The sequence below is a fragment of the Novosphingobium sp. genome, assembly GCF_965228995.1.
Lineage (GTDB): Bacteria > Pseudomonadota > Alphaproteobacteria > Sphingomonadales > Sphingomonadaceae > Novosphingobium.
In genome coordinates this window covers 3,028,837-3,086,386 of sequence record NZ_OZ245852.1, presented here as the reverse complement: position 1 = coordinate 3,086,386, position 57,550 = coordinate 3,028,837, and the positions used below count along the sequence as shown (strand labels likewise).

Sequence of the window (57,550 nt, the reverse complement as noted above, 5' to 3'; positions counted from 1 at the left end):
CGCGCGCGCGAGGGCTTTCCGCAGGACATGCTCGACGAGGAAATGCGCAAGATCGCGTTTTCAGTGGCGCGGCTGGACGAGCACTTGCGGACACATGAGTGGCTAGTGCCGGGGCAGTATACGCTGGCGGATATCTGCAACTTCGCCATCGCCAACGGGATGCAGTTCGGGTTTGCCGAGCTGGTCAACAAGGAGGCGACACCGGGGCTATTGCGCTGGATCGAGCAGATCAACGCGCGGCCGGCGGCGCGCGCCATGTTTGCGGAAGTGGAGCTGGAGAAGCTGGGGCCGCGGGATTGAATAAAGGAAGTGGGTGTTTCGCGCAGAGGCGCAGAGGCGCGGAGAAGGGACTGAGACGAGGCGGTTCGCGCAGAGATCGCAGGGTTTGCAGAGATTGCGTGTGTGCCGCAGGCAAGTTCTTTGAAGTCGAGCGTTTAGGTTGAGAGCGGCTTTGCCACGGAGACCTGCGCCTCTGCGCCTCTGCGCGAAAATTTCTTTTCCGCTAAAGGGTGCGGGCGTCCCAAACCGCGGCAGACTAATCAGCCGAGGTGGTTCAGGCTGCTGGCTTCCCTGAGCAGACCATCCGGTTTTCACGCTGACCGATGTTCGTGCCGAGCCCAGTTACATTGCCCGGCACGAACGTAATTGGCCTCAGTTCGAAGGCCGCCGCGCCATGAACGCCAGCCGTTCGAACAGCATGACGTCCTGCTCGTTCTTGAGGAGCGCGCCGTGCAGGGGCGGGATCGCCTTGGTCGGATCGCGGTTCTGGAGGACGTCGAGCGGCATGTCCTCGTTGAGCAGCAGCTTGAGCCAGTCGAGCAGTTCTGATGTGCTCGGCTTCTTCTTGAGGCCGGGAACTTCGCGGACTTCGTAGAAAATATCCATCGCCTTGCTGACGAGGGTCTTCTGGATGCCGGGGAAGTGCACGTCGATGATCGACTGCATCGTCTGCCGATCGGGGAACTTGATGTAGTGGAAGAAGCAGCGGCGCAGGAACGCGTCGGGCAGTTCCTTCTCGTTGTTCGAGGTGATGACGACGATCGGGCGCTCCTTGGCGGCGATCGTCTCGTGCGTCTCGTAGACATCGAAGCTCATCCGGTCGAGCTCCTGCAGCAGGTCGTTCGGGAACTCGATGTCGGCCTTGTCGATCTCGTCGATCAGCAGGACCGGGAGCTGCGGCGCGGTAAAGGCCTCCCACAGCTTGCCCTTGCGGATGTAGTTCGAAATCTCGTGCACACGCGGATCGCCGAGCTGGCCATCGCGCAGGCGGGCGACCGCGTCGTACTCGTAGAGGCCCTGCTGCGCCTTGGTGGTGGACTTGACGTTCCACTCGATCAGCGGGGCGCCGACGGCTTGCGCGATCTCGTGCGCGAGGACGGTCTTGCCGGTGCCGGGCTCACCCTTCACCAGCAAGGGGCGGCGCAGCAGCACCGCGGCGTTGACTGCCACCTTGAGATCATCAGTGGCGACGTAATTGCTGGTGCCTTCGAAGCGCATGTTCTGTCCTGCATCCTTCTTAATCGGTTGCTTAAGGGATAGGGCGAGAGATCAGGGCTGGCAAGTGGGCTGAACCGCAGCTTCGGCGCGGGGAAGCGACACTTGGTTACAAGCCGCCCCGTTGCCGCTCCCCGTTCGCACGTGTAGGCGATGCGCGATGCGATCCGCTCCCGCCGACAGCCCCGCGCGCTACGCTCCATCGCGCCGCGACCGGGCCGTATCTTTCGTGCTGGCGGTGCTGGTCGGGGTGTTCCTCGTCTTCGTGCTGATCATCATGAGCGGCGTGACCGGCGGCGGCGGCGAGCCGGGAGGCCAGCTGGTCGCGATCAACATTTCGCCGCCCTCCGCCGAGAAGGAAAAGCAGAAGGCCGCGCCCAAGCAGGACGAGAAGCAGGTGCAGGTGCAGACGGTGACGACGCCGCCGCCCAAGCTGCCTCCGCGCGTGGTGATCCCCAGCAAGAACCAGGTCGAATGGCCGCCCGGCTTCATCAAGCTGAGCCGCGAGGATATTGCCAAGGCGGATATCAGCCGGATCAAGCCGGCCGGTGGCGGCGGTTCGACCGGCGTCTCGCAGGGCGGGGGCGGCAATGCCGAGGGTACTGGCGACGGTCCGGGCGGCGCGCGCGTCTACAATGCCGAATGGTACCGCGAGCCGACGCATGCCGAACTTTCCCCCTACATGAGCGGGGCGCGCGGCGGATCGGCCGGAGACTGGGCGATGATCATCTGCCGCACGGTCGAGCGGTACCATGTCGAGGATTGCCGTGAAGTGGACGAATCGCCGCGCGGATCGGGCCTGGCGCGCGCCTTGCGGCAGGCGGCGTGGCAGTTCCTGGTGCGGCCGCCGCGCGTGGACGGCAAGGCGCAACTCGGCACCTGGGTGCGCATTCGCTTTGACTTCAAGGCAGCGAAAGCGGCGGAGGGGGCGGCCGACCAGGACTAGTCCTGGCCGGCCTGACCCCGCGCCTTCGCACAAGGCGCGGGGCCAATGGATTGGCTCAGAATTCCGACCAGTTATTCTCGTCGAGATCGAGCGCGAGGTTGCCGTGGACCGGTGCGTTTACCGCTGCCGGGATCGCACGCGGGGCGAGCGGAGCCGGTGTGGCTGCGGGCCGCGCGGCAGCGGGGGCGCTGTAGCTGCTGGCGGAAGACGTCATCCCCGCCGCTCGGAAGCGCGCGACGAGATTGGCGAGATTGGCGGCCTGACCCGAAAGGTTGCGCGAGGCGGCGGCGCTTTCCTCGACCATCGCGGCGTTCTGCTGGGTCATCCGGTCAAGCTCGCCCATGGTCACGTTGACCTTGGAAATGCTGGTGGCCTGATCGACCGCAGCGGTGGCGATGCCTTCGACCAACGCGCCGATTTCGGCGACCTGTGTGATGATCGCATCGAGCGCCTCACCGGTTTCACCGACGAGATGGACGCCCAGTTCGACATGCTGAGCGCTGCCGCTGATGAGGCCCTTGATATCGCGCGCGGCTTCGGCCGATCGCTGGGCGAGCGCGCGCACTTCGTTGGCGACGACCGCGAAGCCGCGTCCCGCCTCGCCGGCGCGCGCTGCTTCGACGCCCGCGTTCAAGGCGAGCAGGTTGGTCTGGAAGGCGATGCCATCGATCAGGTCGATGATCTGGGTGATCTGCTTGGAGCTGTCGACGATCGAGTCCATCGCGCCGACCGCACGCTTGACCACTTCGCCGCCTTCGTTGGCCCGGTCGGTGGCGCGCACGATGGTTTCGCGCACGGCGCCGGCGTTCTGGGCGCTCTGCTCAACCTTGGCGGTCACTTCGCGCATGGCATTGGCGGCCGATTCAAGGCTCGCCGCCTGCTGTTCGGTGCGCGAGGCGAGATCGTCGGAGGCGGCGCGGATTTCGGTCGAGCCGGTCTGGACGCCGCTCGCCGTCCCGGCGACCGAGCCGATCACTTGTTCAAGCTCGCTCGCCATCGCGTTGAAATCGGTCTTGAGGCGGGCGAACGGGCCTTCGAGCGCGGCGGTGACGCGGGCCGAGAGATCGCCTTCCTTGAACCGGGCGAGGGCTGCGCCGAGCGTGCTAACGATGAGTTCGACCTGTTCGGTCTTGCTCGCCTCGGCACGGGCAAGCTGGCCCTGCAGGCCGCGCATGGCACGGCCCAGCGCGCCGATTTCGTCCTGCGTATCGCTGACCACGAGCGCGCCATCGAGGCGGCCATCGGCAAGATCCTCCACCGCGTGGGTGATCTGGCCAACCGGCCGGGCGACGAGGCGCACCATCATCACGTAGATACCGCCGAGCGTGCCCAGCAGGAGCAAGGTCGCAATCGCGCCGGTCCACAGGGCGACCTCGAAGGCCAGGGCAGCTTGATGGCCGGCGACATCAATGTGATGCTTCTGATAGGTCGCAAGATCGACGAGCGCCTTTGTGGTTACCTGGACGGGCTCACTTGACGTGGCGAGGCGGGCAAGTGCCTCTGCTGTGCGCCCCTGGGAGGAAAGCTGCGTGATCTGGCTGGTATCCTGGCTCATCTGCTCCCAGCCGCTTTTGAAGGCCTTGAGATAGGCCTTTTCCTTGTCGTCGAGATCGGTTGCCTCGAACGCGGCGGTCTCCGTGCTGATGATCTTCTGGTTTGCGGCAATCGCGGCCTCAGCATCGGTGCGCTCATAGTCGTCGGCCGCCAGCAGGTGGGACCTCAGTGCATTCTGGAACTCGGCCATGGCGATGTTGATCTTGTCCGCCGAGAGCGCCTGGGGGACATGGTCCTCCGCCACTTCCATCTCTGCGCCGCGCATTGCGGTCATGCGCCAGACCATGGTGCCGATGGCGACGACGATGACCAGCGAAAGCACCGCGAACATCACCGCGAGCTTGCGTCCGATCGGAGCGTTCCTGAGATAATCCATGCCGATTGAGCCCATATCTGCCGCCACGCGGGACTGCGCTGCGGATATCGGACCCGTTCTAGACGCGAGGAGACTGCAAGGGGGTTTGGCGCGGGCTAGGGTGAAACCCGGAGAGCGCAGTTAAAATCGGCTGAACGCCTCAGGCGGCGGGGAGCCTCAAGCGTCGATCAGTTCCGGATCGAGCTCACCCGCCCTGTTCTGGATGAACATGAAGCGCTGGGCGGGGTCGCGGCCCATGAGGCGGTCGACGAGGTCCTTTACCGCGGCGCGGCCCTCGTATTCGGGGGGCAGGGTGATGCGGATGAGGCTGCGGGTGGCGGGGCTCATGGTGGTTTCACGCAGTTGCTGCGGGTTCATCTCGCCAAGGCCCTTGAAGCGGCCGACTTCGACTTTCTTGCCCTTGAACTTCGTCGCCTCAAGTTCGGCGCGGTGGGCGTCGTCCTTGGCATAGACCGAGGTGGCCCCGTTGGTGAGGCGGTAGAGCGGGGGCTGGGCGAGGTAGAGGTGCCCGCGCCGGACGATCTCGGGCATTTCCTGGAAGAAGAACGTCATCAGCAAGGTCGCGATATGCGCGCCGTCGACGTCGGCGTCGGTCATGATGATGATGCGGTCGTAGCGCAGCGCATCGGCGTTGCAGTCCTTGCGCATGCCGCAGCCGAGCGCGAGGGCGAGATCGGCGATTTCGGCATTGGCGCGGATCTTGTCGGCGCTGGCGCTGGCGACGTTGAGGATCTTGCCGCGGATCGGCAGGATCGCCTGCGTTTTCCGGTCGCGCGCGTGCTTGGCGCTGCCGCCGGCCGAATCGCCTTCGACGATGAACAGCTCGGTTTCGCCGCTGCCCTCGCCGCTGCAATCGGTGAGCTTGCCGGGGAGGCGCAGCTTGCGCGCGTTGGTGGCGGTCTTGCGCTTGACCTCGCGCTCCGCCTTGCGGCGCAGGCGCTCGTCCATGCGTTCCATCACCGAGCCCAGCAGGGCGCGCCCGCGCTCCATATTGTCGGTGAGGAAGTGGTCGAAGTGATCGCGCATCGCGTTTTCGACCATGCGCGCAGCTTCGGGACTGGTCAGGCGGTCCTTGGTCTGGCTCTGGAACTGGGGATCGCGGATGAACACCGAGAGCATGATCTCGCTGCCTGTCAGCATGTCTTCGGGCGCGATGTCCTTGGCCTTCTTCTGGCCGACCAGTTCGCCAAACGCGCGGATGCCTTTGGTGAGCGCGGCGCGCAGGCCCGCTTCGTGCGTGCCGCCATCGGGAGTGGGGATGGTGTTGCAGTACCAGCTGTACGAACCGTCGGACCACAGGGGCCAGGCGATCGCCCATTCGGCACGGCCCATTTCCTCGCCGTTTGGCCCTGACGGAAAGTCCTGACTGCCGGTGAAAGGCACGGTGGTCACGCATTCGCGGCCTGCGACCTGCTCGGCCAAGTGATCTGCAAGGCCGCCGGGGAACTGGAACACGGCCTCGGCCGGGATGTCCGTTCCTGCAATCAGCGAGGGCGCGCACTTCCAGCGGATTTCGACGCCCGCGAAGAGATAGGCCTTCGAGCGGACGAGGCGGAACAGGCGCGCGGGCTTGAAGCGCGCTTCGCCGCCGAAGATCTCGCCATCGGGGATGAAGGTGACGGTGGTTCCGCGCCGATTGGGTGCGGCGCCGATGCGCTGGAGCTGCGTGGTGGGGAGGCCGCGCGAGAACTCCTGCGCGTAAAGCTCCTTGTTCCGTGCCACTTCGACGCGGGTGAGCACGGAAAGCGCGTTGACCACCGAGATGCCGACGCCGTGGAGGCCGCCGGAGGTGGCATAGGCCTTGCCGGAGAATTTGCCGCCCGAGTGGAGCATGGTGAGGATCACTTCGAGCGCCGACTTGCCCGGGTACTTCGGGTGCTCATCGACCGGCATGCCGCGGCCGTTATCGGTGATGGTGATCTTGCCCGCAGTGCCCTCGGGGCCTTCCTCGAGCGTGACTTCGATGCGGTTGGCGTGGCCGGCGACAGCTTCGTCCATCGCATTGTCGAGCACTTCGGCGGCGAGGTGATGCAGCGCGCGCTCGTCGATCCCGCCGATGTACATGCCGGGGCGGCGGCGGACAGGCTCAAGCCCTTCGAGCACCTCGATGGCGCTGCCGTCGTAACTTTCCTCGGCGCTGCGCTGGGGCAGCTTTTCAAACAGGTCGTCGGCCATGGGAACGGCTATAGAACGTGGCCGATTCCGGGGGCAATGGGGGGATGCTGCTTATCCCGGGGTTTTGTGGGCGGGTGGCGGGGGTGTTTGCGGCAAGAAGAAGGGGATTTCGCGCGGAGGCGCGGAGAGGCAGCTTGCGCCGCAGGCCTGCCTCGTCACAGCAAATCTTGAGGCTCGAAAGGCGGCTTCGCCGCGACGATAACCTCTCCGCGCCTCCGCGTCTCCGCGCGAACCATTCTTACCCCTTAGGGCGCGAACTTCGCCGGCGCCGGGCTCGCGGTCACGAATGTGCCTGCGCCCACTTCGCGGACTTCCATGGCGCGTTCGGCGACGCCGTTCGGCTCGAAGCGGAACACGCCGTCGAGCCCGATGAAACCATCGCGCGCATAGAGCTTGGCGGTGGGGAACAGAGTGCCCGGCTTCCACCCGCGCGCGACGTTGAGCGTGAGCAGCACGGAATCGTAGCCCAGCGTGGCCAGGCGCGAGGGCGCGGCGCCGAAGCGGGTGCGATAGGACTGCTCGAACTGGCCGAAGCGCTTGTCGGAGACGGCGGCGAACCAGGCGCCGCGCATCGCCGGGCTCTTGGCGATCGAGGCGTCGCCGTTCCACAGTTCGGTGCCGAGAAGCTGCGTGCCGTTTGCAGCGGGCGCGGCCATCAGCGCGATGCGGCCGCTATCGCCGATCAGCAGCGCATCGACCGGGCCCTTGGCGAGGACGCGGCGCACCGCGCTCGAGACCGAAGTGTTGGAGCGATCATAGCTTTCGACCGCAGTGACGGTGATCCCGCGCGAGCGCGCCGCGACCATCAGCGCGGAGGACACGCGCTGGCCATAGGCGCCGGTGGGAATGATCGCGCCGATGGACTTCACGCCCTTGTCCTGCGCGAAGCCGACCACGCGGGCGATGGCCTGCGCGGGCACCTGGCCGAGCACGAAGACATCGCGGTCCGCCACGGTCGCGTCGTTCGAATACGTGATCATCGGCACCTTGGCGGGCCGCGCGACGCTGGCGACGGCGACCACTTCATCGGCGAGCAGGGGGCCGAGGATCAGGCGGTTGCCATCGAGGATCGCCTTGTTGGCGGCAAGCCCCGCGCCGAGTGCGGTATCGTAAGTCGTGATGCGCACGTTCTGGGCGCCCGTATCGAGCAGCGCCATTGTGGTTGCATTGGCGATGGCCTGCCCGATGGCCGCGTTGGCCCCGCTCATCGGCACGAGCAGCGCGACGCGGTGGCGATCGGCGTCTGTCGGCAGGACATTGGCATCAGGCGTCACTTCAACCGGCCTGGGCGGGGGTGGCGGCGCGGCCGGTTTGGGAATGACGGTGCAGCCGGCAAGCAGCGCTAGCGCCCCGGACATGATCCAACGCCGCAGGCGCCCGTTCGTCGCCCCACCGCTTCCGATCATCATTGGCTTGCCGCTCCCTGGTCGCCGGTCCATTGGTCTGCGTATGACTACGCCCTTGCTTGAACCCGGTCTCTATATAGTCGCGACTCCGATTGGCAATCTCGGTGACGTCAGTCGGCGGGCAATCGAGACACTTTCGGGCTGCGCCGTGGTCGCGTGCGAGGATACGCGGGTGACGGGCAAGCTTTTGCACCACCTTGGCATCAAGCGGCCCTTGCGGCGCTATGACGATCACGCCAGCGACGCGGCGCGTGAGGCGCTGCTGGGCGAAATGACGCGCGGGGCCGTGGCGCTGGTTTCGGACGCGGGGACGCCGCTGATTTCCGATCCCGGCTACCGGCTGGTGCGCGAGGCGCGCATCCGGGGCATTGCGGTGACGACGATCCCCGGCGCAAGCGCGCTAGTCGCGGCGCTGACGCTGGCGGGGCTGCCGACCGACCGGTTCCTGTTCGCAGGCTTCCTGCCGAGCAAGGACAAGGCGCGCGGTGATGTCCTGGCCGAACTGGCCGCCGTGCCGGCGACGCTCGTGTTCTACGAGACGGGGCCAAGGCTGGTCGCTTCGCTGGAGGCGATGGCGCGGGTGCTGCCGGGGCGCGAGATCGCCGTGGCGCGCGAGCTGACCAAGCTGCACGAGGAATGCCGGACGGGGACGGCGGCAGAGCTTGCGGCGCACTACACCGCGCATCCGCCCAAGGGCGAGATCGTGCTGCTGGCAGGGCCTCCGGGTGCGGCGGAGAAGCCGGGCGAGGCGGATGTGGATGCCGAGCTGCTGGCAGCATTGGCGGACTTGCCGGTGTCCAAGGCGGCGGCGCTGGTGGCGAAGAAGCACGGGCTGGACCGCAAGGCGCTCTATGCGCGGGCGCTGGAACTCAAGGGGTGAGCCGCGAGGAGGCCGAGCGGCGGGGGCGGCGCGGGGAGAGCCTTGCGGCGTGGTATCTGTGGGCCGGCGGCTGGCGCATTCTGGCGCGGCGGCAGCGCGTGGGGGCGGGCGAGGTCGACCTCGTTGCGCGCAAGGGGCGCACGGTGGCGTTTATCGAGGTGAAATGGCGCGCGAGCCAGGCGGCGCTCGATCAGGCCATCGATGCGCGGCGGCTGCGGCGCGTGGCGCGGGCGGCGGAGGCGCTGGCTCCGCGCTTTGCGGGGCCGGGCGATGATATCAGGATCGACGTGATCCTCCTTGCGCCGGGGCACTGGCCGCGCCACATGGCCAACGTCTGGCAGCCTTAGTTTCCGGTGTCTCGACTTCGCTCGACACGAACGGGAAGTAAATGCCTCAAACCGTTCGTGTCGAGCGAAGTCGAGACACACTGAGCAGGAATACCCGCATGACCCTTCGCCCAGGCTCACTCAAAGTTGCCGTCCAGATGGACCCGCTGCATTCGATAAATATCAACGGGGATTCCTCGTTCGCGCTGATGCTGGCAGCGCAGGCGCGGGGGCATGAGCTTTACCATTACGACGTAGGCGCGCTCTCGCTCGACGAGAACGACCGGCTGACGGCGCGCGCGGTGCCCGTGACGGTCCAGCATGTGCCGGGCGATCACTACAAGGCGGGCGAAGCGCGGCGTCTCGATCTGGGGCGCGATATCGACGTGGTGCTGATGCGGCAGGATCCGCCGTTCCACATGGGCTATATTACCGCGACGCATCTGCTTGAGCGGATCGAGAGCGAGACGCTGGTGGTGAACAACCCGCGCAGCGTGCGCAATGCGCCCGAGAAGGTCATGGTGCTCGATTACCGGCGCTTCATGCCGCCAACGCTGGTGACGCGCTCGGTGGAAGAAGTGCGCGCGTTCCAGAAGCGCCACGGCGCGATCGTGATCAAGCCGATCCACGGCAACGGCGGCAAGGCGATCTTCCGCGTTTCGGAAGAGGGCGAGAACCTCGGCGCGCTGATCGAGGTGTTCAACCAGACCTGGCCCGAGCCGCACATGGTGCAGGCTTTCCTCCCCGAAGTGAGCGAGGGCGACAAGCGCATCGTGCTGGTGGACGGCGAAGTGGCCGGCGCGATCAACCGCAAGCCCGGCGAGGGCGAGTTCCGCTCAAACCTTGCGGTCGGCGGCTATGCCGAAAAGACCGCGCTGACGGCTGAGGAGCAGGAAATCTGCGCCGCGATGGGGCCGGAGCTGAAGCGGCTGGGGCTGATCTTCGTCGGCATCGACGTGATCGGCGGCAAGTGGCTGACCGAGATCAACGTGACGTCACCGACGGGGATCGTGGCGATTGACCGGTTCAACGGGACCGATACGGCAGGGATGATCTGGGATGCGATCGAGGGGCGGGTTTAGGGGGGTCTACCCCTCCGACCCGCCTGCGGCGGGCCACCTCCCCATTTGCACTTCGTGAAAATGGGGAGGACCTTGCCAAATTGGCGCTTTTTCTTTCTGGTCCTCCCTGTTTTTGCGCAGCACAAACGGGGAGGTGGCATTGGCGTAGCCAATGACGGAGGGGTTCTTGCCGAGGCCGAAGCAAATGCGCGATGTGTCCTTGGCGCGCAAGCTGCGCGCGGAACTGAGTTTGCCCGAGACGCTGCTCTGGCGTCATTTGCGGCTTCAGCCGGATGAGGTGAAGATCCGGCGGCAACATCCGGTTGATAAGTGGGTTTTGGATTTTTACTGCGCTGCCGCCAACGTGGCTTTCGAAATTGACGGCATTGCGCATGACATGGGTGACCGGCCGGGGCGGGACGAACGCCGGGATGAAGCGCTTGAAGCGTTGGGGATCGAGGTGGTGCGGATCGCGGCGGCGGATGTGTTGCGGTCGCCTGAGGCGGTTGCGGAGGCCATTGTTCGCTATTGCAAGCGTTGATGGCCCCTCCGTCAGCCCTTCGGGCTGCCACCTCCCCATTTGCACTTCGTGAAAATGGGGAGGATCAGGAGGCCTCAGGTTTCTTCCGAAAGCCACTGCTCCAGATACTTGATCGAGTAGTCCCCATCGAGGAACTTCGGATCACTCAGCAGCTTCTGGTGAAGCGGGATCGAGGTCTTAACCCCGCCGATCACCATTTCCTCCAGCGCGCGCTTCAGGCGCATGATGCAGCCTTCGCGAGTGCGGCCCGAGACGATCAGCTTGGCGATCATGGAGTCGTAGTAGGGCGGGATGCGGTAGCCGGCGTAGAGGCCGGAATCGACGCGCACGTGCATGCCGCCAGCGGCGTGGTAGCTGGTGACGAGGCCGGGCGAGGGGGTGAAGTTGAACGGGTCTTCCGCGTTGATGCGGCACTCGATCGCGTGGCCCTTGAACTCGATCTCTTCCTGCTTGACCGAGAGCGGCTTGCCATCGGCGATGCGGATCTGTTCGCGCACCAGATCGACGCCGGTGATCGCCTCGGTGACGGGATGCTCCACCTGCAGACGGGTGTTCATCTCGATGAAGTAGAACTCGCCGTTTTCCCAGAGGAACTCGATCGTGCCCGCGCCGCGGTAGCCCATGTCGGCCATGGCTTTGGAAACGATGCCGCCCATGCGGTCGCGCTCGGCCGCGGAGATGACGGGGGAGGGCGCTTCTTCGAGTACCTTCTGGTGGCGGCGCTGGAGCGAGCAATCGCGCTCGCCCAGATGGATCGCGTTGCCGTTGCCATCGCCGAAGATCTGGAATTCGATGTGGCGCGGGTTGCCGAGGTACTTTTCGATATAGACTGTGGCATCGCCGAACGCGGCCTTGGCCTCGCTGCCGGCCTGCTGGATCAGCGTTTCAAGCTCGTCCGGGCCGTTGCACACCTTCATGCCGCGCCCGCCGCCACCCGAGGCGGCCTTGATGATCACCGGATAACCGGCGGCTTCGGCGATTTCCTTGGCTTCCTTGATATCGGAAACCGCGCCGTCCGAGCCGGGGACGAGCGGCAGGCCGAGCGCGCCGGCGGTGCGCTTGGCCTCGATCTTGTCACCCATGGTGCGGATATGTTCGGGCTTGGGGCCGATCCAGGTAATGCCGTGAGCCTCGACGATCTCGGCGAACTTGGCGTTTTCCGAGAGGAAGCCGTAGCCGGGGTGGATCGCGTCGGCATGCGTGATCTCGGCCGCGGAGATGATCGCGGCCATGTTGAGATAGCTGTCTTTTGCCGCCGGCGGGCCGATGCAGACGGCGTGGTCGGCAAGGCGCACGTGCATGGCATCGGCATCGGCGGTGGAGTGCACCGCGACCGTCTCGATCCCCATTTCATGCGCGGCGCGGTGAATGCGCAGCGCGATTTCGCCGCGGTTGGCGATCAGCAGGCGGGAAATGGCCATGGGGCGGGCGGCCTCAGGCGATGACGACGAGCGGCTGGTCAAATTCGACCGGCTGCGCGTTTTCGACCAGGATCGCGGTGATCTTGCCGCCGGTGGGCGCAGTGATCGGGTTCATCACTTTCATCGCTTCGACGATGAGCAGCGTGTCACCGGCCTTGACCGTCGAGCCGACGGTGATGAAGGGCGCGGCGCCCGGTTCGGGGGTGAGATAGACGGTGCCGACCATCGGCGAGCGCAGCGCATTGGCATCGACGGCGGGGGCGGCGGGCGCTTCGGCTGCGGCAGCCGGTGCAGCGGCGGGAGCCGGCGCGGCGGCGGGCGCAGGCGCATAGTTCATCACCGGAGCGGCGGTGATCGTGCGAGCAACGCGGATCTTGCGCGTGCCGTCTTCAACCTCGATCTCGGTCAGGCCGGTATCGGAAAGCAGTTCGGCCAGTTCGCGCACCAGCGCGCTGTCGATGGCCATTTTGGCGCCCTCGTCGCCGCGGTCATGCCCCATTTTATTGTCCTCGCGGGTCTACGTATACAAAGCGGGTTCCATGCCCGCCGCGCCGCGCACTGGCAAGAAAAACCCGAATGGGCGGCGTGGAAAAGCCCGAAGTGGCCCCTTTGTGCCGGGCGTCAGAGCTTGCGCGCGCCTTCGAGCGCAAGGAGGTAGCTAAGCGGGCCGAAGCCCGCGATGGTCGCCTTGGCGGCCATGCCGACATAGGACTTGTGGCGGAATGCCTCGCGCGTGTGCGGATTGGAGAGGTGGACTTCGATCACCGGGGTGCGGATCGCCTTGATCGCATCGTGCAGGGCAATGCTGGTGTGGGTGAAGGCGCCGGCATTGAGCAGCACGGCCTTGGCGCCAACCGCCTGTGCTTCGTGGAGCCAATCGACGAGGTGGCCTTCGTGGTTCGACTGGCGCAGATCGATCTCGAGCCCGAGTTCGCGCGCGCGGTCTTCGAGCATGCCGGCGATATCATCCAGCGTGGCCGAGCCGTAGATTTCCGGCTCACGCGTGCCGAGCAGGTTGAGATTGGGGCCGTTGAGGACGAAAACGGTTTCGGGCATGGCGGGCTCCTCGCGGGAATGGACTTGGCTGCCCACCTGATAGAGCGTGAACCTGCTTGCGCAAGTCCGCCTCCGGCAAGACTTGCCCCGGTAACCCCCCTAGCCCTGGTCAGCCCTTGCCGTTGTCCGCCATTGGCGGCGGCGGCGGGGCTGGATCGCCGCCATCGTCGACCGAGGCGGCGGGATCGTCACCGTCCGGATTGTCGTTGTTCTGCACCACCGGTTCGGGCTGCGAGATGGGCTGCGGCTGGTTGGTCACAGCGAGGGCTTCGGCAGCCTTGGCTTTCTTCTCGGCCGCGTCGGCCTTGGCCTCGACCGCGGTTACCCGCTCTTCGAGGGCGCTGACGCGGTCTGCGTCGCAGCCGGAAAGCAGCAGCGACAGGGCGGTGGCCGCGCTGGCAAGCGCAACGCGGAGCGCGAGGAGCCGATTGGCGGGAAAGAAGCGGTGTGCGTCCATGCTGCCAAGGGTCATAGCAGGCAAAGATTACCCGAAACTAACCAAGAGGGTGCTTTTTGCGCTCGGGTGCGGCTACTGATCGGTGCCCTTCGCCTTGCCCCACTGGCGGGCTGCCGTATAGCCGAGATAGGCGGCGCCGAAGAGCGTGTAGAGCGGCTGGGGCAGGCCGGCGAAGTAGGCCGTCATCGCCTCGGTCATCGCGCGCGCCGCCGCCGGGCGCACCGCACCGAGCAGGCCGAGCGGGATGGCCCAGAGAATCACCGCGTACATCACATAGAGAAATGTCGGGCGGGCGAATGTCACGTAGCGGCGGGCAGCGGAGGGGAGAGGCCGGGCGGTCACGGTAGCTGCGTCCTTTCGGGGGAGATGCGGGGACGCAGGGCCAGATAGCGGCAGAAAGCCATGTAGGAAAATGGTTTGGGCCCCGCGCAGGCGCTGGCCATACCCCCACGCGAATTATCGCTACCCCCTGTCCGGTTTATGGCAATGGACGTGCTGCACTGCGGTAGATAGGCAGTGGCCTTGCTGTCATGCTGGTGTAAACATACGGCGCAGCGCTGGTTCAGGGGCAGGCATTTGGTCGAGGGTTTGCGGCGGATTTCCTTCGGGCGCGGCTTGCTGGCGCTAAGCGCGCTGGTTTCGGGCTCGTGCCTCTATGCCGCGGCCGACGAGACTGCCGCGCCGACAGCAGCGCCTTCGCTGGAGGAGCGGCGGGCCGCGCTGGTAGAGCCGATGCTCGAGGATTACTGTTCGCGCTGCCACAACGATTTCGACCATGTCGCGGGGCTTTCGGTCGAGGGCCTCAAGGCGAGCGATATCGCAGCCGGGCGCAATGCCGAGGCCTGGGAAAAGATCCTGCGGCGCGTGGCCTCGGGCGAGATGCCGCCGCATTCCCGGAAGCAGCCCGATCCGGCGCTGCGGGCGGACTTCGTGACATGGCTCGATGCAGGCCGCGCGCAGTTTGCGGCAGCGCATCCCGATCCCGGCGCTGCGCCCGTGCGGCGCTTGAACCGGCGCGAATATGCCAATGCCGTGCGGGATCTGCTGGGCGTGGAAGGCGATTTTGCCGGTGCGCTGCCGCCGGACAATTCAGGCTTCGGCTTCGACAATATCGCCGATGTGCTGAGCGTCTCGCCCACCTTGATGGAGCGCTATGTCGCGGTGGCGGGGAAGGCTGCGCGGCTGGCGACGGGCCTTGTGCCCAAGCGCGATTTCGTGACGAGCTGGCAGGTCGCCAAGGACGGCTCGGTGATGAATTCGGGCATCCCCGCCTTCAATGAACGCGCCGGTGCGGACTTGCCGCTGGGTTCGCGCGGGGGGACGGCGGTGCGCTATACCGCGCGCTGGGACGGGGCCTATGACGTGGCGGTCTGGCTCAATTCGAACACCAACAACGAAAGCGACCGCCTGCCGGAAGACCGCTTCGCGCTGCGCGTGCCGATGAAGGCGGGGGTGCACAACGTGGCAGTCTCGTTCCGGCGGCAGACCTGGCCGGATGAGGCGGTGCAGGTGGTGCGCAACACGACCGACTACGTGCCGCTGCCGCTCGAAAAGCCGGTCGATCTGCCGCTCGACGTGTGGGTGGATGGCGCGCGCGCCGGGACGATGACGGTGCCTTCGTTCCGCGTCCATCCGCGCTATTCGCAGCATAATTTTCCGCGTGATGTGCTCCAGCTTGATGTGGCAGGGCCGTTCGATGCGGGCGGGAATGGCGATCTGGCGAGCCGCCGCGCAGTGTTTGTCTGTCAGCCGAAGCGGCCGGTAGAGGAAGCGCCGTGTGCTAAGCGGATCCTTGGCAGTTTGGCGAGGCGCGCGTGGCGCGGGCCAGTGAGCGAGGCGGAACTGGCGCCGCTCATGAACATCTTCGAGGGCGAGCGGGCTGCTGGCGGATTTGAAAGCGGTGTCGAGGCGGGGATCGAGGCGCTGCTGGTTTCGCCGCGCTTCCTGTTTGCCGTGGAAACGCCGCCGCCTGCCGGGCAGCAGGGCAGCGCCTATCGGGTCTCCGACCATGATCTGGCGACGCGGCTTTCGCTATTTCTGTGGAGCTCGATCCCCGATGACCGGCTACTCATGCTGGCGGGGCAGGGCAAGCTGCACCAGCCGGCCGTGCTCAGCGCCGAAATCGCGCGGATGCTGGCAGACAAGCGTGCCGAGGCGCTGACCGAGAACTTCGCCGGGCAGTGGCTCTACTTGCGCAATCTCGACCAGCAGCGGCCCGACATCACCGAATACCCGCAGTTCGATGTGCCGCTGCGCGCCGCGATGGCGACCGAAACGCGGATGTTCTTCAGCCATGTGCTTTCCGCAAACCGGCCGGTGACCGACTTCATCCGCGCGGACTACACCTTCCTCAACGAGCGGCTGGCGCGGCACTACGGGATCGAGGGCGTGCGCGGGCCGGCGTTCCGCAAGGTCGCTCTGGGGCCGGATATGCCGCGCGGCGGGCTGCTGGGGCAGGCGAGCATTCTGACGGTGACGAGCTACGGCAACCGCACTTCAGTGGTGAAGCGCGGCAAGTGGATCCTCGACAACCTGCTCGCCTCGCCGCCGCCGCCGCCGCCCGCCGATGTGCCCGCGCTCAAAACCGAGCATGATGGCCGCAAGCTGACCGCGCGCGAGCAGCTGGAACTGCACCGCGCCAATCCTGCCTGCGCTTCCTGCCACCAGCGGATGGACCCGCTCGGCTTTGCACTCGAAAACTTCGATGCGGTGGGGGGGTGGCGCGCGCAGGATGCGGGGCAGGTGATCGATGCGGGGGCAGTGCTGGCCGACGGGACGGCGTTCAGCGGCTTTGCGGGCCTCCAGCAAATCCTGCTCGATCGGCGCGAGGAATTTGCGCGCGCTTTCACCGAACGGCTGATGACGTATGCGCTGGGGCGCGGGCTGGGGCCGCAGGACATGCCGGCGGTGCGCGCCATCGCGCGCGATGCGGCGAACGATGATTGGCGGGTGCAGACGATCATCAAGGGCATCGTGATGAGCCCCGGTTTCACCATGCGCCGCGTGCCTGCCGCGCCGACGGCCGTCGCGCTCGCGGCAAGCGGATGGAGGCCGCACCCATGATGATCAAACGCCCCGCGCTCAGCCGCCGCACCGTGCTGCGCGGCCTTGGGACGACCATGGCGCTGCCGCTCCTCGAGGCGATGATCCCGGCGGCGCGCGCGGCGGAGGCGAGCGCCCGGCCCAAGCGCCTTTCGGTGTTCTACACGCCCAATGGCATGACGATGGACGCCTATCGTCCGGCAGCGACGGGTGCGGACTATGTCCTCCCGCCGACATTGGCACCGCTCGAGCCGTTCCGCGCCGATATGGTGATGGTCAGCGGGCTTGGGCACCCGCAGGCGGCGGCGTTCGGGGATCGTCCGGCGGGACATGGCCGCTCCTGCCCGGCGTTCCTGACCGGCGCGCATGCGCGGCAGACCGAAGGTCCTGACATTCGCTGCGGCGTTTCGATGGATCAGGTGTTTGCGGCGCATTTGGGTGAAGCAACGACGATCCCCTCGCTGGAGCTGGGGATCGATCAGGCGAGCCTCCTCGGCAGCTGCGACATCAACTATTCGTGCGCCTATACCAACGGGATCTCTTGGCTGACGCCGACGGTGCCGCTGCCGGTCATGGCCAATCCGCGCGATGTGTTCGAGCGTTTGTTCGGCGATGGCGAGGCGCTCGATCCCGCGAGCAGGCTGGCGCAGGCGCGGCGGCAGGCCTCGATCCTGGATTACGTGCGCGAGGATGCGGCGCGGCTTTCGGGTCGGCTGGGCGCCGAGGACAAGCGCAAGCTGGACGAATATCTCGACGCGACCCGCGCGATCGAAAAGCGCATCCAGCGCGCAGCAACGGGGCCGCAGGCGGAAGCGGGGAGCTTTGCGCAGCCCCCGGGCATTCCGGCCGAATTTGCCGAGCACGTGCGGTTGATGATCGATTTGCAGGTGCTGGCGATGCAGGCGGACCTGACGCGCGTGGCGACTTTCATGCTGGGGCGCGAAATCTCCAACCGGACCTATCCGGAAATCGGCGTGCCGGATTCGCACCATATGCTGAGCCATCACGGCAAGAACCCCGACAAGATGGCGAAGCTGGCACTGATCAACCGCTATCATATGGAATTCTTCGCCTATGCGCTGAAGCGGCTGAAGGAAACGCACGACGGCGCGGGATCGCTGCTCGATACGACGCTGGTGATCCGGGGCTCGGCTTTTGGCGATTCCAACGAGCATGATTTCATGGACCTGCCGGTGATCGTGGCAGGCGGGCTGGTTCAGGGCGGGCGGCATCTCGCGTTCGACAAGGGGACGACGATGTCGAACCTGCTGCTCGCGGGGCTGCAGTTGCTCGATGTGCCGGCGGCCTCGTTTGGTGACAGCACCGGGCCATTGGCGGGGCTGGCGCGTGCGTAAGTTCCTCGCGCTCGCCTTGGCGTTCACGCCGCTGCCCGCCATGGCGCATGGGGCGGAGGCGGTTTCGCGCGCGATTGCGGAGGATGATGCGGATGCGCTGGTGGCGGCGCTCTCGCATGGAGCGGACGCCAACGCAGCGCTCGAATATGGCGAGACGCCGCTGGCGCGCGCGGTCGAGACGCAGGACCCTGCGCTGGTCGATGCCTTGCTCAGGGCAGGCGCAAAGACGGACCGCGCCGATGCGCTGGGGGTGACACCGCTGCTGCTCGCCTGCGAGCGCGGCAATGGCGCGATTGTCACTGCGCTGGTGGCGGCAGGGGCGCCGGTGGATCAGTCCAATGCCGATGCGGTGACGCCGCTGGCGATGTGCGCGCGCTTTTCCGATGCGGAAGCGGTGCGCGCACTGCTGACGAAAGGAGCCAGCGCCGACAGCGTCGATCTGCGCGGGCAGACGCCACTGATGTGGGCCGCTTCGGCTGGAAAGCTCGATGCGGCTTCGGCGCTGCTGGCGGCAGGGGCGCAAGTTAACCGGGAGACGCCGAACGGCTTTACACCGCTGTTCTTCGCGCTGGCGGGCAGGAATGCCAATCTGGCCTCGGCGCTGATCGCGGCGGGGGCAGATGTGAAGCACCGCGGGCCGGAAAACACCAGCGCGCTGCAGATGGCGCTCTACCAGAAGAACTGGGCGGCAGCGGAAGAGCTGGTGCGGCTGGGCGGCGGCGATGTTGCTGAACCTGACCGCGAGGGGCGGCGGCCGCTTCATGTGGCGGCGGCGGCAGGGCAAGCCTCGCTTGTGGCAGCGCTGCTCGAGCGCGGGGCAGACGTCGATGCCTTGTCCGGCCCATCGAAGATCACCTGGGTGACCGAGGCCAATTTCGGCATGCCGCCCCCGCCGGTGCAACCGACGACCGCACTGATGGCAGCGGCGAAAGCAGGGCAGGCGGATGTGATGTGGCAGTTGGTGCGGGCCGGGGCGGACGAGCACTTTGTCGATGGCGCGGGGGTCAATCTCGTGCTCGCGGCGGTGCAGGGCCGCAATGCGACTGCGCTGGGTCTGGCGATCGAACTGGCCGGCGATGCCAATGTGGCGGACAAGAACAGGACCACCGCGCTGCAAATGCTGGCGGGCGGGCCGTTTTTCCCCGAGCTTCCGGCGATGCTGCACGTGCTGGCCGCGCATGGGGCGCGGGCCGATATTCCCAATGCCAAGGGCAAGACCGCGCTGCAGGTGCTGACAGACGGGCTTGCCACGGTGCAGGCGGCATTTCATGAAGTCTATCCGGACAAGGCGCCCGCCAGCCTTGCCCTGTCACATTGATTTGCCACACTGATTTTCTGAGCAGAAGGACCCCTGCCGATGACCCGAGCAAGACCGATGTTCCTGATGGCCCTGGCTGCCGCACTGGTTACGGGCGGTGCGATCGCGAGTGCGGCTTCCCCCGCCGATACGATCGCCGCGCGGCAGGCCAATTTCAAGAAGATGGGCGGCGCGATGAAAGCGCTGAAGGAAGAGCTGGGCGGCGGAGCCGACAAGGCCAAGCTGCTCGCCGCCGCGCGCACGCTGGCGGCGACCGCAAAGCTGCAGGGCGCGCTGTTTCCGGCAGGCACCGGGCCAAGCTCGGGGGTGAAGACCGATGCGCTGCCCGCGATCTGGGCGCAGAAGCCTGCCTTCGATGTAGCGGCGGGCAAGCTGGTGGCCGAGACGGACAAGCTGGCCGGGATCGCTGGATCGGGCAATACTGCGGCGGTGCTGGCGCAGTTCAAGGTCGTCGGCGGGACCTGCGCTGCCTGCCACAAGCAGTTCCGCGCCGAGGACTAAGCCTGCCATGAGCACGCCAGACGAGACCGTAAAGGTATGGGACCCGTTCGTGCGGGTGTTCCACTGGAGCCTTATCGCGCTGTTCGGCTTTGCCTGGTGGAGCGGCGAGAACCACGACATGGATCGCCACCGGCAAGCGGGCTACGCCATTTTCGCGCTGGTGGTGTTCCGGATTTTCTGGGGCTTTGCGGGATCGCGCACCGCGCGCTTTGCGCAGTTCCTGAAAGGGCCGCGCGCGATCATGGCGTACCTCAGGACGCATGACGGCGAGACCCCTTCGGACGGGCACAATCCGCTCGGCGGGTGGAGCGTGGCGGTGCTGCTGGCGGTGATACTTGCGATCACGCTGGCGGGCCTCTTTGCAGTCGATGTCGACGGGATCGAATCCGGGCCGCTGGCAGACTGGGTGAGCTTCGATAGCGGTCGCATGGCATCGGAGTGGCACGAGGGCGTGTTCAAGGCGGCGCTGGCGGTAATCGGCCTGCATATCCTCGCGATCGGGTACTATCAGGTGCTCAATGCGCACAATCTGATCGGGCCGATGATCACCGGCAAGCGCGACCGGGCCAAGGGCGAGGCAACTGCGGACGTGAAGGGGTCGCCGGTGATGGCGCTCGTTGGCATCGCCGGAGTCGGCGCGCTGACTTGGGCGGTGATGAGCGGGTTCAAGTTCGGCTGAATTCGCCAACCCAGACACAGCCCAACCCCGCTCACCCTGAGCTTGTCGAAGGGTGCTGGCACCACGGCCGCGTACGATGCTTCGACAAGCTCAGCATGAGCGGTTTTGTTGGTGTGTTATGTTGCGATTTCAGCCCAGCCGCTCCGGCACGGCCTGGGCTTCTTCGGCGAGGGTTTCGGCGGTCATGACCGCTTCCCACGGGAACACGAACCAGCGCTTGTCCTCTGCGCGGTCGATCACTTCGGCGGTGTAGTCTACCCGCGCTTTCGAGCGGCAATTGTCCTTGAGCACGGCGAAGCGCAGGTTATCCGGGTTGCAGCCGTTTTCCGCCAGCAGATTGCGGATGTAGACAATGGTGCCGCCGCTATCGTTGATATCATCGACGAAAAGCAGGCGCGTGCCGGTGGTCGATTTATCGGCCACCTTGCCGAGCAGTTCGTCGGCAAAGCCCGGGACTTTCGAGGAATGGTCGATCGAAAGCATCGGCACCTGCAGTTCGTGGCTGATGTAGACCGCGGGGACGAGGCCGCCGCGGCCGATGCCGATGATGAAATCGGGCTTCCAGCTATCCGCCGCCAGCAGCCTCGAAAGCCTGCGCACGCTGCTGAGGAAGTCCTCGTAGGGGATGTAGTTCAGCACGGGGGCGGCAGCTTCGGTCATGTCCGTTCGGGTCCGTTCGTCGGGCAGCAAAGGAGAGCGGTTACCGATTCCCGGCGCGCGGGGCAATTGCAGCAGGGGCACGTTTTCAACCGGAATTGCGGACGCCGGGTGCCGAGGCGGGAACGGGCCAGGCGAGCTCGGCGAACGCGGTCTGGATCTCGCCCAGCACGATATCGGCGGCATAGCTCGGCGGGCGGGCGGATGCGGTGCACAGCGCAAGGGTCATCGGGCGCAGCACGGGATCGGAAATGCGGGTGAAGGAAAGCAGGCCTGCGCGGACCTCGGTCACCACGTCGAGCGAAGTGAGGATGCCGATGCCGACGCCTTGCAGCACGAGGCTGGTGATCATCTGGATGTTGTTGCTGGTCGCCTTGCGCTCCAGCGTGATGCGCGTGGTGCCTTCGAGCACGGCGATTTGCTGGTGCACCGCGAGCGGGCTGGAGGGGACGACGACGGGCGAGCCGACGCAGGCCGAAAAGCGCGCTTCGGGCTGATCGCCAAAGGGGTGCCCGGCGGGGGTGATGAAGCCGAGATGGACGTCGACGAAAGAGCGCACGGTGATGTCACGGTAGGATTCGGGGCCGAAGAACACGCCGAAATCGACCTCGCCGCTGGCGATCATCCGCCGCACGGAATCATTGGCGGCAACTTTCACTTCGATCGTGATGCCGGGATAACGGCTCTGCAGCGACTGGATTGCGGCCGGGATCACGCCCTTTGCCAGCGCATCGATCACCGCGATCTCGACATGGCCGCGTTTGAGCCCACGCAAGTCCTCGATCTGCGCACGCACTTCGGCGAGGCTCTTCTGCCAGCGCCCCCCGGCGGCCATCATGATCTCGCCCGCAGCGGTCAGGCGCAGACCAGTGGGCAGGCGCTCGAACAGCGGCATGCCTATCTCGGCCTCGACATTGAGGATCTGGCGGTCGATCGCGGAGGCCGAGACGTTGAGCTCATCCGCTGCCTTGCGGATCGAGCCGAGGCGGCCGACAGCAAGAAAATAGCGCAGGAAGCGGGAGAATGCCGGCACTGGATTTTTTACCCTACCTAATTTTCGCAACAGCTTGCGCGATTCATTGCATTTGCGTGAAACAGGTCAAGGCCATAATCACGCTGCAACGCAGCAATTGGGGTCGAAACTTGGGTCAGAGGGCAGGGGGCAGTTGGGCGAAGGCGGGGCGCGCGCTGGGCGCGGCGCTGCTGGCCGCATCGCCCGTGCCTGCTCTGGCGCAGGCTACCATTGCTGACGCTGCGCGCGAGGCTGCGGTTGCCAAGCTGATCGAGGATGCGCGCGAAAGTCCGCCCGCGTTGCGCGTGCTGCTGCGCGGCATGCCCAAGGGCGGCGATCTGCACAACCATCTCGGCGGCGCGATCTATGCCGAGGATTACCTGACCTGGGCGGGGACCAAGGGCTTTTGCGTCGATGAAAGCGGCCTCGCCATCGAGCCGCCGCCGTGCCCGGCCGAGCGCGGGATCGAGCAGTTTGCGAAGACCAGCGAATTCGGCATGGACCGGCTGATCGATGCGCTGTCGACGCGTGGTTTCCAGCGCGGGGTGGGGCAGAACGATGTTTCAGGCCATACCCAGTTCTTCCGCTCGTTCGAACGCTTCGGGAAGATCGGCGGCGAGACCGCGAAAATGCTCACCGCAACCCGGCGCATCGCGGCGGGGGACAATGTTTCCTATCTGGAGCTCGATCACAACACGGTGACGCTGGTTTCGGTCGTGCGCGGGGCCGGTGATGAGCCGATCGCCGAGGGCGATTTCGCGGCCGTTTATGCGAGCGAGGTGAAGCAGTTCGCGCCGCTCGTGCCCAAGGCGCGCGCCGAACTTGATGCCGACGAGGCGGCTGCGGCGAAGGCGATGGCCTGCAGTACGCCAGCGGCCGAACCCGGCTGCAAGGTGGCGGTGCACTACCTGTTTCAGGCGCTGCGCGCACTGCCGCCGCGGCAGGTCTACCGCTCGCTGGTCCTCGGTTTCATGATGGCCGATGCCGATCCGCGCTTTGTCGGTGTCAACATCGTGATGCCGGAAGACGCGTGGCTGGCGCGGCGTGACTACCCCCTGCACATGGCGATGATCCGGTTTCTCGCCACAAAGTATCCGCGCGTGAAGCTGACGCTGCATGCCGGCGAAGTGACGCTGGGGCAGGTGCCGCCGACAGATCTCAAGGACCATATCGCTCAGGCCATTGCGGCCGGTGCGAAGCGGATCGGGCACGGCACCGGCATCGCCTTCGAGGACAAGGCCGAAGACACCATGGCCCGCATGGCGCGTGAGGGGATCGCGGTCGAAATCAATCTCACCAGCAATGGGGTGATCCTTGGCGTCAAGGGCGCGGACCATCCCATGCAGCTTTACCGGGCGCATGGAGTGCCGGTGGTGCTCTCTACCGACGACGAGGGCGTGCTGCGCTCCGACATGACCAATGAATATGTCCGCGCCGTGCGCGAGCAGGGGCTGAGTTACTTGGAACTCAAGCAGATTGCGCGCGCGGGGCTCGCTTATTCGTTTGTGCCCGGCGGGGCGCTGTGGGCTCATCCGTCCAAGCTGGAGCCGGTAGCTGCCTGTGCTGATTTTGCCACACCATCTTGCGCCAAGTATCTGGCGAGTAACGAGAAGGCGCGGCTGCAAATGGATCTTGAACAGCGTTTTGCAGCATTTGAGGCAGAGCGTCTGGCGCGTGCCGGAAAGGTGTCTTAAGAGCGTAATACGAATTGCCACGTTTGTGGCATCATAAGAAAAACGGGTGCGCCCAGCCTCGGGGATGCCGCAAACAGCGGCATGGCGGCGGGAAAGATGCCTGATGGTTTGCGGGAGAGGCGCGGTTCAACCACGCGCATTGCGGTCTTCACGAAAGGTGAGGGCGGTGCGCCTTTTGCGTCCCAGGGGGTTTCTCGATGCTCTACCCGAATAGTTCTGCGCAGTTTGCTGCGCCGCGCCGCCTTGTAACAGGTCTGGTGGCGCTTCTTGGTTGCACCGCGCTGACCGCGCCTGCCTTCGCGCAGGAAGCACCGGCACCCGATCCGCAGCCCGCCAAGGAAGAGATCGTCGTCGTCGGCTCGCTCGGCGCGCTGCCGGTCAAGGACGTCGGCTCGATCTTCGGCTTCGACAAGAACCTTGTCGAAACGCCGCGTTCGGCCTCCACCATTTCGAAGGAGCAGCTCGAGCGCTTCGGCGTGAGCGAGATTTACGATCTCGTGGCGCAGGCTCCGGGTACTTTCACCAACTCGTTCTTCGGCGTTGGCGGCGCGCTCGACATTCGCGGCACCCCCGGAGAAGTCTATTTCCGCGGCGTGCGCCGTCTCGACAATCCGGGCAACTACCCGACCCCGATCGGCGCATCGGACCGCATCGACATCGTGCGCGGCCCTGCCTCGCCGATCTACGGCCCGTCGAAGACCGGCGGCTACATGAACTTCGTGCCCAAGTCGGCCCGCGTGGCCAAGGGCAAGTACATGGACAGCCCCGAGGGCCAGATCTCGTATACCGGCGGCAGCTGGGCGAAGAGCGTGCTTTCGGCCGAACTGCGCGGCCCCGGCAAGATCGGCAGCCAGGCGTTCGGCTACAGCCTTTACGCTGAAATCGAGGATTCCGGTTCGTACTACCGCAACATGAACACCAAGCAGACCATCCTGCAGGGTTCGTTCGATACCGACCTCACGCCCAACCTGCGGCTTGAATTCGGCGGCATGTACCAGAACTACAAGGGCCAGCAGAACGGCGGCTGGAACCGCCTCTCGCAGGACCTCGTCGACAAGGGCACCTACATCACCGGTTCGGCCCAGCCGCTCGACACCAGCGGCGACGGCAAGATCAGCCCGGCGGAATTCGACGCTGTCGGCTCGTTCGGCGTGTTTGGCTCGTTCCCCTGCGGCACCCCCGGCGTGAGCCCGTTCGGCCCGCTCGGCATGACCGACGCCTGCCTCAAGGCGAACTATCCGCAGCTGGCGCTCACCAATGCAGGCACGGCAACGCTGAGCCGCCGCAACACGCTGACCGGCCCCAACGACAAGCTGTGGAACAAGGCGACCACCGCCTACATGGACCTCATCTGGGACGGCGGCAACGATCTCGAGATCAAGAACCAGCTGTTCTACGACGGGTATGACAACATCAACGAGAACGCCTACGGCTTCTCGCAGTTCCACAATTCCTACGTGATCGAGGACAAGATCGTCCTTTCGAAGAAGTTCACCACGGATATCGGCAAGTTCTCCATCCAGCTCTCGCCGTCGGTTCGCTACACCGACTTCCTGCATGGTGATGACTTCAACTACGAATACTTCCACCGCGTCGATCTCACCAAGGGCTACGACGCCCTGTCGACCCGCCTGCTCTCGACCCAGTCGGGCAAGGACTATGCAACCTATGTTCGTGGCTACTACACGGACTGGGCCTTCGCTGGCCTGACTGACCTTGATTTCAACTTCGGTCTCGATGTCACGCTGGGCGCCCGTTATGACAGCATCCACGGCAAGTCGTCGAGCGATCCCACTCGCACGAATGGCGACAACACCTCCGCCTCGGCTACCAAGGGTGCCTGGTCGTGGTCGGCCAGCGCCAACTACCGCCTGCCCTTCGGCCTCGTTCCCTATGGCACGATCTCGCGCCAGTCGGTCGTGATCGCGGGCCAGGGTGCCGAACTCGATCCGAACAACCTCAAGGCCGGGACCTGGATCAGCGCATCGAAGCTCTATGAAGGCGGCATCAAGGGTTCGTGGCTGAACAACCGCCTCTACGCCGCGCTGTCGATCTACAAGCAGAGCCGCGTCGACTACAATGCGCAGTCGATCACGGTGAACCAGGCGGTCGAAACCAAGGGGCTTGAGGCGGAAGTGCGCTGGTCGGTTGACAAGCACTTCCTCGTGACCGGTGCCTATACCCGCACCAACGTCTACAACCTCACCGGCCTCAACGACGGTTCGCTGTTCAGCTTCTTCGGCATCGGCGATCTCAAGAACGTCAAGGATCCCTCGCTCTACCTCGGTGGCCAGCTGTTTGGCCTGCTGCCGGTCACGAACAAGGACCAGTCGCGCCGTGCGGGTATTCCGAAGGACCTGTTCTCGGCCACCGCGACCTACTCTTTCGACAACGGTCTGGCGTTCGCGGGCAGCGTGAGCCACGTGCCTTCGGTGTTCTCGGGCCAGTCGCAGGCAATCCGCCTGCCTGCCTACACTCTCGTGGATGGCAGCGTGTCCTACGCCAAGGGTCCGTGGCTGTTCCGCGTGGTCGTGAAGAACCTCACGGATGCCAAGTACTTCCGCGCCAACTTCACCGAACTCTTCGGCGGCACGATCGCGCTGCCCGAGCGTCCGCGCAGCTGGCAGGCCTCGGTCGTCTACAAGTTCTGATGACCTGACTTGAGCGGGGGCAGCGCCGCATGCGCTGCCCCTTGCTCCCTTGCGATTTTCCCTCAAGGCTGCCCCGACCATGTCTGTTTTCGCGCGCCTTGTTTCCATTGCTGCTGCAGCGCTGATCGCCTCGGCATCGCCCGCGCTGGCCACACCGGTCGCCGATGCGGCGACGCTCGCCGCGGTCAAGGCCTGCGCCCCGGCGCGGCCCTGCGGTGCAAAGCTGCCGGTGCGCGTGGTGGTCGTCACTATGTTCGAGATCGGCGCCGATACTGGTGACAAGCCGGGTGAATTCCAGCTCTGGAAAGAGCGCCGCCACCTCACCGAGACACTGCCGTTCCCGCAAGGGTGGCACAACCTCGCCTATGATCCGGAAACCGGCGTGCTCGCCATCGTGACGGGCATGGGCTCGATCAAGTCGGCCACAGCAGCGCTGGCGCTGGGGCTGGATGATCGGCTCGATCTTTCCAGGGCCTATTGGCTCGTTGCCGGGATTGCCGGGATCGATCCCGAGGACGCCTCGGTCGGCTCGGCGGCCTGGGCGCATTATCTGATCGACGGCGATATCGCGCACGAGATCGACGCGCGCGAGATCCCCAAGGATTGGAAGAGCGGCTACTTTGCGCTGCACAGCAAGGGGCCGCAGGATCCCACGCCGCTCGAGCCGGTGAACGGCGAGATGTTCGAGCTCAATCCGGCGCTGCAGGACTGGGCCTTCGCGCTGACGAAGGACATGGCGCTGCCCGATGATCCGCGCATTGCCGAGGCCCGCAAGGCGTTCAAGGGCTATCCCAATGCGCAGAAGCCGCCGTTCGTGCTGAAGGGCGATAACCTTGCGGCGATGACGTTCTGGCATGGCGCGAAGATGACGCAGTGGGCCAATGACTGGACAAAGTTCTGGACGCGCGGGAAGGGCGAGTTCGTGACGTCGGCGATGGAAGAAACGGGGACGTTCCAATCGATCGAGTATCTCACCAAGGTCGGCCGGGCAGACCGCGACCGCGTGCTGGTGCTGCGCGCAGGCAGCAATTTCACGATGCCGCCGCCGGGGATCGATCCGGCGACGTATCTGCTGAGCGAGAACCAGGGCTACGCCGGGATGACCGCAGCGCTGGAGAGCCTTTACAAGGTGGGCGGCAAGGTGGTGGACGAGATCGTCACGCACTGGGACCGCTATGAGCAGAGCCCGCCCAAATGACGCGGCGCTGCTGAAATGGCACTGACACTCATCCGCAATGCCGCGGTGGTTGCCGCAATGGATGATGCGGGCAGCGAGATCGCAGGTGGGGCGGTGGCACTGCGGGACGGCGTGGTGCTGGCAGTGGGTACGACCGCCGAACTCGCGCCGCTCGCCGGGCACGCCGACGAAATCGTCGAGGCGGCGGGCTGCGTGGTGACGCCGGGGCTGATCAACACGCACCATCACCTCTACCAGACACTGACCCGTGCAGTGCCGGGGGCGACCGAGGCGTCGCTGTTCGGCTGGCTGAAGCGGCTCTATCCGATCTGGGCGCGCTATACGCCCGATGACGTGTTCGCCGCGACGCAACTGGGGCTGGCGGAACTGGCGCTTTCGGGCTGTTCGCTGAGCAGCGACCACCTCTATCTTTTCCCCAACGGCGTGACGCTGGATGACACGATCCATGCCGCCGCCGGGATTGGCGTGCGCTTTCACGCAACGCGCGGGAGCATGAGCGTGGGCGAAAGCGCCGGCGGGCTGCCGCCGGACAGCCTCGTCGAGCGCGAGGACGCGATCCTTTCCGACTGCATCCGCGTCATCGACCGGTTCCATGACGGCGCGGACGGGGCGATGGTGCAGGTGGGTGTGGCGCCGTGTTCGCCCTTTTCGGTGAGCCGCGAGCTGATGCGCGATGCGGCGCTGCTGGCGCGCGAGAAGGGCGTGATGCTGCACACCCATCTCGCCGAAGATGCCGACGACGTTGCCTTCAGCCTCGAACGGTTCGGGTGCCGGCCGGGCCAATACGCGGAAGAGCTCGGCTGGACCGGGCCCGACGTCTGGCATGCGCACTGCGTGCAGCTCGACCACGGTGAAATCGACCTGTTTGCGCGCACGCGCACCGGGGTGGCGCATTGTCCGGGCTCGAACTGCCGGCTGGGCTCGGGCGTGGCGCCGGTGCGGGCAATGGTCGATGCCGGGGTGCCAGTGGGGCTGGGGGTCGATGGTTCGGCCTCCAACGATATCGCGAACCTGCTGGGTGAGGCGCGGCAGGCCATGCTTCTCCAGCGAGTGACGCATGGGGCGACCGCTTTTGCCGCGCGCGAGGCGCTACGGCTTGCGACGCGCGGCGGGGCGGCGGTGCTGGGGCGGCCTGATCTGGGCCAGCTCGCTGCGGGCAAGCGCGCGGACGTCGCGGTGTGGGACATGGCCGACGTAGCCTCGACCGGCGCGTGGGATCTTGTCGCAGGGCTGGTGCTCGCGCCGCCTGCCGGGGTGCGCGACTTGTTCGTCGAAGGGCGGCCGGTCGTGCGCGGCGGCGAGCTTGTGCAGACACCGCGCGCGCACATTCTGAGCGCGGCGCGCCGCTCGCTCGACCGGCTGATTGCGACCGGATAGGAGACTGCCCGCCGTGCCATTGCCCACCCAAGCAGGTCATCGCGGGGTCAGCCGCACCCAGGCCCGTGATCCGGATTACTTTCCCGGCATGGTCCTCGCGCTTCCTTTGGGTATCCAGCATGTGCTGGCGATGTTCGTCTCGAACCTTACGCCGCCGATCATCGTGGCGGGGGCAGCGGGGTTCGGGTTCGGATCGGCAGACCCCTCGCAGCTGATCTACATGATCCAGATGGCGATGCTGTTCGCCGGGATCGCGACCCTGATGCAGACTGTCGGCTTCGGACCCATCGGCGCACGGTTGCCGCTGGTGCAGGGGACGAGCTTTGCGTTCATTCCGGTGATGATCCCGATCGTAGCGGGCCGGGGCGTCGGCGCGATGGCGGAACTGACGACGGCAGCGCTGATCGGCGGGCTGGTGCATGGCGCGCTGAGTGTGTTTGTCGGCCGCGTACGGTTTGCACTGCCGCCGATGATCACCGGCCTTGTCGTGCTGATGATCGGGCTCTCGCTGATGCGGATCGGGGTGCAATATGCGGCGGGCGGCGTGCCAGCGGTGGGGACGCCCGCGTTTGGGGCCGGGAGCAGCTGGCTGCTGGCAGGCGTGGTCGTGTTCGCGACGTTGGGCCTCAAGTTTTTTGCGCGGGGGATCTGGTCGACGGCTTCGGTCCTGCTGGGTCTGCTGGCGGGCTATCTGGCGGCGTTGGCGATGGGGCGGATTTCGTTCGCGGCGGTGAGCGCGGCGCCGCTCGTGATGGTGCCGCAGCCGTTCCACTTCGGCTTTGCGCTATCCGCTTCGGCGGTGCTGGGTTTTGTGCTGACGGGGTTTGTCTCATCGATCGAATCAATTGGCGATGTCGAGGCGATCTGCGAGGGAACGGCGGGGCGGCCCGCGACGGATGCCGAACTGAAAGGCGCCGTGGCGGCGGACGGGGCGGGAACGGCGCTCGCCGCCATCTTCGGCGCGATGCCCAATACGACTTTCAGCCAGAATGTCGGCCTGATCGCGATTACGGGCATGATGAGCCGCCATGTCGTGACATTGGGCGCGCTGTTCCTGATCGTGTGCGGGCTGGTGCCCAAGATCGGCGCCGTGATCACCACAATTCCCATCGAGGTACTTGGCGGCGGGGTGATCGTGATGTTCGGCATGGTCGCGTCTGCCGCGCTATCGATGCTCGCGGGGGTGACCTGGAACCAGCGCAACATGCTGGTGTTCGGCGTGAGCCTGTCGCTGGCGCTCGGCCTGCAACTCGAGCCGAGCTCGCTCGCGCATCTGCCGGAAACGGCGCAGATGCTGCTTTCTTCGGGCGTACTTCCCGCAGCGGTGCTGGCGATCCTGCTCAATCTGCTGCTTCCCGAGGAGACCGCCGATGACGAGGAGCCACAAAGCGTGGTTCTCGCCGGGGATGGAGGCTGACGGAGTGGTGACGAGCGCGCTATTTTTTGCAACAAACCGTCCGGTTCATTGCGTTGGATCGGTAGGGGTCGGCGCGGCATAGGGACGGGACCATGGCAGCGCGCATCAAATTACCCTCGGTCGATCCGTTCCTCATGTGGCTGGTGGGCTGCGTCGTGGCGGCGAGCGTACTGCCGGCACGCGGGGCCGTGCTGGCGGGCTTTGACATGGCTGCCAATGCGGCAATCGTGCTGCTGTTTTTCCTCCACGGCGCGAAGCTTTCGCGCGAGGCGGTGCTGGCAGGCGTCGGACACTGGCGGCTGCACCTGATGACGCTGGCCTTTACCTTTGTGCTGTTTCCGGTGCTGGGGCTCATAGCCCAAGCGGTGACGGGGAGAGTAATCGATCCAACGCTGGCGATGGGGCTGCTGTTCCTCGCGCTGCTGCCATCGACAGTGCAGAGCTCGATCGCGATGACCGCGATGGCCGGCGGCAATGTCGCGGCGGCAGTGTGCAGCGCTTCGCTGTCCAACCTTATCGGCGTGGTGCTGACGCCGCTGCTGGTCGCGATTTTCATCCACACCGGCAGCGATTCAAGCGGCGGGATGGATGGGCTCGCTTCGGTGGAAAAGATCGCGACGCAGCTGCTGTTGCCCTTCGTGGTGGGGCATCTGCTGCGCCCGCTGATCGGCAAGTGGGTGGATAGCCACAAGAAGCTGCTGCAGCCGGTGGACCGCTCTTCGGTGCTGCTGGTGGTCTATTCGGCGTTCAGCGCGGCGGTGGTCAACGGGGTGTGGCTGCGCGTGGGTCCGTTCGATCTCGCCGTGCTGCTCGCGGCTTCGGCGGCGATGCTGGCGGTGGTGATCGCAGTCAACGGAGTGGCGGCGCGCGCAGCGGGGCTGGCGCGCGAGGATGCGATCGTGCTGCTATTCTGCGGCTCGAAGAAGAGCCTCGTTTCCGGCGTGCCGATGGCGGGGGCGCTGTTTGCCCCGGCGCAAGTGGGCATCGTGATCCTGCCGCTGATGATCTTCCACCAGTTGCAGCTGTTTGTTTGCGCGTGGCTCGCGGGGCGCTGGCGGCGCGAAGGCGAAGCGCTGGCGGCGGCTGCGGCGGCGGCTTCGCTGCCGCCGCAGGATGAAGCAGCGATGTTGGCGCGCGCGGGCGAGATCGGGCTGCCGGTGCCGGAGGAATGCCGCCCGGGGGTGAGCGCCAATCTCGCGCTGCTGACGCGCCATGCGCGGATCGCGCTGGGCGAGGAAAGCGCATGAGATCGGCGACGGATATCGCGGCGGCGGTTCGCGCCGGCCGGGAAAGTGCGGTCTCCGTTGCGGCAGCGGCGCTCGCTGCGCTGCGTGCCGATAGCCACGGCGCAGTGACGCGTCTGCTGGCAGAGCGGGCGATGGCCGAGGCAGCTGAGGTCGATGCCCGGATCGCGCGCGGCGAGGATCCCGGACTGCTCGCGGGCGTGCCTTATGCGGTGAAGGACTTGTTCGACGTTGCGGGCCTGCCAACGACGGCGGGCAGTGCGGCGCGGGCGAAAGGTCCGGCGGCGCGCGTTGATGCCGAGGCGGTGCAGCGGCTGCAGGCGCAGGGCGCGGTGCTTTGCGCGACGCTCAACATGGATGCGTTTGCCTATGGTTTTGCCACGGTGAATGCGGATTACGGGACGACGCGCAATCCGCATGGGGCCACGCGGCTGGCGGGCGGCTCCTCCGGCGGATCGGCAGCGGCGGTGGCGGCGGGGCTGGTGCCGCTTGCGCTGGGATCGGACACCAATGGCTCGGTGCGGGTGCCGGCGAGCCTCTGCGGGCTTTATGGCCTCAGGCCCGCGCGCGGCGATCTGCCGCTGGCGGGGGCATTTCCGTTTGCGGAAAGCTTTGACGAGATCGGCCCGTTTGCGGCCAGTCTCGCTGATCTGACGCTGGTGTGGGACGTGCTGCGCGGCGGTGCGCCCCTGCCTTCGCGCGCGGCGCCGAGGATCGCGCGGCTGGGCGGGCGGTTTCGCGAGAATGCCGATCCGGCGCAGCTCGCCGCCATCGATGCGATTGCGCCGGAGGCTCCGCTGATCGAGTTGCCGGATGTTCCGCGGGCGCGCAGTGCAGCGTTCGTCATCACGGCTTACGAGGGCGGGCACCTGCACCGGGAAGCGCTGTCCGCCGATCCCTTTTTCTATGATCCGGCGGTGCGCGACCGGCTGATCGCGGGAGCCTTGCTGCCGGATGCGTTGTACCGCAAGGCATTGGCCTTCCGCGCGGACTACATCGCGCAGATCGAGGCGCTGGTGGCAGACCATGATGTGCTGCTCGCGCCTTCGGCCCCTTGCACTGCGCCGCTGATTGCGGATCCGATGATCCTGATCGACGGCGAGATGAGCCCGGCGCGGGCGAACCTTGGCATTCATACCCAGCCGATCACTTTCACCGCGCTGCCGGTGCTGGCCATGCCACTGAAGCGGCCGGGGCAATTGCCGCTCGGGCTGCAACTGATCGGGAAGCCCGGCCGCGAAGGCGCGCTGCTGCGGCTGGCGGCAGAGCTTGAAAATAGAAGCATCACCGGCGTGACCATGCCGGCAGGCGCATTTGCGGGGGAAATGACATGACGGGCGAGACGGCAGCTGCGGGAATGCTGGAGGCCCGGTTCAAACTCAGCGAACGCGGCACCGATGTGCGCACCGAAGTGCTGGCGGGGTTCACCACGTTCCTGACGATGGCCTATATCGTGCTTGTTAATCCGGCGATCCTTGGGCAGGCGGGGCTGCCGGTGGCATCGGTCGCGGCGGCGACGTGTTTTGCTGCGGCTTTCGCCTCGATCCTCATGGGCATGGTGGCCAACACGCCGCTGGCGCTCGCGCCGGGGATGGGCCTCAATGCTTACTTCTCCTTTACCGTGGTCCAGCAAATGGGCGTGCCTTGGCCGGTGGCGCTGGGCTGCGTGTTCGTTTCGGGCGTCGCCTTCCTGATCCTGACGCTGACGGGGGTGCGGCAGCTGATCGTTTCGGTCATTCCGCAGCACCTGTTTGCCGCGGTGGCGGGCGGCATCGGCCTGTTCATCGGCTTTATCGGCCTCAAGGACGCGGGCATTGTCGTGGCCAATCCGGCGACGTTTGTGGCGCTGGGCAGCGTGACGCAGCCTGGGCCGGCACTGGCATTGTTTGGCCTCGTGATCATCGGCACGCTTTCGGTGTGGAACGTGCGCGCGGCGATGCTGATCGGGATCGTGCTGACGACGCTGGCGGGCTGGGTCATGGGGCAAGTCCATGCGCCGAGCGAGCCCTATAGCCTTTCGGCGCTGACGGCGACGGCGTTCAAGCTCGATATTCCGGGCGTGTTCGGGCTCTCCGGCAAGGCGGGGCTGGGGCTGCTCGAAATCCTCTTCGTGTTCCTGTTCGTCGATCTGTTCGATAATATCGGGACACTGGTCGCGGTGACCAAGCGCGCCGGGCTGATGGACAAGGACGGCAAGATCCCGGGGCTCAACCGTATCCTGATGACCGATGCCGTGGCGACGATGGTGGGCGCGATGGCGGGGACGTCCACCGTGACCAGCTATGTCGAGAGCGCGGCAGGCGTGCAGGCGGGCGGGCGTACTGGTCTGACGGCGGTCGTCTGCGGGCTGCTGTTCCTGGGGGCCATGTTCGTTGCGCCTTATGCGCAGCTGGTGCCGCTGGCGGCGACGGCGCCCGCGCTGGTGGTGGTGGGCGGGCTGATGCTGCTGCCCTTGACCGAGGTCGACTGGGAGGACCCGATGGCGGCGATCCCGGCGTTCCTGACAGTGGCGATGATCCCGCTGACCTTCTCGATCGCCAATGGCCTTGCCTTCGGGATTACCGCGCACGCTTTCCTCAAGCTGATCAAGGGCGAAGCGGGCACGAAAGACTGGTTTCTCTATACGCTCGCCGCGCTGTTCGTGGCGCGCTTTGCCTGGATGGCTGCGGCATGATGCGCCAACTTTCCAAAGCGCTTTTTCTCGCTTTCGCCGCGCTGCTGGCCGCACCGGTCGCCGCGCAGAAGCTCGATGATACGCCGCGCACTGTGGTGATGACGGCGTTCTATCCCGAGTGGCATTCGCTGGTGCCCACGATCAAGGATGCGCACGAGCATACGATCAACGGCAGCACCTTCCTGACGGGAACGCTGGAAGGCAAACCCGTGGTGCTGATGCAGAGCGGGGTCAGCGTGGTGAACGCGGCCATGAGCACGCAAGTCGTGCTTGACCGGTTCAATGTGAAGCGCATCGTCTTTTCGGGGATCGCGGGGGGCGTCGATCCGGCGCTTTCCATCGGCGATGTCGTGGTGCCGGAGAACTGGGGCCAGTATCTCGAAGGCTCGTTCGCGCGGATGACGAAACGCGGTTGGGTGGCGCCGGACAAAGGCGATGCGCAATCGCCTGCAAACTGGAACTTCCTCTTCCCGCGCGGCACGCTGATCACGGCGCCCGGTGCGCCGATGAAGCGGGTCTACCGGATCCCGGTCGATGCCGATCTGCTGGCGCTGGCGAAGAAAGTGGTGGCGGGGATCACGCTTGAGCGCTGCGTGCCGCCTTCGGACAAGATGCGGCCCGGATCGGCGCTGTGCCTGCCGCGCACGCCCAAGGTCATGGTCGGCGGGACGGGTGTGACGGCGGGTATCTATGCCGACAACGCGGCGTTTCGCGTCTACCTTCAAAAGGCGTGGAAGGCGCGAGTGCTCGATATGGAAAGCGCCGCGGTGATGCAGGTGGCGATGAGCAATGCGGTGCCGGCCATCGTGTTCCGCAGCCTCTCCGACCTTGCCGGCGGGGACAAGCACAAGAACATGGAATATACCTTCGAGCATCTCGCCTCGGCCAATTCGGCGCATGTGGTGCGGGCGTTCGTTGCGGCGCTGCCTGATTGATGGCGCTCATGACTGTTTCAGGCCGCAACGGCATGGTGACTGCGCCGCATTACCTTGCGGCGGAGGCGGGGCTTTCCGTGCTGCGCGATGGCGGCAATGCGGTCGAGGCGACGGTGGCCGTCGCAGCGTGTCTGGCGGTGGTCTATCCGCATATGACCGGGATCGGCGGCGACGGGTTCTGGGTCATCCATGAGCCGGGCGGCGCAGTGCATGGCATCCACGGCTGCGGCGGGGCGGCGGGCGCGGTTTCGCGCGAGATGTATGCCGGGCTGGAGGCGGTGCCGTTTCGTGGGCCGCTGGCGGCGAATACGGTCGCGGGGACGATTTCTGGCTGGGCGGCGGTGCTGGAGACGGCGGGCGGGTCTTTGCCACTGGAGCGACTGCTGCGCGATGCGATTGCGCATGCGGAGGCCGGGGTCGCGGTGACGGCAGGGCAGGCGGCGATTGCGGCCGCCAAGGGGCCTGAACTGCGCGCGCAGCCGGGGGCTTATGCGGCGACTTTCGAGCCTGAGGGACGACCTCTGCAAGAGGGCGATGTGCTGCGGCAGCCGGCGCTGGCGGAGACCTTGCGGCGATTGTGCGGTGAGGGGCCCGCAAGCTTCTATACCGGTGCGCTGGCGGCGGACATCGCGGCGGATCTGGCCGCGCTGGGCAGCCCGGTATCGGCAGCGGATCTGGCGGCGCATCAGGCGTTTCGGCCTGAGCCGCTGACGGTGCGGATCAAGGGCGCGCGGCTGTGGAACAGCGCGCCGCCGACGCAAGGGGCGGCTTCGCTCTTGATCCTGGCGCTGTTCGACCGGTTGGCGGCGGACGCGGCGGACGGGTTCGACCATGTCCACGGGCTGGTCGAGGCGACCAAACAGGCGTTTCTGCTGCGCGACAGGCATATGGGCGATCCGGCGTTCGACGGGTTCGACTGGCAGGCGCTGCTCGATGATGCGGCGGCACTGGATGGGCTGGCGGCGCGGATCGATCCGGCACAAGCCCTGCCGTGGCCGCAGCCGCCGCAGTGGGGCGATACCTGCTGGTTCGGCGCGGCGGACGGCGGGGGGCGCGTGGTGAGCGCGATCCAGTCGACCTATTTCGAGTTCGGCTCGGGGCTGGTGCTGCCTAAAACGGGGATCACCTGGCAGAACCGGGGCAGCAGCTTCCGGCTGGCGGAAAGCGGCTGGAACGCGCTGAAGCCGCACCGCAAGCCATTCCACACGCTCAACCCGGCGCTGGCGCGCTTCGATGACGGGCGCGTGATGGCCTACGGGACGATGGGCGGGGAGGGGCAGCCGCAGACGCAGGCGGCGCTGTTTACCCGCTATGACCGGTTCGGTGCCGACTTGCAGGCCGCGATCAGCGCGCCGCGCTGGTTGCTGGGGCGGACCTGGGGCGATCAATCGACCACGCTCAAACTGGAGGACGGCTTTGCGCCGGAACTCTACGCGGCGCTCGAAGCGGCGGGCCATGCGGTCGAGCGCGTCGGTCCGCTGACGGCGACGATGGGCCATGCCGGCGCGATTGTGCGCCACGCTGACGGGCAGCTCGATGGCGCGACCGATCCGCGCAGCGATGGGGGCGTGGCGGCATGGTAGCGGGCGGCGCCCGGGCCGTTGCACGCTGCGATGCGCTGGCGCTGCCGCCGTTCAGCGACAGCGCGGACGGGCTAACGCGGACTTATCTTTCGCCCGCCTATCATGCGGCGCAGGAGCAGCTTGCGATCTGGATGGCCGAGGCAGGCATGGCCGTGCGGCGCGATGCGGCGGCGAACCTGATCGGGCGTTATGAGGCGCGCGTGCCCGGCGCACCGGCGCTGGTGATCGGGAGCCATATCGACAGCGTGCGCAATGCGGGCCGCTATGATGGGCCGCTCGGCGTCACGCTGGGGATCGAGGCCGTGGCGGCGCTGGCTGCCAGCGGAACACGGCTGCCGTTTGCGGTCGAGGTCTATGCCTTTGGTGACGAGGAAGGCTCGCGCTTTCCCGCTGCGATGCTGACCAGCCGGGCGGTGGCGGGAACGCTTGATCCCGCCGCGCTGGAAGTGGCGGACCGCGACGGGGTGGCGCTGGGAGAACTGCTCGATCTCGCCGCCTATCCTTCCGCCGCGCGGGCTGCAGGTGAGGTGCTGGCCTATCTTGAAGCGCATATCGAGCAGGGGCCGGTGCTGGAGGCTGAGGGCCTTGCGCTTGGTACGGTGACCGGGATTGCGGCGCAGCTGCGGTTTGAAATCGGGATCGCGGGGACAGCGGGCCATGCCGGGACCACCGCGATGGGCCTGCGCCGCGATGCCGTGGCCGGGATGGCCGAGATGGTTCTCGCAGCAGAGGACGTCGCGACGGCCGGGCCGGCCGATCTGGTCGCCACAGTCGGCGTGGTGGAGGTGCCTTCTGGTGCGGCCAATGTGATTGCAGGGCGCAGCCGGTTCACGCTCGACGTGCGGGCCGGTGATGCGCGCTTGCGGGACCGCGCTGCGGAGGAAGTGCTGCGGCGGTTCCGCGAAATTGCCGGGCGGCGCGATTTGGGTCTTTCGGTGCGGCAGGTCCATGACTTGCCGGCGAGCCCGTGTGACCCGGGGCTGATGGACCTGCTCGATGCGGCGACCGAGGCAGCGGGGCACCGCCCTTTCCGGCTCGTTTCGGGCGCTGGGCACGATGCGATGAACATGGCGGCGCTGTGCCCCACCGCCATGCTGTTCCTGCGCTGCAGGGGCGGAGTGAGCCACAATCCGGCCGAACATGTCGAACCCGCGGATGCCGAGGCGGCGCTTGCGGTCATGTCCGGCTTTATCAGCCAATTGGGAGCGAAACGTGAACCCGCTTGATCCCACCTTGTTCGGCGAGATCGATCCGCCGCAGCGCCTGCTGATGGGGCCGGGGCCGGTCAATGCGCACCCGCGCGTACTGCGCGCAATGGCGGCGGACCTGCTCGGCCAGTTCGATCCGGAGATGACCGGGTTCATGAACCAGGTCATGGCGCTCTATCGCCCGGTGTTCGGCACCGAGAACCGCTGGACCATGCTGATCGATGGCACCGCGCGCGCTGCGATCGAGGCCTCGCTCGTCAGCCTGGTCGAGCCGGGCGATACGGTGCTGGTGGTCAATTTCGGGCGCTTCGGGCTGCTGCTGACGGAAATCCTGACCCGGATCGGCGCGAATATCGAGACGGTGAGCGCGCCCTGGGGCGAAGTCGTGCCGCTGGAGGCGATTGCGGGGGCGATCGAGCGGTTCGGACCGAAGGTTGTCGCCACCGTGCACGGCGATACTTCGACGACCATGGCGCAGCCGCTCGAGGGGCTGGGCGCGTTGTGCAAGGCGGCGGGAGCCTATGCCTATGTCGATGCCTGCGCGACGCTGGGGGGCATGGAGATCGCGGCGGATCGCTGGGGCGTCGACGTGGTGACGGGGGGGCTGCAGAAGTGCCTTGGCGGGCCTTCGGGCTCGGCGCCGATCACGATTTCGGACCGCGCGGCGGAGCGCATCTTTGCGCGGCGGCATGTCGAGCAGGGCATCCGGCGTGCAGATATTGCGGATGGGGCGGGGCCGCGCATTCCGTCCAACTATTTCGATCTCGCGATGATCATGGACTACTGGTCCGAGAAGCGGCTCAACCACCATACCGAGGCGACTTCGATGCTCTATGCCGCGCGCGAATGTGCGCGAGTGGCGCTGGGCGAGGGGCTGGACAAGCGCTTTGCCCGGCACCGCAAGGCGGGCGCGGCGATGACTGCGGGTGTTCGCGCGATGGGCCTCACCGTGTTTGGCGATGACGCCTACCGGATGACCAATGTGACGGGTGTGCATATCCCCGCAGGCATCGATGGCGAAGCGATCCGCACGGCGATGCGCAATCATTTCGAGATCGAGATCGGCACCGCGTTCGGGCCGCTGCAGGGCAAGGTCTGGCGGCTCGGCGCGATGGGCTACAATGCGATGAAGCACAAAGTGCTGCTGACTTTGGGCGCGCTTGAGGCGTGTCTGACGGCGGCGGGACATGCGGTTCCGCTGGGCGCTGCGGTGCCAGCAGCCCTGGCAGCGTGGGAAGCGGCATGACCCTCCCTCGCGACCTCGTCGGCTATGGCGCGAAGCCGCCTGAAGCGCGCTGGCCGGGCGGGGCGAAAATCGCTGTGCAGTTCGTCATCAATTACGAGGAAGGCGCTGAGAATTCGGTCCTCAATGGGGACAAGGGCAGCGAAGCATTCCTTTCGGAAATGGTCGGCGCGGCGAGCCATCCGGCGCGGGCAATGGCGATGGAAAGCCTCTACGAATACGGCAGCCGCGCCGGGTTCTGGCGGCTGCACCGGCTGTTTGCCGAGCGGGGTGTGCCGGTCACGGTGTTCGGCGTGGCGGCAGCGATGGCGGCCAACCCGGCGGCGGTTGAGGCGATGCTGGCGGCGGACTGGGAAGTGGCGAGCCACGGTTATCGCTGGATCGATTACCAGTATGTGCCGGAGGACGTGGAACGCGAGCATATTGCCAAGGCGATTGCGCTGCACACCGAACTGACCGGCGCGCGGCCGCTGGGCTGGTATCAGGGGCGGACGTCGCCCAACACGGCGCGGCTGGTGGTTGAGGAAGGCGGCTTTCTCTACGATGCGGACAGCTATGCCGATGACGTGCCCTACTGGGACCGGCGGCACGGCAAGCCGCAATTGATCGTGCCCTATTCGCTCGATGCCAATGACATGAAGATCGTGGCGCTCAACGGATTTACCGAGGGCGAGCAGTTTTTCAGATACTTGCACGATACCTTTGAGCAACTGCGCGAGGAAGGCGGGCGGATGATGTCGGTCGGCCTCCATGGGCGGATTGCCGGGCGGCCGGGGCGGGCGCGGGCAGTGGCGCGGTTCGTCGATCACGTGATCGCGAGCGGGGATGCGTGGATCGCGCGGCGGATCGACATTGCGCGGCATTGGGCGGCGGAGCATCCCGCATGATCCTCAACGATCCGGTCCTGCTCGCCGAAGTGACGGCGGCTTTTGCCGAATACGAGCGCGCGCTGATGTCGGACGATCTGCCTGCCATGGACGCGCTGTTTCATGATGCGCCGACGACCAACCGGTTCGGCGTGGGTGAGGTGCTGTGGGGGATCGAAGCGATCCGCGAGTTTCGCAAAGGGCGCGGCGGTTCGCCGCAGCGGCGGCTGGGGCATGTCGCGATCACGGTTTATGGGGACAGTTTCGCCACGGCTGATGCGGAGTTTTTCCGCGAGGGCAGCGAGCGGCGCGGGCGTCAGAGCCAGGCCTGGGTCAGGTTTGCGGAGGGCTGGAAGGTCGTTTCCGCGCATGTCAGCCTCGAAGGAGCAGCCTCGTGACGGCGCTGTTCGAACATAGTCCGTGGGTCGAGGCGCGGGCGGATGCCTCGCCTTCGAGCGGGGACCGGCACGCGGACCTGATGGCGGTTGTCAATGCGGCGCGCCCGGAGGAGCAGCTGGCCCTGATCCGCGCGCACCCGGAGCTTGCCGGCAAGGCGGCGATTGACCGGACGCTGACCGAAGCTTCAGCCGCGGAGCAGGCGAGCGCAGGGCTGGACCGGCTTAGCGAGGAAGAATTCGCGCGGTTCCATGCGCTCAACGCGGCCTACCGGGAGAAATTCGGCTTTCCGTTCATCATCTGCGTGCGGCTGATGGACAAGGCCGGGATCCTGAGCGCGATGGAAGCCAGGCTGGCGCATGATCGGGATACCGAAATCGCGACAGCCATCGCGCAAATCGGCGAGATCGTTCGCCTCAGGTTGGAGGATGCGCGGTGAACCTGGCCATCAGCATCGACCTTGGCGAGTGGCTGAATCTGGCGATTCGCTGGTTTCACCTGACTGCGGGCATCGCGTGGATCGGTTCCTCGTTCTATTTCGTGTGGCTCGACAACCATCTGGTGCCGCCCAAATCCGGTGAGGCCTCCGGAGAGGTCTGGTCCGTCCATGGCGGCGGGTTCTACCACAAGCAGAAGTATCAGGTCGCGCCCGCGCAGATGCCGGAGGACCTGCACTGGTTCATGTGGGAGGCCTATACCACGTGGATTACCGGCTTTTTGCTGCTGGTGCTGGTCTACTGGGTGGGTGCGGCGAGCTTCCTGATCGATCCGGCCAAGGCGGCGATGACGCCGCTGCAAGCCTCGGGGATCGGGGCGGCGGCGCTGGTTGGCGGATGGCTGGTCTATGACGGGCTGTGTCGTTCGGCGCTGGGGCGCGATGATCGGGTGCTCGGCGCGGCGTGGTATGCGGTGCTGGTCGCCGCGGCCTGGGGGCTGTGCCAGATTTTCAGCGCACGCGGGGCTTACCTGCATGTCGGCGCGATCATCGGGACGGCGATGGTCGGGAACGTGTTTTTCGTGATCATCCCCAACCAGCGCAAGGTGGTGGCCGCGCTGATGAAGGGCGACGTGCCCGATCCGGCGCTGGGCAAGGCGGCGAAGGCGCGTTCGCTGCACAACAATTACATGACCCTGCCGGTGCTGTTCGTGATGATCAGCCACCACTACGCGATGACCTTCGGCGCGGAGCGGCCCTGGCTGGTGCTCGCGCTGCTGGGAGCGACCGGTGTGGCGGTGCGGCACGTGTTCAACTTGCGGCACCGGGGGCAGCCGAAGGGGCGTGCGATACTGACCGCGGCGGTGCTGGCGCTGGTGAGCGTGACGTATGTTTCGGCAGAAAAGGCGGGCGCGGTGCGGCCGGCAGGCGGCTCGGCGGATTGGGCGAGCGTCCAGCCGATCTTCGCGAAGCACTGCGCGGCCTGCCATGCCGAGAAGCCGACCAGCGATCTCGTCACCGCGCCGCCGCTGGGGGTGATGCTCGATAGCCACGAACATGCCCGCCAGTTCGCGGCGCGAGTGAAGAAAGTGGCGGTCGACGCCGAGATCATGCCGCTGGGCAACACGACCGGGATGACCAAGGCCGAGCGCGAGACGCTGGGCCGCTGGATCGAGGCAGGAGCACCCTGATGACCACGCTTTCGACCCATGTGCTCGATACCATGCAGGGCAGGCCTGCAGCGGGGATGCAGCTGTGGCTGGAGGATGCCAACGGCGAGGCGCTGTTTGCGGGCGAGACCAACGCGGACGGCCGCTGTCCCGGCCTGCCGGAACTGGCACCGGGCCGCTATGCACTGGCCTTTGCGGTGGCGGAATACTTCGCCGGTGAAGGCGTCGCGCAGCCCGATCCGCCATTTCTGGGCGATGTGCGGATCGCGTTCGGGATCTCGGACGATGGACACTATCATGTGCCTTTGCTCGTCTCGCCGTTTGCCTATTCGACGTATCGGGGGAGCTGAGCCGTGACGGTGCGCTTCCTGCTTGATGGCGCAGTGGTGGAGCTGGCGGCGCCCGATCCGACAGGCACGCTGCTCGAGACCTTGCGCGGGCCGCTGCGGCGGATGGGTACCAAGGAAGGCTGCGCAGAAGGCGATTGCGGGGCCTGCACGGTGCTGGTGGGCGAGGCTGTGGATGGCAAAGTGCAGTGGCGCGCGGTCAATGCCTGCATCCTGTTTTTGCCAATGGTGCATGGCAAGGCGGTGATGACGGTGGAGAGCCTTGCGCCGGGCGGGCGCCTCGGTCCGCTGCAAGCGTGCATGGCGGCGAACGGCAGCTCGCAATGCGGGTTTTGCACGCCGGGCTTCGTGATGTCGCTCCATGGGCGGGCGATCGGCGCGCTGGGCAGCGAATTGCCGGTGGCGGATGCGATTGCGGGGAACTTGTGCCGCTGCACCGGGTATGGCCCGATCCTTGAAGCCGGTCAGGCGGTGCCGAGGGTGGCGCAGGACGATGGCGCGGCGCTCGCGGGGTTGGACGGGCTCGCCGGGGATGCCATGGCCAGCGGTGTTTTCGAGGGTCGGCAGTGGTTTGTGCCGCGTTCTTCGGACGAGCTGGCGGATGTGCTGGCGGCGCATCCGGAAGCGCGGATTATCGCCGGGGCGACCGATGTGGGCCTGTGGGTGACGAAGGGGCTGCGTGATCTCGAACAGGTGGTGTTCCTCGGCGATGTGGCGGACCTCAAGGCCATCGAGGAGACGGCGGAGGGGCTGCGGATCGGCGCAGGCGTGCGCTATGCCGAGGTGCATGGGGCGTTTGAACGGTTGCACCCGGATCTTGGTGAACTGGTGCGGCGGATCGGGGGCCTGCAGGTGCGGTCTTCCGCGACGGTCTGCGGCAATATCGCCAATGGCTCGCCGATCGGGGATGGGCCGCCGGCGCTGATCGCGCTGGGGGCGCAGCTGACACTGCGCTCGGCTTCGGGGCGGCGGACGATGCCGCTGGAGGAGTATTTCCAGGGTTACGGGAAGCAGGACCGGCGAGCGGGGGAATTTGTCGAGAGCGTGTTCGTGCCGCGTCCCGGTGCGAACAGTGTTGTGCATGTTTCCAAGCTTTCGCGGCGGTTTGATAGTGATATCTCGGCGGTTCTCGGAGCCTTTGCGCTGACGGTGGAGGCGGGTGCGATTACCGCTGCGAGAGTGGCGTTCGGCGGCATGGCAGCGACACCGCGCCGGGCGGCCGGGTGCGAGGCGGCGCTGGTCGGTCAGCCCTTTGCGGAAAGCGCGATTGCGGCGGCGGCTGAGGCGCTGAAGCGGGATTTCAGCCCGCTGAGCGACGTGCGCGGGAGCGCGGCCTACCGGATCGAGGCAGCTTCGGCCTTGCTGTGGCGGCTGTGGCACCGCGAGCAGGGCGTGGGCGTTTCAGTGCTCGATGTGGAGCCCTGCTGATGGCGGAGAGCAATCCGCTCTGGCCCGAAGCCGCGATGCCGGCGCTGCCGCATGACAGCGCGCATCTGCATGTGGCGGGGTTGGCGCGCTATGTCGATGACGAGCCGGAGCTGCCGGGCACGCTGCACCTGGCCTTCGGGCTTTCGAGCGAGGCGCGGGCGCGGATCGTGGGGCTGGATCTGGATGCCGTGCGGGCGTTTCCCGGGGTCGTCGCGGTCTATACGGCGGCGGATACTCCGGGCGAGAACAATGTCGGCCCGATCGCGCATGACGACCGCGTGCTCGCGGATGGCGAAGTCGTAAGCCATGGCCAGCCGGTCTATCTGGTGGCAGCGGAAACGCGGGCTTCGGCGCGCAAGGCGGCGCGGCTGGGGCGAGTGACGTATGAGCCGCTGGAGCCGGCCATCACCGTGGAGCAGGCGCGCGCGGCGGGCCAGCGGATCGAGGCGGACCAACGCATGGCGCGGGGCGACGCCGAGGCGGCGCTGGTGGCGGCGGAGCATCGCCTGGCGGGTTCGCTGCGGATAGGGGCGCAAGATCATTTCTATCTGGAGGGGCAGGTCGCCCATGCCCGCCCCGGCGAGGACGGGCAGATCCATGTCGTATCCTCGAGCCAGCATCCGAGCGAGGTACAGCATCTTGTGGCGCATCTGCTGGGGAGACCGAGCGCTGACGTCACCGTGGAAGTACGGCGGATGGGCGGGGCATTCGGCGGCAAGGAAAGCCAGGCCGCGCTGTTTGCCGCTGCGGCTGCGCTGGTGGTGCATCATACAGGGCGGCCAGCGAAGTTCCGCTGCGACCGCGATGACGACATGATCGTGACCGGCAAGCGGCATGATTTCGAAGTGGACTACGAGGTTGGCCACGATGCCGAGGGGCGGCTAGGCGGGGTCAAGCTGCGGTTCGGCGGGCGCTGCGGGGCGACGATGGACCTCTCGCCCGGGATCAACGACCGGACGATGTTCCATGCGGACAACTGCTACTTCCTGCCGGAGGTCGAGATCCTGTCCGAACGGCTGAAGACCAACACGGTTTCGGCGACGGCGTTCCGGGGCTTTGGCGGTCCGCAGGGGATGCTGGCGATCGAGCGGGTGTGCGATCATGTGGCGGCGCGGCTGGGGCTTGATCCGCTCGATGTGCGCATCCGCAATCTCTATGGGCCGGGGCGCGAGCTGACGCCCTATGGCATGACAATCGAAGACAACATCGCCCCGCAAATTATAGCCCAGTTGCGGGAAACTGCGCGCTATGACGCGCGGCGCGAGAGCATTGCGGCGTTCAATGCGGGCTCTCCGGTGCTCAAGAAGGGCATCGCGCTGACGCCGGTGAAATTCGGCATCAGCTTTACGACGACGCACCTCAATCAGGCGGGCGCGCTGGTGCACGTCTATGCGGACGGTTCGATCCAGGCGAACCACGGCGGGACCGAGATGGGGCAGGGGCTGCACATCAAGATCGCGCAGATCGTGGCCGATGTGTTCGGGGTGAGCGCGGATACGGTGCGGATCACGGCGACGCGGACCGACAAGGTACCCAACACTTCGGCGACGGCGGCCAGTTCGGGGGCGGACCTCAACGGCATGGCGGCGTGGCACGCTGCCATGGCGATCCGGACGCGGATGGCGGACTTTCTGGCCGGGGTGTTCGGCTGCGCGGCGGATGACGTGCGGTTTACGCCCGGCGGCGTGATTGCGGGCGAGGCGCAGCTTTCGTTTGCCGAGGCGGCGCGCAAAGCCTGGCTGGGGCGGATTTCGCTCTCGTCCACCGGGTTCTACGCGACGCCGGAGATCGAGTATGACCGTGCCTCGCATCGGGGGCGGCCGTTCTACTATTTCGCCTATGGTGCGGCGGTTTCGGAAGTGGTGCTCGATACGCTGACGGGCGAGCACAAGGTGCTGGCGGTTGATATTCTCCATGATGTGGGCCGCTCGCTCAATCCCGCCATTGATCGGGGGCAGATCGAGGGCGGCTTCGTGCAGGGGCAGGGCTGGCTGACGACCGAAGTGGTCGAGTGGGATGCCAAGGGCCGGCTGCTCAACCATTCGCCTGCGACTTACAAAGTGCCGACAGCTTCGGACCGGCCCAAGCGGATGCGGATCGACTTGTGGGACGGCGCGAATGACAAGCCGACGATCCACCGCTCCAAGGCGGTGGGCGAGCCGCCGCTGATGCTCGCCAATTCGGTGTTCTGCGCGATATCGGCCGCGATTGCGGCGACCGCGCCCGAAGTGCGTGAGCTTCCGCAGCTCGATGCGCCGGCGACGCCCGAGGCCGTGCTGCGCGCGCTTGCGGGGATGCGGGCGTGACGGGCTGGCTCGACGATCTGGCACGGCTGGCGGCGGCCGGGCCGGTCGCGATGGTGAGCGTGCTGGCGACCGAAGGCTCCGCGCCGCGCGGGGCGGGCACGCGCATGCTGGTGACGATGGACGGCCTTGCCGGCACGATTGGCGGCGGGGCGCTCGAGTTTCGCGCAGTGGAGCAGGCACGCAGCGTGCTGGACCATGCGCCGGGAACCTGGCGAGTGCAGGACTATCCGCTGGGGCCAATGCTGGGGCAATGCTGCGGCGGGCGGGTGCGGCTGCTGGTGGAACATGTGGACCGGGACACGCTGAGCTGGCAGGCGGAAGCGAGCGAGGGCCGCGTGCTGGTCAGCGTGCTGCGCGAGCGGGGGATCGAGCGGCGGGTGACCGATGGGCCGGCGGCTTCGCTCTCGGCGCGGGGGGACAAACCGCGCGAGGGTTCGCGGCTCGCCGAAGTGATCGGGGGCTTCCGGCGGCCACTCTATCTGTTTGGCGCGGGGCATGTCGGGCAGGCGATTGCGCGCCATGTCGATGGGCTGCCTATCCGGCTCGCGTGGTTCGATACGCGGCCGGTGTTCGAGATGATTGCGGGCGTGACGGTGGTGCCGGAAAGCGCGGCCGAACAATGCGTCGTGGAAGCGCCGGATGAGGCGGCGCTGGTGATCCTCACGCATGACCACGCGCTCGATTACCGGCTGACTCTGGCGGCGCTGCGGCGGTCTCCGCTCGCGTTCACGGGGCTGATCGGATCGCAGACCAAGCGGGCGCGGTTTCTGGCGCGGCTGGAGCGGGACGGGGCTTCGGCGGAGGCGCGGGGGCGGCTCACTTGTCCGATTGGCCTGCCCGGCGTGACGGGGAAGGAGCCTGATGTGATCGCCGTCGCCCTGCTGGCGCAGCTGCTGCAATTGCCACCGGTGGCCGCGGTGCGGGCTGTGGCGGCATGACGCTGCATGGCTTTCGCGGCGAGATACTCAGCCTCTCGCATGATCCGGCGGAAGCGCCCGATGCGGTGCGCCATGAAGCGGACGGGCTGCTGGTGGTGGAAGCCGGACGCGTGCTGGCACGGGGGCCGTTTGCCGATGTGGCGCCGCGCTTTCCAGGGCTGGTGGTGGAGCGATTGGACGGGCTGATCGTGCCCGGCTTCATCGACGCGCATGTGCATTATCCGCAATTGGGCCGGATCGCGAGCCATGGCGAGCAACTGCTCGACTGGCTGGAGCGGCACATCTTTCCGGCGGAGAAGGCCTTTGCCGATCCTGTCCACGCGGCGAGCGTGGCGGAGGCGTTTCTGGACGAGCTGCTGCGGCACGGGACGACGAGTGCGCTGGTGTTCGGGACGGTTCATGCGGCTTCGGTCGAGGCGTTCTTTGCGGCGGCGGAAGCGCGGAGCCTGCGCATGGTTTGCGGCAAGGTACTGATGGATCTGGGGCCGGACGGTTTGCGTGACACGGTGGAAGAGGCGAAGGCCGAGAGCGAGGCGCTGATCGCGAAGTGGCATGGGCACGCCCGTCTGGGTTATGCGGTGACGCCGCGCTTCGCGCTGACGTCGAGCGATGAACAGCTGGCGATGGCGGGCGAATTGCTCGCCGCGCATCCCGGCGTGCTGCTCCACACGCATCTGGCCGAGAATACCGTGGAGATCGCCGAAGTGGCAGCGCGGTTTACCGAGGCAGTCGATTATCTCGATGCCTATGACCGGTTTGGCCTGGTGACGGACCGTTCGGTGTTTGCGCATGGGGTGCATCTGCCGGACCGGTCCTGCGCTCGGCTCGCGGAGACGGGCGCGGGGATTGCGGTGTGCCCGAGTTCCAACTTCTTTCTGGGCTCGGGCATGTTCGATTTTGCGCAGGCCGAGCGGCATCGGGTAAGGCTGGGGCTGGGCTCGGATATCGGGGCGGGAACATCGCTTTCGCTGCTGCATAACGGCGGCCTTGCCTATCAGGCGGGGCTGCCGGGGGGGTATGTGCTCGATCCCTTCCGCGCGCTGTGGCTGGCGACGGGGGGCTCGGCGCGGCTGCTTCATATCGACCGGGACGTTGGCATGCTGGCTGAAGGGCAGGAAGCCGATTTCGCGGTGCTCGATGATGCGGCAACGCCGCTGATGGCGCGGCGCATGGCGGGGGCAACGCTGGCGGAGCGGCTGTTTGCGCTGCAGGTGCTGGGTGATGACCGGGCGGTGCGGCGGACCTATGTGCTGGGGCACTGCGCATGGAACAAGGAGGCCGGGCATGGACGCGCTTGAGGACTTTATCCGGCGGCTGCCCAAGGCCGAACTGCACCTTCACATCGAGGGAAGCCTCGAGCCCGAGCTGATGTTCGCGCTCGCCGAGCGCAACGGGATCAGCATTCCCTATGCGAGCGTCGAGGACGTGCGCGCGGCTTATGCATTTTCCAACCTGCAGGACTTCCTCGACATCTACTATGCGGGCGCGGGGGTGCTGCAAACCGAGGCGGATTTCCGCGATCTCGCCATGGCTTATTTCGAGCGGGCAGCGGCGGACGGCGTGGTCCATGCCGAGATCATGTTCGATCCGCAGACCCACACTGACCGGGGCATTACCTTCGGCACGGTGATCGAAGGGCTGCTGGCGGCGATGGCCGAAGCAGAGGGACGGCTGGGGATCACCTCGGCGCTGATCATGAGCTTTTTGCGGCATCTTTCGGAAGAGGCAGCGTTCGAGACCTTGACCATGGCCGAGCCCTGGCTGGAGCGGATTGCGGCGGTCGGGCTCGATTCAAGCGAGTTGGGGCATCCGCCGAGCAAGTTCGCGCGCGTATTCGCGGCGGCGCGGGCAAAGGGGCTGAGGCTGACTGCGCATGCGGGGGAGGAGGGGCCTCCGGACTACGTCTACGAAGCGCTCGATGTGCTGGCGGTCGACCGGATCGACCATGGCAACCGCGCGCTGGAGGATGAGGCGCTGGTGGCGCGGCTGGCGCGCGAGGGGATGACGCTGACGGTCTGCCCGCTTTCCAATCTCAAGCTGTGCGTGGTCAACGATCTCGCCGCGCATCCCATCGGCCGGATGCTGGCGACGGGGCTGAAGGCGACGGTCAACTCGGACGATCCGGCCTATTTCGGCGGCTATGTGGCGGAGAATTACCGCGCGGTGGCCGAGGCGCGGGGGCTGTCGCGAGCGGATCTGGTCCAACTGGCGCGTAACAGTTTTACCGGCTCCTTCTTGCTGCCCGAAGACGCGGCGCGGCATCTGGCGGCGATTGATGCTGTTGCAGGCAGCTAAAACACCGCTTGCGCCAGTGCGGGCGGGCGGGCCAAGGATGGCGCATAGCTCCATACCTCGGGAATTCTCCATGCTTCGCCAGACGCTTGCCCTGCTTCTGCTTTCCACTTGCGTGCCCGCCGTGGCCCAGACCTCGGCCCAGCCCGCCGCCACCGAGCAGCCTTCGCGGCTGTTTGCCGGGGCGGACTTGTTCGGCCTCGAAATGGCGAGCAGCCCACAGATCAGCCCGGACGGGACGCGTGTCGCCTATGTGCGCCAATCTGGCGATGTAATGGCCGACAAGATGCGCTCGGCGATCTGGCTAGTTGATACGAAGTCCGGCGAGCAGGTGCCGCTGGTGGGTGCGGGCTCGCAGTTTGCGCCGGTGTGGTCGCCCGATGGCAAGCGGCTGGCCTATGTCGGCGCGGAGGAAGGCGGCGCTCCGCAGCTCTATGTGCGCTGGCTTGAGAGCGGGGCGACGGCGCGGATCACCGGCCTCCCGGACTCGCCATCGAGCCTCGCCTGGTCGCCCGATGGTCGGCAGATTGCCTATGTGATGCACGTGCCGGGGGAGGCAACCAAGTTCGGCGCGGCGCCGGCCAAGCCCGAAGGCGCAAAGTGGGCCGAGCCGCTCGAAGTGATCGACCGTGTGACGTACCGCGCCGATGGCGGCGGTTATATCAGGCCGGGGTTCGATCAGGTGTTCGTGGTGGCGGCCGATGGCGGAGCGCCGCGCCAGCTGACATTCGGCAAGTTCGATGTTTCGGGGCCGCTCTCGTTCTCGCCCGATGGCAAGACGCTGGTGCTCTCCTCCAACCGCCGCGCGGACTGGGAGCGCGAGCCGAACGACAGCGAGGTCTATGCGCTCGATATGGCGAGCGCGGCGTTGACGCAGCTGACCAAGCGCTATGGGCCGGACCAGAACGCGGTGCTTTCGCCCGACGGCAGCAAGATCGCCTATCTCGGCGATGATGATACGCACCTGAGCTATCAGCCCGCGGTGCTTTACGTGATGGACCGCGACGGCTCGAACGCGCGCGCACTGACCGCTGCGCTCGATCGCAGCATCGAAGATGTGCAGTGGGCGGCGGACGGGCGCTCGGTTTTTGTCGCCTATGACGACAAGGCCGTGCGCAAGGTGGCGCGGGTCGATCTGGCGGGGAAGCTGACGGTGCTGGCCGAAGGGCTTGCCGGAGGCGAGCTTGACCGGCCCTATACCGGCGGCAGCTTCAGCGTTTCGAAGGGCGGGGTGATTGCCTGGACGGGCGATATGACCGGCGGCGAGCGACCGGCGGATCTCTTCGTGGGCAAGCGGCAGGTGACGCGGCTGAACGACACGCTGCTCGCGGGCAAGACGCTCGGCCGGGTCGAGCCGCTCACGGTGACGGCGAGCGACGGGCGCACGATCGGGGCGTGGCTGGTGCTGCCGCCATCCTACCAGCCGGGCAAGCGCCTGCCGCTGGTGCTCGAAATCCATGGCGGGCCGCATAGCGCCTATGGCCCGGTCTTCTCGACCGATGACCAGCTTTATGCGGCGCACGGCTATGCGGTGCTCTACACCAATCCGCGCGGCTCCACCTCTTATGGCAGCGCGTTCGCGAACCTGATCGACAAGGCTTATCCGGGCGATGACTACACCGACCTGATGAGCGCGGTGGATGCAGCGATTGCCAAGGGCGTCGCCGATCCGGACAACCTCTTCGTGACGGGCGGTTCGGGCGGCGGGGTGCTGACGAGCTGGATCGTCGGCAAAACCGACCGCTTCAAGGCGGCGGCGGCGCAGAAGCCGGTGATCAACTGGATCAGCGAGGCGCTGACGATGGACGCCGTGGGCTTCACCTCTCGCTACTGGTTCCGCAAGCAGCCTTGGGAAGATCCGATGGGCTACTGGAACCGTTCGCCGCTCTCGCTGGTGGGCAACGTCAGGACGCCGACGATGGTCGTGGTGGGGAGCGAGGACTACCGCACCCCGGTAAGCGAGTCAGAGCAGTATTACTCGGCGCTGCAGATCCGGGGCGTGCCGACCGCTCTGGTCAAGGTGCCCGGTGCCAGCCACGGCGGGATTGCCGCGCGGCCTTCGCAATCGGCGGCCAAGGCTGCGGCGATCCTTGCATGGTTTGACAAGTATCGCACCGATACAGGCAATCAGAAATAGGGGATGAAAGTGGGGCGGTTCCTTCTGGCGTTTCTGCTCATGGTGGCGACCCCCGCATGGGCGGCCGAGCCGAAGCGGCAGGTGATCATCGATGACGAGGGTTTCGCGATCCCGCATCTGATGCTGCTGGAGGACCCCCGCGTCGAAGTGCTGGGCATCACCACGGTTTCGGGCAATGTCTGGGCCAACCGGGCGACGGCGATGGTGCTGCGCGGGCTGGAACTCCTCGGCCGCGCGCAAGTCCCGGTGGCCGAGGGCGCGACCTTTCCGTTGCTCAACAGCGAGGCGCGGACCGAGCGGTGGGAAGCGCTTTACGGCAAGCTCGTATGGAAGGGCGCGTTCATGAAGCAATGGGCCGAGCCGACCGCGCAATCGACCCCGCCTTACCACGGGCCGTTCGATCCGGTGGACCTGCCCTGGGGCAATCCGAAGCTGAAGGCGCTGAGCGAGCCGGCAGCGCAGTTCCTGATCCGCACCGTGCGCGCGCATCCCCATCAGGTGACGATCCTTGCGACCGGGCCGCTGACCAATCTGGCGCTGGCGCAGCGGCTCGATCCGGAGTTTGCCTCGCTGGTCAAGGAACTGGTGATCATGGGCGGGAGCCTCGCGCCTCGGCAGGTGCTGGAAGGCAAGTCTGCGGCTGACTTTGCGCGTGAGTTCGTCAATACGCCGCGCCGTGAGTTCAACATCCGCTTCGATCCTGAGGCGGCGAGCATGACCGCGCATGCGCCCTGGCCCAAGGTGACGATCGTGCCGGCTGATCCCGCGACCGCGACGCAGCTTTCGCCCGCGCTGGTTGAGCGGCTGGCAAGGGCCGCGCGCCCGCCGGTCGCGACGTTCCTGCGGGGGATGGAGCCGGGCTTTCCGATGTGGGACGAGATCGCCGTGGCGGTCTGGCTCGATCCTTCCATCGTCACCCGGTCGGAGCGGCTGTGGTACGATTTCGATGTGCAGTTCGGGCCCGGCTATGGGGATATGCTGACCTGGCATGATGCCTATCGCCCGGGGCTCGATGAGGGGCAGGCGGACGTGGTGCTGTCAATCGATGTGCCGCGGATGGAGGCGCTGATGGCGAAGGCGCTGGGGGGAGCGGTAGAAATCTGTTCGCGCAGAGCCCGCAGAGTGCGCAGAGATGCCGTGAGCGCCGCAGGCGATGCGCATTGCTGATCGCTTGATGAATTGAAGCGGCTTCGCCGCAAGCGCTGAAAGCTCTGCGATCTCTGCGGGCTCTGCGCGAACCCATTAATGCTACGGGCGGGTGGTGACAGCGGGGCCTTGCGGGTTCTAAGGAACGTCGAATTCCTGCGGAGCCTTGCGCCATGAATGCCAATCTCGTTGCCATCTTCCTTGCCCGGCATGCGGGGCATGAGGACAAGCCGGCGTGGTTGTGGCAGGGCGAGACGGCCTGCACATTTGGCGAATTGCCGGCGGCGATCGGGCGGTACCGGGCGGCTTTGGCGCAGGCAGGCGTCACACGCGGCGACCGGGTGATGATCAAGGCGGAAAACTCGCCCGGCTTTGCGCTGACCTATCTGGCCGTGCTCGCCGCAGGTGCGATCGCTGTGCCGGTCAACCCGGCCTATACCGCGAGCGAGCTGGCCTTGTTGATCGAGGACGCCGAGCCTGTCCTGCTGGTGCATGGCTCGGCGACGGCGGTGCCTGAGGGTGAACTCCCAAGGCGGATGACGCTGGAGCCGGATGGTTCGGGCTCGCTGCCCGCGCTGGCAGCGGGTCTGGAGCCGGATCTCGCGGTCGAAATCATGGCCGCGACCGATCTTGCCGCGATCCTGTTCACTTCGGGCACCACCGGGCGGCCCAAGGGCGCGATGCTGATGCACCGCAACTTGTCGTCCAACGTTGCGGCGCTGTTCGAGGCCTGGCGGTTTTCGGATGAGGACAGCATTCTCCACAGCCTGCCGCTGTTCCATGCGCATGGGCTGTTCGTGGCGCTCCATCTGGGGCTTTACAGCGCGGCCACGGTGCACTTGCTGGGCAAGTTCGATGCGGCAAAAGTGGCGGCGCTGCTGCCGACGGTCAGCGTGTTCATGGGGGTGCCGACATTCTACACGCGGCTGCTGGAGCGCGCGGATTTCGGCCGTGAGGCAGTGCGCACCATCCGGCTGATGATCTGTGGTTCGGCGCCGCTGCTGCCGTCGGTCTTCGCCGAGATCGAGGCGCGCACCGGGCACCGCATTCTGGAACGTTACGGCATGACCGAGGCGGCGATGATCACTTCCAACCCTTATGCGCCGGAAGGGCGGATCCCGGGAACGGTCGGCTATCCGCTGCCGGGGGTGGAATTGCGCGTGGTCGGCGGAGAAGGGCGCGCCGAACTGCCGCCGGGCGAAGTGGGCGAGATCGAGATCCGGGGGCCGAATCTGTGCGCCGGGTACTGGCGCCGCCCCGAGGCGACAGCGGAAGCGATCGGGCCGGACGGGTTCTTCGTGACCGGCGATACCGGCTTCAAGGATGCGAGCGGGCGGGTGACCATCGCGGGGCGGTCGAAGGATCTCATCATCTCGGGCGGGTTCAACATCTATCCGGCAGAACTGGAAATGGTGCTCGCCGAAGTCGACGGTGTGAGCGATGTCGCGATCATCGGCGTGCCGCATCCCGATTTCGGCGAAGGCGTGGTGGCGGTGGTGACCGCCGCGCGGCCCGATCTCGAACCTGCCGCCATCGAGGCGGTCGCGCGCGCAAAACTGGCGCGCTTCAAGCAGCCCAAGGCGATCCGCATTGTGCCGGAGTTCCCGCGCAATGCCATGGGCAAAGTGCTGAAAGCCGAACTGCGGCGGCAGTTTGCTGGCTTGTTTGTGGGGGAAAGTTGAGGTTGATGGCGGCGCTGAAAGGGGGAAACGCCGTCTGAAATAATTGGTCGGGACGAGAGGATTCGAACCTCCGACCCCCACACCCCCAGTGTGATGCGCTACCAGGCTGCGCTACGTCCCGACCGGAAGGCGGGCCTATAGGCAGGGTCTGGGGGGATGGCAAGGCTTCTTGATCGCCGATTGCGCGGGGCACCGCGATTGCGGCTGATGCGATGGGCGCAAAGTTGCCTAAGCCATGCCAAACTGCTAGCGCGCCTGCCGTTACTGGCCATGAGTGTCAGAAGCCCCAAGCGAAAGTTCCCGACCCGCCATGAACGGTTCTGTCCTCTTCCATATCCTTGCCGCGGCCGCACCGGCTGCCACTCCGGCCGAGCCGCCGGCGTACCTGCAGTTTCTGCCGCTGGTTGCCATGGCGGCGATCTTCTATTTCCTGATCCTCCGCCCGCAAATGCGCCGGCAGAAGGAGCAGCAGGTCAAGATTTCCACGCTCAAGAAGGGCGATCAGGTGGTGACCGCAGGCGGTCTGATCGGCAAGGTGATCAAGGTCGAGGACCAGACCGTCGATCTCGAGCTGGGGCCCAATGTCCGCGTTCGCGCGGTGCGGGCGACCATCGGTGACGTGCTCCCGCCCGCCGGATCGGCACCCGCCAACGATTGATGATGCGGCCCGCATCCGGCCATTTCCGGATGCGCGAGGCCCAGTTCAGGAAGACTGTTCGCAATGCTTGAATTTCCGCGCTGGAAGGTGATCTGGCTCTGGGCGATCACACTGGTGGCCGCGCTCGCGGCGGTGCCATCGGTGGTCTCGGTGATGGGCATCGCGCTCCCCGCAGGGCTCTATGCGCCCAAGGTCAACCTCGGGCTCGACCTTGCCGGCGGCAGCCATATCCTGCTCGAAGCCGATCCCAGCCAGGTGCGCCAGCAGCGCATCGAAGGCATGGACGAATCGGTTCGCAACAAGCTCAAGCAGGCGAACCCGGACATTCGCATCAGCGACATTTCCAACCGTGACGGCGCGCTGACATTCCTCGTCGAGGATCCGGCCAAGGTTGATGCAGTGCGTGAGGCGATCCTGCCGCTGACCACCGGTGCAGGCCTCACCGGCGCGCGCGACTGGACGATCAATGTCGTCGACGGCAACCGCTTCGTGCTCACGCCGACGCCCGAGGGCATCGACCTTGCCGTGGCGCAGGCGATGGAAACCGCGGTCGAAGTGGTGCGCAAGCGCATCGACGCGCTGGGCACGCGCGAGCCGACGATCATCCGTTCGGGCTCGAACCGCATCGTGGTGCAGGTGCCGGGTCTGCAGGATCCGCAGGCGCTCAAGAACCTCCTCGGCCAGACTGCAAAGCTCGAGTTCAAGCTGGTCGATACGACCGCGCTGCAGAGCGATATTCAGCGCGGCATCGCGCCTCCGGGCAGCGAGATCGTGCCTTATGCTTCGGTCAAGGACGGCGGCCCGGTCGGCTCCATCGCGGTCAAGCGGCTTGGAGGTATTCGCGGCGACCAGCTGACCAACGCGCAGGTCACCAACAACCAGCAGACCAACGAGCCGCAGGTTGCGATCACTTTCAACACCGATGGCGGCGCACGCTTTGCCAAGCTGACGACGCAGAACGTCAACAAGCCCTTCGCGATCATCCTCGATGGCAAGGTGCTTTCGGCGCCCAACATCAATGAACCGATCCTCGGCGGCAGCGCGGTGATTTCAGGCAGCTTCACCACGCAGGCGGCGAGCAACCTTGCGATCTCGCTGCGTTCGGGTGCGTTGCCGGTCGACCTCAAGGTGGTGGAAGAACGCACCGTCGGGCCGGACCTCGGTGCGGACTCGGTCCGCAAGGGCATGATCGCGATGGGCGTCGGCACGCTGGCGCTGGTGGCCTTCATCCTCGCCGTTTATGGCCGCTTCGGCGTCTATGCCTGCATCGCGCTGGTGTTCAACGTGCTGATGATCCTGGGCATCATGGCATCAATCGGGACCACGCTGACACTGCCGGGTATTGCCGGCTTCGTGCTGACGATCGGCGCAGCGGTTGACGCCAACGTGCTGATAAACGAGCGCATCCGCGAGGAGCGGCACCGCGGGCGGCGCGTGTTCCAGGCGGTCGAGATGGGCTACAAGGAAGCGAGCCGCGCGATCTTCGATGCCAACATCACCAACGTGATCGCGGCGCTTTCGATGGCGGCGTTCGGCACCGGGCCGGTGCGCGGGTTTGCCATCGTGCTGCTGATCGGCATCGCGACCTCGGTGTTTACCGCCGTGACCATGACCCGCATGTGGGTCGCCCAGTGGCTGCGCAAGGCGCGGCCCACCGAAATCGCGCTTTAAGGAACCGGTTCGATGAAGCTTCTCAAGCTCGTTCCCGACAACACGAACATCAAGTTCCTGCGCTGGCGTGTGCCGTTCTACGTGATCAGCCTGCTGCTGATGGCGGCAAGCCTCAGCCTCGTGTTCACCAAGGGCCTCAATCTCGGCGTCGATTTCATCGGCGGGCAGATGATCCGCGTGACCTTTACCCAGAGCGCGGAAGCGCCGGTCGGGCCGCTGCGCGGTGAGATCGAGGCGCTGGGCTATGGTGAGCCGATCATCCAGCGCTATGGCAAGCCCAATGAAATCTCCATCCGCATGAAGCTGCCGGTGGGCGCGGATCATGACAACGGCCTTTCGGACAAGATGGCGCGCACGATCACGGCGGACATCAAGGCCAAGCACGCCGATGCCCGCGTTGACGGCGTTGATTCGGTTTCGGGCAAGGTTTCGGGTGAGCTGTGGCACAGCGCGGTGCTTTCGCTCGGCCTCGCGGCGCTGGCGGTGGCGGCCTATATCTGGCTGCGGTTCGAATGGCAGTTCGGAGTTGGCGCGCTGTTCAGCCTGGTGCACGACGTGACGCTGACATTGGGCATGTTCGCGGTGACGCAGATCGAG

At 66.4% G+C, this 57,550-nt stretch carries 50 protein-coding genes and 1 tRNA gene (2 of these 51 running past the window's edge); 39 read left to right on the top strand and 12 right to left on the bottom strand.

Annotation, left to right across the window (positions count from 1 at the left end):
* A protein-coding gene (locus ACO056_RS14040; protein WP_421847764.1) for a glutathione S-transferase family protein crosses the window boundary here: on the top strand, positions 1-300 show its 3' portion. It extends 441 nt beyond the left edge of the window; the window shows 300 of its 741 coding nt (coding positions 442-741); the start codon falls outside the window, past its left edge; its stop codon occupies positions 298-300.
* 351 nt (positions 301-651) lie between these two features.
* Here the strand turns inward: ACO056_RS14040 and ACO056_RS14035 are convergent, their stop codons facing one another.
* A complete protein-coding gene (locus ACO056_RS14035; RefSeq protein WP_421847762.1) occupies positions 652-1,497 on the bottom strand; it encodes an AAA family ATPase in 846 nt (281 codons plus the stop codon).
* Between the two features lie 157 nt (positions 1,498-1,654).
* Between ACO056_RS14035 and ACO056_RS14030 the strand changes: the two genes are divergently transcribed.
* Complete coding sequence (locus ACO056_RS14030) at positions 1,655-2,440, top strand: hypothetical protein (protein WP_421847760.1); 786 nt, start codon at positions 1,655-1,657, stop codon at positions 2,438-2,440.
* Between the two features lie 55 nt (positions 2,441-2,495).
* Here ACO056_RS14030 and ACO056_RS14025 read toward each other — a convergent pair whose 3' ends face one another.
* From ACO056_RS14025 to ACO056_RS14015, 3 genes are all read right to left on the bottom strand, one after another.
* Complete coding sequence (locus ACO056_RS14025; RefSeq protein ID WP_421847758.1) at positions 2,496-4,370, bottom strand: methyl-accepting chemotaxis protein; 1,875 nt, start codon at positions 4,368-4,370, stop codon at positions 2,496-2,498.
* 156 nt (positions 4,371-4,526) lie between these two features.
* Positions 4,527-6,545, bottom strand: coding sequence for a DNA topoisomerase IV subunit B (locus ACO056_RS14020; protein ID WP_421847756.1), 2,019 nt, complete (start codon positions 6,543-6,545; stop codon positions 4,527-4,529).
* 245 nt (positions 6,546-6,790) lie between these two features.
* Entirely contained in the window at positions 6,791-7,903 is a 1,113-nt protein-coding gene (locus ACO056_RS14015) for a penicillin-binding protein activator (RefSeq protein WP_421847754.1), read from the bottom strand.
* A gap of 91 nt (positions 7,904-7,994) precedes the next feature.
* Between ACO056_RS14015 and rsmI the strand changes: the two genes are divergently transcribed.
* The 4 genes from rsmI (at position 7,995) to ACO056_RS13995 (ending at position 10,759) form a co-directional block, all read left to right on the top strand.
* Positions 7,995-8,831: a 16S rRNA (cytidine(1402)-2'-O)-methyltransferase gene (rsmI, locus tag ACO056_RS14010; protein WP_421847752.1), complete on the top strand. Its 837-nt coding sequence runs from the start codon at positions 7,995-7,997 to the stop codon at positions 8,829-8,831.
* Complete coding sequence (locus tag ACO056_RS14005; protein WP_421847750.1) at positions 8,828-9,178, top strand: YraN family protein; 351 nt, start codon at positions 8,828-8,830, stop codon at positions 9,176-9,178. The genes rsmI and ACO056_RS14005 overlap by 4 nt, the downstream gene beginning before the upstream one ends.
* 98 nt (positions 9,179-9,276) lie before the next feature.
* Positions 9,277-10,239 (top strand): glutathione synthase, encoded by a 963-nt coding sequence (gshB, locus tag ACO056_RS14000; RefSeq protein ID WP_421847748.1) that lies wholly within the window; start codon positions 9,277-9,279, stop codon positions 10,237-10,239.
* Between the two features lie 184 nt (positions 10,240-10,423).
* Positions 10,424-10,759: an endonuclease domain-containing protein gene (locus ACO056_RS13995; RefSeq protein ID WP_421847746.1), complete on the top strand. Its 336-nt coding sequence runs from the start codon at positions 10,424-10,426 to the stop codon at positions 10,757-10,759.
* A 74-nt stretch (positions 10,760-10,833) separates the two neighbouring features.
* Here the strand turns inward: ACO056_RS13995 and accC are convergent, their stop codons facing one another.
* The 5 genes from accC to ACO056_RS13970 form a co-directional block, all read right to left on the bottom strand.
* Positions 10,834-12,180, bottom strand: a complete 1,347-nt coding sequence (accC, locus tag ACO056_RS13990; protein WP_421847744.1) for an acetyl-CoA carboxylase biotin carboxylase subunit — start codon at positions 12,178-12,180, stop codon at positions 10,834-10,836.
* A gap of 13 nt (positions 12,181-12,193) precedes the next feature.
* Complete coding sequence (accB, locus tag ACO056_RS13985) at positions 12,194-12,679, bottom strand: acetyl-CoA carboxylase biotin carboxyl carrier protein (protein WP_421847742.1); 486 nt, start codon at positions 12,677-12,679, stop codon at positions 12,194-12,196.
* Positions 12,680-12,801: 122 nt separating this feature from the next.
* Positions 12,802-13,236, bottom strand: a complete 435-nt coding sequence (gene aroQ, locus ACO056_RS13980) for a type II 3-dehydroquinate dehydratase (RefSeq protein WP_421847740.1) — start codon at positions 13,234-13,236, stop codon at positions 12,802-12,804.
* A gap of 109 nt (positions 13,237-13,345) precedes the next feature.
* Entirely contained in the window at positions 13,346-13,693 is a 348-nt protein-coding gene (locus ACO056_RS13975) for a hypothetical protein (protein WP_421847738.1), read from the bottom strand.
* A gap of 72 nt (positions 13,694-13,765) precedes the next feature.
* Complete coding sequence (locus ACO056_RS13970) at positions 13,766-14,035, bottom strand: 3TM-type holin (protein ID WP_421847736.1); 270 nt, start codon at positions 14,033-14,035, stop codon at positions 13,766-13,768.
* Positions 14,036-14,269: 234 nt separating this feature from the next.
* On the opposite strand from ACO056_RS13970, the gene ACO056_RS13965 reads away from it, so the two are divergent.
* The 5 genes from ACO056_RS13965 to ACO056_RS13945 are packed head-to-tail and all read left to right on the top strand — an operon-like array spanning position 14,270 to position 20,588.
* On the top strand, positions 14,270-16,756 hold the full coding sequence (locus tag ACO056_RS13965) for a DUF1592 domain-containing protein (protein ID WP_421847734.1): 2,487 nt from the start codon (positions 14,270-14,272) through the stop codon (positions 16,754-16,756).
* On the top strand, positions 16,753-18,090 hold the full coding sequence (locus ACO056_RS13960; protein WP_421847732.1) for a DUF1552 domain-containing protein: 1,338 nt from the start codon (positions 16,753-16,755) through the stop codon (positions 18,088-18,090). The genes ACO056_RS13965 and ACO056_RS13960 overlap by 4 nt, the downstream gene beginning before the upstream one ends.
* Positions 18,083-19,408, top strand: a complete 1,326-nt coding sequence (locus ACO056_RS13955; protein WP_421847730.1) for an ankyrin repeat domain-containing protein — start codon at positions 18,083-18,085, stop codon at positions 19,406-19,408. The genes ACO056_RS13960 and ACO056_RS13955 overlap by 8 nt, the downstream gene beginning before the upstream one ends.
* A gap of 39 nt (positions 19,409-19,447) precedes the next feature.
* Entirely contained in the window at positions 19,448-19,909 is a 462-nt protein-coding gene (locus ACO056_RS13950) for a c-type cytochrome (RefSeq protein WP_421847728.1), read from the top strand.
* A gap of 7 nt (positions 19,910-19,916) precedes the next feature.
* On the top strand, positions 19,917-20,588 hold the full coding sequence (locus tag ACO056_RS13945) for a cytochrome b/b6 domain-containing protein (RefSeq protein ID WP_421847726.1): 672 nt from the start codon (positions 19,917-19,919) through the stop codon (positions 20,586-20,588).
* A 129-nt stretch (positions 20,589-20,717) separates the two neighbouring features.
* Here the strand turns inward: ACO056_RS13945 and ACO056_RS13940 are convergent, their stop codons facing one another.
* Together ACO056_RS13940 and ACO056_RS13935 are read right to left on the bottom strand one after the other, a co-directional pair.
* Positions 20,718-21,248 (bottom strand): phosphoribosyltransferase, encoded by a 531-nt coding sequence (locus tag ACO056_RS13940; protein WP_421847724.1) that lies wholly within the window; start codon positions 21,246-21,248, stop codon positions 20,718-20,720.
* Positions 21,249-21,333: 85 nt separating this feature from the next.
* Positions 21,334-22,278 (bottom strand): LysR family transcriptional regulator, encoded by a 945-nt coding sequence (locus ACO056_RS13935; protein ID WP_421847722.1) that lies wholly within the window; start codon positions 22,276-22,278, stop codon positions 21,334-21,336.
* Between ACO056_RS13935 and ACO056_RS13930 the strand changes: the two genes are divergently transcribed.
* The 25 genes from ACO056_RS13930 to ACO056_RS13810 all read left to right on the top strand — a co-directional run bounded on the left by ACO056_RS13930 (position 22,269) and on the right by ACO056_RS13810 (position 54,624).
* Positions 22,269-23,951 (top strand): adenosine deaminase, encoded by a 1,683-nt coding sequence (locus ACO056_RS13930; RefSeq protein ID WP_421847720.1) that lies wholly within the window; start codon positions 22,269-22,271, stop codon positions 23,949-23,951. The genes ACO056_RS13935 and ACO056_RS13930 overlap by 10 nt on opposite strands.
* A gap of 257 nt (positions 23,952-24,208) precedes the next feature.
* Positions 24,209-26,602: a TonB-dependent siderophore receptor gene (locus ACO056_RS13925; RefSeq protein ID WP_421847718.1), complete on the top strand. Its 2,394-nt coding sequence runs from the start codon at positions 24,209-24,211 to the stop codon at positions 26,600-26,602.
* A gap of 79 nt (positions 26,603-26,681) precedes the next feature.
* Positions 26,682-27,800: a purine nucleoside permease gene (locus tag ACO056_RS13920; RefSeq protein ID WP_421847716.1), complete on the top strand. Its 1,119-nt coding sequence runs from the start codon at positions 26,682-26,684 to the stop codon at positions 27,798-27,800.
* A 15-nt stretch (positions 27,801-27,815) separates the two neighbouring features.
* Positions 27,816-29,177, top strand: coding sequence for an 8-oxoguanine deaminase (locus ACO056_RS13915; protein WP_421847714.1), 1,362 nt, complete (start codon positions 27,816-27,818; stop codon positions 29,175-29,177).
* Between the two features lie 13 nt (positions 29,178-29,190).
* Positions 29,191-30,594: a nucleobase:cation symporter-2 family protein gene (locus tag ACO056_RS13910; RefSeq protein WP_421847712.1), complete on the top strand. Its 1,404-nt coding sequence runs from the start codon at positions 29,191-29,193 to the stop codon at positions 30,592-30,594.
* Positions 30,595-30,686: 92 nt separating this feature from the next.
* On the top strand, positions 30,687-31,841 hold the full coding sequence (locus ACO056_RS13905) for a bile acid:sodium symporter family protein (RefSeq protein ID WP_421847710.1): 1,155 nt from the start codon (positions 30,687-30,689) through the stop codon (positions 31,839-31,841).
* Positions 31,838-33,172 (top strand): AtzE family amidohydrolase, encoded by a 1,335-nt coding sequence (locus ACO056_RS13900; protein WP_421847708.1) that lies wholly within the window; start codon positions 31,838-31,840, stop codon positions 33,170-33,172. Before ACO056_RS13905 ends, ACO056_RS13900 begins: the two co-directional genes overlap by 4 nt.
* Entirely contained in the window at positions 33,169-34,512 is a 1,344-nt protein-coding gene (locus ACO056_RS13895; RefSeq protein WP_421847706.1) for an NCS2 family permease, read from the top strand. The genes ACO056_RS13900 and ACO056_RS13895 overlap by 4 nt, the downstream gene beginning before the upstream one ends.
* Positions 34,512-35,447, top strand: coding sequence for a 5'-methylthioadenosine/S-adenosylhomocysteine nucleosidase (locus tag ACO056_RS13890; protein ID WP_421855516.1), 936 nt, complete (start codon positions 34,512-34,514; stop codon positions 35,445-35,447). The genes ACO056_RS13895 and ACO056_RS13890 overlap by 1 nt, the downstream gene beginning before the upstream one ends.
* Positions 35,447-37,030, top strand: a complete 1,584-nt coding sequence (locus ACO056_RS13885; RefSeq protein WP_421847704.1) for a gamma-glutamyltransferase family protein — start codon at positions 35,447-35,449, stop codon at positions 37,028-37,030. Before ACO056_RS13890 ends, ACO056_RS13885 begins: the two co-directional genes overlap by 1 nt.
* The gene (locus ACO056_RS13880; RefSeq protein WP_421847703.1) at positions 37,024-38,256 is read left to right on the top strand and encodes an allantoate amidohydrolase; all 1,233 of its coding nucleotides are present in this window, start codon (positions 37,024-37,026) and stop codon (positions 38,254-38,256) included. The genes ACO056_RS13885 and ACO056_RS13880 overlap by 7 nt, the downstream gene beginning before the upstream one ends.
* 43 nt (positions 38,257-38,299) lie before the next feature.
* Complete coding sequence (locus ACO056_RS13875; RefSeq protein WP_421855513.1) at positions 38,300-39,484, top strand: pyridoxal-phosphate-dependent aminotransferase family protein; 1,185 nt, start codon at positions 38,300-38,302, stop codon at positions 39,482-39,484.
* Positions 39,481-40,368, top strand: a complete 888-nt coding sequence (gene puuE / locus ACO056_RS13870; RefSeq protein WP_421847701.1) for an allantoinase PuuE — start codon at positions 39,481-39,483, stop codon at positions 40,366-40,368. The genes ACO056_RS13875 and puuE overlap by 4 nt, the downstream gene beginning before the upstream one ends.
* The gene (hpxZ, locus tag ACO056_RS13865) at positions 40,365-40,745 is read left to right on the top strand and encodes an oxalurate catabolism protein HpxZ (RefSeq protein ID WP_421847699.1); all 381 of its coding nucleotides are present in this window, start codon (positions 40,365-40,367) and stop codon (positions 40,743-40,745) included. The genes puuE and hpxZ overlap by 4 nt, the downstream gene beginning before the upstream one ends.
* A complete protein-coding gene (gene uraD, locus ACO056_RS13860) occupies positions 40,742-41,182 on the top strand; it encodes a 2-oxo-4-hydroxy-4-carboxy-5-ureidoimidazoline decarboxylase (RefSeq protein ID WP_421847697.1) in 441 nt (146 codons plus the stop codon). The genes hpxZ and uraD overlap by 4 nt, the downstream gene beginning before the upstream one ends.
* Entirely contained in the window at positions 41,179-42,369 is a 1,191-nt protein-coding gene (locus ACO056_RS13855; protein WP_421847695.1) for a urate hydroxylase PuuD, read from the top strand. The genes uraD and ACO056_RS13855 overlap by 4 nt, the downstream gene beginning before the upstream one ends.
* Positions 42,369-42,698: a hydroxyisourate hydrolase gene (gene uraH / locus ACO056_RS13850; RefSeq protein ID WP_421847693.1), complete on the top strand. Its 330-nt coding sequence runs from the start codon at positions 42,369-42,371 to the stop codon at positions 42,696-42,698. The genes ACO056_RS13855 and uraH overlap by 1 nt, the downstream gene beginning before the upstream one ends.
* A 3-nt stretch (positions 42,699-42,701) precedes the next feature.
* Positions 42,702-44,123, top strand: a complete 1,422-nt coding sequence (xdhA, locus tag ACO056_RS13845) for a xanthine dehydrogenase small subunit (protein WP_421847691.1) — start codon at positions 42,702-42,704, stop codon at positions 44,121-44,123.
* Positions 44,123-46,429, top strand: a complete 2,307-nt coding sequence (gene xdhB / locus ACO056_RS13840) for a xanthine dehydrogenase molybdopterin binding subunit (protein ID WP_421847689.1) — start codon at positions 44,123-44,125, stop codon at positions 46,427-46,429. The genes xdhA and xdhB overlap by 1 nt, the downstream gene beginning before the upstream one ends.
* Positions 46,426-47,367: a xanthine dehydrogenase accessory protein XdhC gene (xdhC, locus tag ACO056_RS13835; protein ID WP_421847687.1), complete on the top strand. Its 942-nt coding sequence runs from the start codon at positions 46,426-46,428 to the stop codon at positions 47,365-47,367. Before xdhB ends, xdhC begins: the two co-directional genes overlap by 4 nt.
* A complete protein-coding gene (gene guaD / locus ACO056_RS13830; protein ID WP_421847685.1) occupies positions 47,364-48,665 on the top strand; it encodes a guanine deaminase in 1,302 nt (433 codons plus the stop codon). Before xdhC ends, guaD begins: the two co-directional genes overlap by 4 nt.
* A complete protein-coding gene (locus tag ACO056_RS13825; protein ID WP_421847683.1) occupies positions 48,652-49,662 on the top strand; it encodes an adenosine deaminase in 1,011 nt (336 codons plus the stop codon). Before guaD ends, ACO056_RS13825 begins: the two co-directional genes overlap by 14 nt.
* Before the next feature lie 70 nt (positions 49,663-49,732).
* On the top strand, positions 49,733-51,796 hold the full coding sequence (locus ACO056_RS13820) for a prolyl oligopeptidase family serine peptidase (RefSeq protein ID WP_421847681.1): 2,064 nt from the start codon (positions 49,733-49,735) through the stop codon (positions 51,794-51,796).
* Positions 51,797-51,799: 3 nt separating this feature from the next.
* Complete coding sequence (locus tag ACO056_RS13815) at positions 51,800-52,963, top strand: nucleoside hydrolase (RefSeq protein WP_421847679.1); 1,164 nt, start codon at positions 51,800-51,802, stop codon at positions 52,961-52,963.
* A 152-nt stretch (positions 52,964-53,115) separates the two neighbouring features.
* The gene (locus ACO056_RS13810) at positions 53,116-54,624 is read left to right on the top strand and encodes an AMP-binding protein (RefSeq protein WP_421847677.1); all 1,509 of its coding nucleotides are present in this window, start codon (positions 53,116-53,118) and stop codon (positions 54,622-54,624) included.
* 44 nt (positions 54,625-54,668) lie between these two features.
* Here ACO056_RS13810 and ACO056_RS13805 read toward each other — a convergent pair.
* Positions 54,669-54,745 (bottom strand) — tRNA-Pro (locus ACO056_RS13805).
* A gap of 189 nt (positions 54,746-54,934) precedes the next feature.
* Here ACO056_RS13805 and yajC point away from each other — a divergent pair.
* The 3 genes from yajC to secF form a co-directional block, all read left to right on the top strand.
* On the top strand, positions 54,935-55,282 hold the full coding sequence (gene yajC / locus ACO056_RS13800; protein ID WP_421847675.1) for a preprotein translocase subunit YajC: 348 nt from the start codon (positions 54,935-54,937) through the stop codon (positions 55,280-55,282).
* A 63-nt stretch (positions 55,283-55,345) separates the two neighbouring features.
* Positions 55,346-56,953 carry a protein translocase subunit SecD gene (secD, locus tag ACO056_RS13795; protein WP_421847673.1) on the top strand — a complete coding sequence of 536 codons (1,608 nt, stop codon included), beginning with the start codon at positions 55,346-55,348 and terminating at the stop codon, positions 56,951-56,953.
* Between the two features lie 12 nt (positions 56,954-56,965).
* A protein-coding gene (secF, locus tag ACO056_RS13790) for a protein translocase subunit SecF (protein WP_421847671.1) crosses the window boundary here: on the top strand, positions 56,966-57,550 show its 5' portion. It continues 393 nt past the right edge of the window; only the first 585 of its 978 coding nucleotides appear in the window; the start codon lies at positions 56,966-56,968; the stop codon falls past the right edge of the window.

Excerpts from the sequence above, each read along its gene's own strand:
- ACO056_RS14035 (WP_421847762.1), bottom strand. The coding sequence starts at position 1,497 with ATGCGCTTCGAAGGCACCAGCAATTACGTCGCCACTGATGATCTCAAG.
- ACO056_RS14030 (WP_421847760.1), top strand. The coding sequence starts at position 1,655 with ATGCGATCCGCTCCCGCCGACAGCCCCGCGCGCTACGCTCCATCGCGC.
- ACO056_RS14025 (WP_421847758.1), bottom strand. The coding sequence starts at position 4,370 with ATGGATTATCTCAGGAACGCTCCGATCGGACGCAAGCTCGCGGTGATG.
- ACO056_RS14020 (WP_421847756.1), bottom strand. The coding sequence starts at position 6,545 with ATGGCCGACGACCTGTTTGAAAAGCTGCCCCAGCGCAGCGCCGAGGAA.
- ACO056_RS14015 (WP_421847754.1), bottom strand. The coding sequence starts at position 7,903 with ATGTCCGGGGCGCTAGCGCTGCTTGCCGGCTGCACCGTCATTCCCAAA.
- rsmI (WP_421847752.1), top strand. The coding sequence starts at position 7,995 with ATGACTACGCCCTTGCTTGAACCCGGTCTCTATATAGTCGCGACTCCG.
- gshB (WP_421847748.1), top strand. The coding sequence starts at position 9,277 with ATGACCCTTCGCCCAGGCTCACTCAAAGTTGCCGTCCAGATGGACCCG.
- ACO056_RS13995 (WP_421847746.1), top strand. The coding sequence starts at position 10,424 with ATGCGCGATGTGTCCTTGGCGCGCAAGCTGCGCGCGGAACTGAGTTTG.
- accC (WP_421847744.1), bottom strand. The coding sequence starts at position 12,180 with ATGGCCATTTCCCGCCTGCTGATCGCCAACCGCGGCGAAATCGCGCTG.
- accB (WP_421847742.1), bottom strand. The coding sequence starts at position 12,679 with ATGGGGCATGACCGCGGCGACGAGGGCGCCAAAATGGCCATCGACAGC.
- aroQ (WP_421847740.1), bottom strand. The coding sequence starts at position 13,236 with ATGCCCGAAACCGTTTTCGTCCTCAACGGCCCCAATCTCAACCTGCTC.
- ACO056_RS13975 (WP_421847738.1), bottom strand. The coding sequence starts at position 13,693 with ATGGACGCACACCGCTTCTTTCCCGCCAATCGGCTCCTCGCGCTCCGC.
- ACO056_RS13960 (WP_421847732.1), top strand. The coding sequence starts at position 16,753 with ATGATGATCAAACGCCCCGCGCTCAGCCGCCGCACCGTGCTGCGCGGC.
- ACO056_RS13950 (WP_421847728.1), top strand. The coding sequence starts at position 19,448 with ATGACCCGAGCAAGACCGATGTTCCTGATGGCCCTGGCTGCCGCACTG.
- ACO056_RS13945 (WP_421847726.1), top strand. The coding sequence starts at position 19,917 with ATGAGCACGCCAGACGAGACCGTAAAGGTATGGGACCCGTTCGTGCGG.
- ACO056_RS13940 (WP_421847724.1), bottom strand. The coding sequence starts at position 21,248 with ATGACCGAAGCTGCCGCCCCCGTGCTGAACTACATCCCCTACGAGGAC.
- ACO056_RS13930 (WP_421847720.1), top strand. The coding sequence starts at position 22,269 with ATGCCGGCACTGGATTTTTTACCCTACCTAATTTTCGCAACAGCTTGC.
- ACO056_RS13920 (WP_421847716.1), top strand. The coding sequence starts at position 26,682 with ATGTCTGTTTTCGCGCGCCTTGTTTCCATTGCTGCTGCAGCGCTGATC.
- ACO056_RS13915 (WP_421847714.1), top strand. The coding sequence starts at position 27,816 with ATGGCACTGACACTCATCCGCAATGCCGCGGTGGTTGCCGCAATGGAT.
- ACO056_RS13905 (WP_421847710.1), top strand. The coding sequence starts at position 30,687 with ATGGCAGCGCGCATCAAATTACCCTCGGTCGATCCGTTCCTCATGTGG.
- ACO056_RS13900 (WP_421847708.1), top strand. The coding sequence starts at position 31,838 with ATGAGATCGGCGACGGATATCGCGGCGGCGGTTCGCGCCGGCCGGGAA.
- ACO056_RS13895 (WP_421847706.1), top strand. The coding sequence starts at position 33,169 with ATGACGGGCGAGACGGCAGCTGCGGGAATGCTGGAGGCCCGGTTCAAA.
- ACO056_RS13890 (WP_421855516.1), top strand. The coding sequence starts at position 34,512 with ATGCGCCAACTTTCCAAAGCGCTTTTTCTCGCTTTCGCCGCGCTGCTG.
- ACO056_RS13885 (WP_421847704.1), top strand. The coding sequence starts at position 35,447 with ATGGCGCTCATGACTGTTTCAGGCCGCAACGGCATGGTGACTGCGCCG.
- ACO056_RS13880 (WP_421847703.1), top strand. The coding sequence starts at position 37,024 with ATGGTAGCGGGCGGCGCCCGGGCCGTTGCACGCTGCGATGCGCTGGCG.
- ACO056_RS13875 (WP_421855513.1), top strand. The coding sequence starts at position 38,300 with ATGGGGCCGGGGCCGGTCAATGCGCACCCGCGCGTACTGCGCGCAATG.
- puuE (WP_421847701.1), top strand. The coding sequence starts at position 39,481 with ATGACCCTCCCTCGCGACCTCGTCGGCTATGGCGCGAAGCCGCCTGAA.
- hpxZ (WP_421847699.1), top strand. The coding sequence starts at position 40,365 with ATGATCCTCAACGATCCGGTCCTGCTCGCCGAAGTGACGGCGGCTTTT.
- uraH (WP_421847693.1), top strand. The coding sequence starts at position 42,369 with ATGACCACGCTTTCGACCCATGTGCTCGATACCATGCAGGGCAGGCCT.
- xdhB (WP_421847689.1), top strand. The coding sequence starts at position 44,123 with ATGGCGGAGAGCAATCCGCTCTGGCCCGAAGCCGCGATGCCGGCGCTG.
- guaD (WP_421847685.1), top strand. The coding sequence starts at position 47,364 with ATGACGCTGCATGGCTTTCGCGGCGAGATACTCAGCCTCTCGCATGAT.
- ACO056_RS13825 (WP_421847683.1), top strand. The coding sequence starts at position 48,652 with ATGGACGCGCTTGAGGACTTTATCCGGCGGCTGCCCAAGGCCGAACTG.
- ACO056_RS13820 (WP_421847681.1), top strand. The coding sequence starts at position 49,733 with ATGCTTCGCCAGACGCTTGCCCTGCTTCTGCTTTCCACTTGCGTGCCC.
- ACO056_RS13815 (WP_421847679.1), top strand. The coding sequence starts at position 51,800 with ATGAAAGTGGGGCGGTTCCTTCTGGCGTTTCTGCTCATGGTGGCGACC.
- ACO056_RS13810 (WP_421847677.1), top strand. The coding sequence starts at position 53,116 with ATGAATGCCAATCTCGTTGCCATCTTCCTTGCCCGGCATGCGGGGCAT.
- yajC (WP_421847675.1), top strand. The coding sequence starts at position 54,935 with ATGAACGGTTCTGTCCTCTTCCATATCCTTGCCGCGGCCGCACCGGCT.
- secD (WP_421847673.1), top strand. The coding sequence starts at position 55,346 with ATGCTTGAATTTCCGCGCTGGAAGGTGATCTGGCTCTGGGCGATCACA.